Origin of the sequence: Rickettsia endosymbiont of Thecocarcelia acutangulata, from assembly GCF_964263195.1 — a bacterium.
GTDB lineage: Bacteria > Pseudomonadota > Alphaproteobacteria > Rickettsiales > Rickettsiaceae > Rickettsia > Rickettsia felis.
This window is the reverse complement of record NZ_OZ181652.1, coordinates 57,672-115,342: the sequence shown is the minus strand read 5'-3', so window position 1 is coordinate 115,342 and position 57,671 is coordinate 57,672. Positions and strand designations below refer to the sequence as shown.

The following is a 57,671-nucleotide window of genomic DNA, read 5'->3' as shown; positions in this document are numbered from 1 at the left end:
AATCTTCTTCGTTTTCACGTATGATAGTGAGGTTCAGATGCGGATGTAATGTCCTAGTAAAAGGATGAAATGAAACAGAAGGACGAATATTAGCAAAAAGCTGTAATGTTTTACGAATCGTGACATTTAAGCTTTTATACCCCCCTCCTTGTGGAGTGGTAATCGGAGCTTTAAGTATAATTCCGGTACGTTGTATCGATTCCCAACTTTCTTCACTTATGCCTGAAGTATAATGCTTCTTGTAAAGCTTTTCACCTACTTCAATGGTTTCTAAGCGAATACGAGCCTCAGCTTTACGTAATATATAAAGCACCGCCTCCATTATTTCAGGTCCTATACCATCCCCGTATGCAATTGTAATCGGTGTAAATTCTGCCATATTAAATACTCTTGTTAAATAATAGCACTCCTCTATCATCCCGTGGCTTGACCACGGGATCCAGTTAAAAATACTAAACTATTAGTATTTTTTATTGTTTTTATGGACCCCGTGGTCAAGCCACAGGGTGACAATAGGAAAACTATCAATAGTTAATTGTTACTTCTTTTAACCTCTCATTCAACATAAAAGTCACTTCGGAAGTTATATTCAAATTATTTTTGGCATATAAGACTTGAGCACTTGGAATTACCAAATTAAGGTTATATTTCTCAGCAAGTTCACTAATTATTGTGATAGTTGTTTCATGGACTCTACTCATAGCCTCAGCGTGTGCTTGTTCAAGCTTTGTTTTCTTAATCTGAATTTCTTTTCTAACGTGGCTAACTTTTGCATTAAATTCGTTTACTTTATGCTCAAATTCGGTTTCACTTAAATTAGAACGCTCATTTAATAATTTCTCTTCCAGCGGTTTAAATTCTGCTTCTTTTGCAGCAATATCCTCCTGGATTCTATGGTTAAGCTTTTCGATTTTATTACGCAAATCTTTTATAGCAATCGAACCTTCCAATATAGATTGTACATCAGCAACAGCTACTCTAACTTTGAAATTATCTTCTTTAATCGGCATATTTTGTGCTTTTGCTATTACTGAGAAATTTATGAATATACATAAACATAATATTCGGTATATCATCTTTGGTCCTTTTAGATTAAACGGTGTCGGCTACCTTCGTCATTGCGAGAAGATATTGTTACGTGGACCGGTAAAACCCAATGTGTCACCCCGTGTCTTGTCCACGGGGTCCATAAAAACAATAAAAAATACTAATAATTTTAGTATTTTTAACTGGATCCCGTGGTCAAGCCACGGGATGACAAAGGTGAAATTGGTCCACGCGGGCAATGCCCGCTCGCAATGACGTTTCTTATTAATTCTCAGAATAAATAACATCAAGTGATTTGTCTATCATTAAAAACTTAACTGTTACCTAACGTTGGCACATTCCTCTCTCCCAATGGTGTATACTCCTCACCATCTGAATAATAAGGATCAAACGGAATAGTTTTTATTATCTCTTGCCTTACATCTTCTTCACTAAGAAGATATTCAGTATCAAGACGATTTAACTCAACATAAATTTCATGTTGTTCATTAAATTTATATAAAAAATTAAAAGCTTTCTGAATATATTCCTTGTCATCTTTCTTAACCCAAACTGCTGTAATATCTTTTGCAGCTTTGATATGCTTTTCATCATCATCCATAAAAAATACATTTGCTTTATTAGTTATTCCGGTATTATTCATTATTTCTCTTATATATTCTTTTTTAGTACAATTTTGTATTTCTTGAAAATTATTAGAAGGTAAACCTGATTTTATATGTATATTTTTTACTATTTCTTTGTCTAATAATTGTTCTAATGCATATTTTTCGGCATTGGGATAATCATTAAACGATGCTATAGCTATTTTATGACCGGATGATATGATGTTTTTAAAAAGACGTACTAATTGCTCTTCATTTTTCCAATCTAAGTTTTCATTATCTAAAAAATTTTCCATCAGCTCTATAGTGAATTTTTGTTCAAGCCTAGCTATTTCTTTATCACGATCCTCATATGAGCTAAAAAAGCGATTTTGTATATTACGTGCTATTAAGCCTCCTAACCTCTCCCCTATATAATTATGCGAATGCCTCTTAACTAAAGTGCCATCAAAATCAAATATAAATAGTGCTATATTATCGTTCATTAATTTCTCTTATTTTAAAGTTTAAAAATTCTTAGTAATTTTTATTCTGCAGTTAAACCAATTTCTTTTTCAAGAACTTTATTCCAATTTTTGGTATTTTAGTGTATAATACGGAAAACTATTGTAAACTTATGAGAATTTTTAAAGATGACATCTATTCGTAATATAGCAATTATTGCCCACGTTGATCATGGGAAAACTACGCTTGTTGATAATATGCTTAAACAAAGCGGGACATTTAGAGCTAACCAAGCAGTAGCCGAGCGTGCTATGGACTCTAACGACCTTGAGCGTGAGCGTGGAATAACAATACTAGCCAAATGCACTGCTCTTATGTGGAACGATATCCGTATTAATATCGTTGATACACCTGGACATGCTGATTTTGGCGGTGAAGTAGAACGCATATTAAGTATGGTTGACGGTGTTGTGTTACTTGTCGACGCTTCTGAAGGACCAATGCCGCAAACAAAATTCGTGCTTTCTAAAGCTTTAAATCTCGGCTTAAAACCTATCGTTGTTATTAATAAAATCGATAGAGACGACCAAAGAATTAAAGAAGTTATCGACGAAGTATTCGAGCTATTTGTGGCACTCGAAGCAAATAATTATCAGCTTGATTTCCCTATAGTTTACGCATCAGGTAGAGCAGGTAGAGCCTCTTTAAACTTTGATGATAAAATTAATCCTTTAGATAATTTAGCAGATGATTTAGCTCCACTTTTCGACCTAATAGTAAAACATGTACCAAAACCCGCAGCTGACGATAAAGCACCGTTTTCTATGCTTGTTACTACTAGAGAATATAATTCTTTCTTCGGTAGGGTTTTAACGGGGCGTGTACAAAGCGGCACTGTTAAAATCAATCAAAACGTAAAAGTATTAAATCGTGAGAATAAAGTACTTGAAACCGGACGTATCACTAAAATATTAGCATTTAGAGGTTTAGAGAGAATCGCTATAGATGAGGCTACAGCCGGCGATATTATTGTCGTAGCAGGCGTTGAAAACGCCAACGTTGCCGATACTATTTGTTCACCTGAAGTAACCGAAGCTGTACCGTCTCTACCTATTGACCCCCCAACTTTATCCATGACCTTTAGCGTTAATGACTCACCGCTTGCAGGAAGTGAAGGGACAAAAGTTACGTCAAGCTTGATTGGAGCTAGGTTAATGCGTGAACTTGAGAGTAACGTCGCACTAAAAGTTACCGAAGCTGCTGAAAAAAATGCTTTCCAAGTTGCAGGACGAGGAGAATTACAGCTTGGTATCTTAATCGAAACTATGCGTCGTGAAGGGTTTGAGTTATCTATCAGTAGACCCGAAGTATTATTCCAAACCGATGAGAAAGGTAATAAACAAGAACCGATGGAAGAAATTCAAGTTGACGTTGATGATGATTATGTCGGAGTGGTCGTAAAATCTTTAGCACTTAGAAAAGCCGAAATGACTGATATGAGACCGTCAGGCGGAGGTAAAAGCCGTGTTACGTTTATCGGACCTTCTAGAGGGTTAATCGGCTATCACAGTCAGTTTTTAACCGAAACACGAGGCACGGGGATTATGAATCGTATTTTCCACGGATATGCCGATTATAAAGGAGCTATCGAGGGAAGACGCAACGGCGTACTTATCTCTAACGGTGACGGGGCAGCGGTTGCATATGCTCTATGGAATCTAGAAGAAAGGGGAAAAATGTTTATAAACCCTAGCGATAAAGTATATAGAGGTATGATTATCGGCGAACATAATCGTGATAATGATTTAGAAGTAAACCCGCTAAAAGCGAAGCAACTAAGCAATGTTAGAGCATCAGGTAAAGATGAAGCTATAAGACTAACCCCACCGATGCTTTTAACTCTAGAGCAGGCAATCAGCTATATACAGGATGATGAAAGGGTTGAAGTAACACCGAAATCTATTCGTCTGCGTAAGGCTCTACTTGACCCTAACGACCGTAAAAGAGCTGCGAAGTAGGTATTGCCTAGAAAAATTGTTGTCCGTCATTGCGAGGAAAAACTGTAAGTTTTGTACGTCCGCAATCTCAGGATATTTGACGAGATTGCCACGCTCCTTTCAGTTGCGGCGTTGTTGCATGGCTACCAAATCGTCATTGCGAGGAGCGAAGCGACGTGGCAATCTAGAAAAAATAATAAAAAAATTCTGTAAATCAGAATTTTTAACTGGATTGCTTCGTCGAATTACTTCGTAATTCTTCTCGCAATGACGAAAAACTGAGCCATACAACAACACCTTCAGTCGCTCGCAATGACGATTTAACAAAATTGTGTAACTACACTATTACTTTTGATAAATCAGCAAGTCAACTAACGATGTTTAGATCTTGTTTATAATATACTCCGAGTAAATGAAGAGTCGGTATACGAAGGTCAATTTCAAAAAAAGCAAGGAGTCTGCAAGGCGAGGAACGAAGCGTATACTTAATACGTGAGTACCGCAGAACTTGCTAGACGACGACGCCAATTTTTGAAATTCACCGAGTATAACAAACCTTTTTAACGGCTTCTATTACATCACTCTCGCTCGGCAGTGCTAATTTCTCTAAATTAACGGCGTAAGGAAGAGGAACGTCTTTACCGCTTACAATCTCTATCGGTGCATCTAAATAATCAAATGCTTCTTTCATAACTATAGAGGCTATACTTGCTCCAACGCCGGCAAAAAACCAACCTTCTTCTACTATAACTAAACGATTAGTTTTTTTCACCGATTCTATTATTGTCTCAGTATCAAGAGGCTTGATAGTACGCAGGTCAATAACCTCACAATCAATATTATCATTCTGCAAAACATTTGCAGCATCTAGGGCAAGTTTTACTTGAATCGAGAAAGTAACTATAGTAACGCTACTCCCCTCTTTTAAAATTTTTGCCTGACCAAACGGTATAGGCTCAATTGTGTCCGGTACATCAAAACTATGACTGTACAAAATCTCGTTTTCTAAAAAAATAACCGGATTATCATCTCTAATGGCCGTAAGCATGAGTCCTTTATGATCTTCGGCACTATAAGGAGCCACTACTTTTAGCCCTGGAATATGGGAATAACAAGCTGTATAATTTTGGCTATGCTGAGCTGCTACTCTACTTGCTGCTCCGTTTGGTCCTCTAAATACTATCGGACATTTCACCTGCCCGCCTGACATATAATGAGTTTTTGCGGCAGAATTAACTATGTGATCGAATGCTTGCATAGCAAAGTTGAAGGTCATGAACTCCACAATCGGACGAAGCCCTGCAAAAGCTGCTCCAACTGCAAGCCCTGCAAAACCATATTCCGTTATCGGCGTATCAATTACTCTCTTAGGGCCAAATTGCTCTAACAATCCTTGAGTTACCTTGTAAGAGCCTTGATATTCTGCAACTTCCTCACCCATGACAAAAACTTTGTCGTCTCTTATCATTTCTTCTTGCATCGCATCACGCAATGCTTCACGTACCGTTATTTGCATTTTTCTTTTTTATTTTGATTAAATATTTCCATTTACTATTAATGTCACCCCGTGGCTTGACCACGGTATGACACAGTAGAACAAATAAGCCTTGCAAATTTTAAACATATATCTCTGTATACAACTCCCCTTCATCAGGCAGTGGTGAGTTTTCTGAAAATTCTACTGCTTCTTTTACAATTTCTTTTACCGAGTGTTCTATTTCTTTTAAATCCGCTTCAGTTGCATATTTATTGTCGAGTATCGTTTTTCTTATTATCACTAGTGGGTCACGCTCTTTATATTGCTCAACTTCTTCTTTACTACGATATTTTGCCGGATCGGACATCGAATGCCCACGATAACGATAAGTTTTTACCTCCAATATTAACGGAAAGCTATTTTCTCTAACATACTCGGCTGCTTGCTTAGCACCGTCATACATTTCTTCAAAATCCATACCGTTTAGCTGGAATCCTTTAATCCCAAACGATTCCCCTTTCTTATATAAATCACGCATAAAGGTAGAACGAGCAACCGAAGTTCCTATCGAATATTCATTATTTTCGATAATGTAAACCACAGGCAAGCCCCATAAAGCAGCCATATTAAAGGCTTCATATACCTGACCTTGATTAACCGCTCCATCACCTAAAAAAGTAAAGCAAATATTATTCGTACCGTTATATTTCTCAGCAAAAGCAAGCCCTGTACCTATCGGTACTTGAGCTCCAACTATACCATGTCCACCGTAAAATTTATTTGGTACATCAAATAAATGCATTGAACCGCCCTTACCTTTCGAACAGCCTGTAGCTCGTCCCATAAGCTCGGCAAAGACGTATTTAGGCTCAGTTCCCGCTAAAATAATATGAGCATGGTCACGATAGCTAGTAATTGTACTATCTCCTTTTTGTTTAACCATATCCACCACAGAGATTACTGCTTCCTGCCCTATATATAAATGGCAAAAACCGCCTATTTCTCCCATACCGTATAGCTGCCCACATTTTTCTTCAAAACGACGCAGTAGAAGCATATCTTTAAAGCTTTTTATATATTCTTCCTTTATCGGCTTATATTTTTTTGGTTTAATATCCACTAATTAACTCCTTAAAATTTTTAGTTCTATGTCATTCCCGCGTAGTGCTGTTGCATGGATCAGTTTTACCTCTGTCATCCCGTGGCTTGACCACGGGATCCAGTCTTTTTAAATTTTTTTCTGGACCCCGTGGTCAAGCCACGGGGTGACATCTGTTTTTAGATTCCCGCCTACGCGGGAATGACATCCAAAGTCACAAAATACGGTACATGATCCGAAGGTGGCAACCAATCACGTGCTTCCGGTAGTAAATGCATAGAAAATAATGCATCTTTTAAATTATTACTGACCCAAATATGATCAAGCCTTCGACCTCTATTAGATTTTTTCCAATCTATATTTCTATAGCTCCACCAAGTATAGAATTTTTCATCAAGCGGAACAAAATGCCTGCTACTATCAATAAAACCTAACGAGTTTTGTAGCTCTACCAATAACGAGCGTTCAATATCGGTATGGCTGATAACATTTCGCAGCTGTTTACTAGACCATACATCATGTTCTAGCGGTGCAATATTTAAGTCCCCAACAATGATAATTTTATCGTTTTTAGTACGGTTAATAGTTAACCATTCCTGCATTAACCTTATATATTCCAACTTATGCTTAAATTTTGCATTTACTTCAATATCAGGTATATCACCGCCGGCAGGAACGTAAAAATTATGTATCTCTATATCATTAACTATAGCTGCTATATGCCTTTTATCCCCATTATATAACTCCAATGAAAAAACATTATTCAAAGGAAATTTAGAAATAATAGCAACACCGTTATATGATTTCTGCCCTGCATATATTACATGTTCATAGCCTATATTTTTAATAACTTCAAGAGGAAATAGCGAATCATCTACTTTTGTTTCCTGAAGTAAAATAATATCCGGCTGATGCTCATGTGCTAATTTTCTTAATAAATTGGTACGTAGACGCAATGAATTAATATTCCAAGTAACTATCTTCATTTAATCCTTTTTTATAGCCGCCCCTATTATTGCATCTCTGAAATAAATTATTCCAAGTTGATTTAAAGGATTTTTCATATCTATTTTATCTTTTTCTTCTTCAGGAATTTTAATCATAGTATTACTGAGTATAGCAAAATAAAGATTATCAGGCAAAACATATCCTGCTTCACTTTGTATCCCAAGAGCTTTTCCGGTATAATGAATCATTAAATGCTTAAAATCAAGGTCCGTAAGGAAAATACCGTAACCCATATAAGACTTACGCCCTTCTATATCTTTTGCTAAAAAATATTTAGTAGTCATAAGTTTATACGACTTCTTAGAAAGAATTTTCCCCTCATTCAATGCCCTATACCATTTAATAAGATCAGCCGGCGTTGATATTATACCGCCGTCGGCACAAGGAACTGCTAAAAAATCAGCAGTTACAGGAGTAAATATAGGTTTATTGCTATTATTCGGCGTTAAAAAATATCTTACCGGATAATTAGAACTAATAACATTTTTCTGAATTCTAGCAGCTTCGCTATATGAAGCAAAACTAGTAGACTTCATATTAAGAGGCTTAAAAAATTCCTCATAAAAAAAGCTACATAAATCTTTTTTAGTTACTTTCTCGATAATCATACCGAGTATAACAAAATTAGTATTACTATACTTAAATTTTTCCCCTATAGGTACTTCTAAAGGTTTAGAAGCAACAAATTGTAATATCTTCTTGTGAATCTCCTGCTTTGGCATATCTAAATCTAGCTTAACAAAACTAAAATATTCGGTAATACCGCTACTATGAGTCAATAAATTATGGATAGATACTTTATATGCCCAATCCGGCACTTTTCCACCCCACATTTCCGGATCGATATATTTATAGATTTTATCTTTAATATTTAATAATTCTTGTTCTTGCAATCTTAAAATTCCCGCTGCCGTAAAAGGCTTTGTAGCAGAAGCAATAGGCATTAATTCATTTGCCTTTAATTGTTCACCGTTCATAGCAAAAATACCTTTAGTGCCGGTTAATAACGATTTATAGTCATCGGCAAACATAAAAACGGCATTTAAAAATCTATTACTAATATATTCTTTTTCTGCCCCATTGATTCTTTGTTGTATATCTGCAAAACAATTAACACAATTAGTTATTAAAAAAAACAATATTAAAAAACATCTACGACTCATAACTTCAACACTCCACAAACTTATCAGTAAAATAAAACGGTAATTTTGCCTCTAACTTAATCTCTTTACCAAAAACCTTTTCAGATAAACATATATTATTAGCATGCAAGAACATATATTTACTATATGGCATTATTTCTTTATTACCATATTTATCATCTCCAAATATTGGACAACCTAATAATTTAGCATGCAACCTTAATTGATGCATTTTACCTGTAACAGGAGTAAATTCAATGAAAAATAAATTATTATTAAGCGATTTTAGTAATTTATAATAAGTAATGGCAAGTTTACCATTTTCACTATCAATCTCAGTAATTTTAGGTGTACTTCCCTTACTCTTTTCTATATTACTTCTAACTTCGCCTACATTTTTAACTGGCTTTCCATAGGTTACGGCAAAATATGTTTTGACAACCAATTTTTCTTTAAAAGCATCGTGAAGCTTTACACTACTTAAATAATTTTTAGCTATTAGTAGCAAACCACTTGTTTCCTTATCTAGCCTATGTAATAACTTAAAATCACCACCTTTATAATTCAAATATTTTAATGCAGAGTCAATAGATAAATTTATTTTACTGCCACCTTGAGTAGCAAGACCTGCAGGTTTATTTATAGCTATTAAATTATCATCTTCATATATCAAATAATCGGTAGTAATTTTCTTCGCTAGTTTAATTTCAGCATCGGTAAAAACTAATTTTTCGGGTTGCTTAACAGGTAAATTAAACTTATCGTTAATAAAAATTTTATCGCCGCCCTTTACTCTTAAACTCGCTTCTGCTTTCTGAGAATTAACGGTAATTTGTTTTTGACGTAATGCTTTCTCTATTACTCCTTGAGTCAATAACGGATATAGACGTTTTAAATATTTATCTAATCTAGAAGAAATAGGAGTATTGACATCGATGATCATTTAGAGCTTTTTATTGTGTTGTTGTATGGTTCGGTTCTTCCACTGTCATCTTAGCTAACTTGATCGCGGGTTCCAGTTTAAAATACTAATAATATTAGTATTTTTTAAGTTTTTTTTGGATCCCGTGGTCAAGCCACGGGATGACACCGAATGCGGTTCTCGAGCCACGCAGCCAGCACCGACTTAACCACAGTAACATTTTAACTAGTTTTTATTAAAAAATAGCACCAAATTATTATAGATAAAAGGATTATAGCAAAAAGCTGATGTATAGAGGCAATTATTATAGGTACAGAGTATAAAAGAGTAATTATTCCGGTAGATATCTGCATCAATAATGCAATCATTAGAAAATACGCTATCTTATTTAATTTCGGATGTTCTATTTTTAACAAGCAAATTACCAAAACCACAACAACCAAAAATACGCTATAGCCGCCTAAACGATGTATGAATTGTATAAAAACCGGATCATGCAAATTTGCAAGATTAAAGAAATTATCTTTTATCTCCATCAGGATAAAATTATCACCCATTAGCGGAAAACTATTATATATCAGCCCTGCATCAAGCCCTGCAACCATCGCCCCTAAAAAAATTTGTACATATATTACAGTAATAGCAATACCGGAAAATATTAGTGGTAATTTTAAATCTGTTTGTGACGGTATTAACAAAATATCACAACGATTTTTTATTAATTGATAAAAAAGTATGTGATAAATAATTACGGCAATAATTAAATGAAAAGCAAGTCGAAAATGACTAACGGACGGGCTATTCAACAAACCGCTTTTAACCATATACCACCCCATAAAGCCTTGTACGCAAAATAATAGCAAAGCAATTATATAAGGTAGTATGTCACGATTTTTTATAACATCTTTAAAATAAAAATATATTAAAGGTACAATATATATTAAAGCTGTAATTCTACCGAGTAACCGATGTATAAACTCTAACAGATAAATAAACTTAAACTGTGATAAAGTCATTCCATAATTAACGGAGTTATATTCAGGAAAAGCTTTATATTTAGCAAATTCCGCTTGCCAGCTTTCAAAACTAAAAGGCGGCAAAATACCGGTTACCGGACGCCACTCAACTATAGATAAACCAGAACCTGTAAGCCTTGTTATCCCCCCTATAACAATCATCGCTATGACCATTATACAACTTATAAACAACCATTTTGTAATTAAACTCTTCTGCACTTTTATTTTAAGTTTATGTTTTTATTTTGTTGCATTGTTAGCGGACATTGCTGCGTGGATCAAGAAAAGTGTTCAATGTCATTCCTGCGAAAGCAGGAATCCACAATAAAGCGAGATATATCGAGCTTTTAAAAATCTTTAAAGTAGTATGGATTCCTGCTTTCGCAGGAATGACATAGGTATCCACGCAGAAATGACATATTAATCAAGACTCTACATTCTTCTCCGTATCTTCGGCAGTATTAGCAGGACGTTTCTTATTTGATTTTTTATTACGATATCTACGTTTTGTCTTTTTTGGAACAGCTTGTGCTTCTTCTAAGCCGGCATCACTTTCTACAACTTTCACTTCTTCCACAACGCTTACGGTTTGCTCTACCAGTTCTTTTACCTCTAAACTCTTATCTTTTACTTCATTAGCAATATTATTACTATTATTAGCTGTTTTCCATTTATGTTTATTTTTGCGTAACTGTTCCTTTTTCGGCTCTTCTTCAGTATAATCGGCACTATGATTCTGAATTACCGGCTTAACAGGATTAACATTATTATTATTTTTCTTCAACAGCTTCACTTTTTCAATCGAATAACTATCTGATGTAGCATTAGGATCGGAATAAAAATTAAGCTTTATATTATATTTTTCTTCAATAAATTTTATCTCAGCACGTTTATTATTAAGTAGATAAATAACTGAAACGATATTGGTAAAAACATTTATTACATCAATTCTTTCTTCAAAAATTTCATTCTCTATAGTACGTAAAATTAACATAGCATTAGCGTCACTTGCTCTAATGACTCCTTTACCGTTGCAATGAGAACAAATTGCCGAATTAGTTTCTAAGAAAGAAGAACGTAATCTCTGCCTTGAGAATTCAAATAGTCCAAACTGACTAATATTACCGGTTTGTATACGAGCACGGTCACGACTTAAAAACTCTTTAAAGGATCGTTCAATAATTTTACGATTCTTAGCTTCACTCATGTCTATAAAATCAACAACTATCAAACCTGATAGATCTCTAAGCTTTACTTGCTTCGCTACTTCTTTGGCTGCTTCTAAATTAGTTTTTAGTGCCGTTTCTTCAATATTTTTTTCAGAAGTTGATTTACCGGAATTTACATCAATTGAAATAAGAGCTTCTGTAGGATTAATAACGATATATCCCCCTGAAGGTAGTGTCACGACAGGCTGATATAATTTAACTAATTGCTCTTCTACTTGAAACTTAGTAAATATAGGAGTTTTATTTTTATGTTCTTTAAGTTTTGAAAGCTCTGAAGGTAATAAATCCTGCATAAATTTTGAAGCGCCTTCATAAGCCTCTTGTCCTTGAATTACCACCTCTTTAACATTGTGATCGCACATATCACGTATGGTTTTACGTATTATACTATCTTCTTCATGAATAAAACACGGAGCCGGAAATTTAATAGTACTTTTACGAATTTTATTCCATAGCCTTGCTAAATAATTATAGTCTTTCTTCAAATCTAAGGTGCTACTTCCTCTACCAGCGGTTCTAACAATGACGCTGTAAGCATTTTTGTCACCGCTTACTATTTTATTTAAAATATCTTTCAGTCTTTTTCTTTCTTCCCCGTTTGATATTTTACGTGATATGCCGTTTTGCGAACCTTTATTAGGCATTAAAACACAATATTTACCAGCCAAGGATATATAAGTAGTAAAAGCGGCACATTTATTTCCTCGTTCTTCCTTAGTAACCTGTACTAATAATATTTGGTTTTTTCTTATTACGTCCTGAACTTTATACTGTTTATATTGCGGAACGTTCTGCTCAACACCACTTTGAATAATTTCAATATCGTCAACCGCTTCTAAATTAAGTTCTGACTGGAATTTACTCTCTACTAAATCTTCTATGGTTTTTAGGTCAATTTCTTCACTATCAACCAAAGAATCATATATAGCAGCCGGTTTCTCTTTATCATCCTCAACCGTAATATTTGAAAGAGCTATTTCAGGAAAAGCATTAACCGGAAAATTTCTCTCTGAGGCAGGCAAATTGTAATAGTTAGGATGGATTTCACTAAACGGTAAAAATCCACTTTTATCCATTCCGTACTCTATAAAAACAGCTTGTAACGATGGTTCTATTCTTGTGACTTTTGCTAAATAAATATTACCTTTATTTTGTTGTCTTACAGTTGTTTGAAATTCAATATCTTCTATATTGTTGCTTTGTCCTAATAAAACTACTCTTGTTTCGCTTGGAAAATTAGCATCAATTATAATCTTTTTATTCATTTATCTTGCTCACTAACTTGAAGAACAAATAATTAATATAATGCTTGTATCTTAAGAAAAATCATTGTTTATCTTGTATTAATTTATTTAAATAGATAATTTATCTATGATTTAAAGAGCAAAAATGAAATTCTAGATAAACTTCAAATAACACCTCTTTAAAATACTAAAAAATATATTATTATTTTTCTTACATTAAAATATTTTCATATTATTTAATTCATTAATTTTTTTAAAATTAAACAATAATTATATACAAATTATAAATAAGACTACCATACTTGATTAAAAGCTGATAACCTAATAACTATCCATATATACTTAAATAATGGAATTACGAATCTCTTTAATTTTTAAGATAATACTCTTAATCATTATAATTATGAGTTATATACCATGTATTTATGTTTAGCAAACACTTAATTTATGACTTTAAAAAACGATTATAAAACTATTTTTTTCTCGCTTTTGGGAATATTTATTTTTTCCTGTATTAATGCTATAAATTTTTATAATTTTAAAATCTTTTTACTGATAAATAAAAATCTAGGCGGAGAACAAATAAATCATATAAATCAAACTAAATTTATAGGTTCGATAATCGCAGGCTTTACCTTAACACAGTTAATTAATAGATTAAGTAATAAAAAAATTATTTTAATTAGCTTATCTTTATTAATTATTTGTACAATAAACCTCATTTTATTAAAAAATTATACTCTAATTAAAATTAATTTTATTTTAATTAATTTTGGAACATTTTCATATTTCACTTCTATAACATTAGACATTATTGAGAGTAGCAAAAAAAAGAAATATTTTTTTTTAGCTTGTATAATGTTGTTATGGGCGGGTGGAAACTTAATGGTAGATTTATTAAATCCATTTATAAAACCGACAAATAATACTATAATAATTTGTGCATTGTTATATTGTATCAATATACTAACTGAATTTCTGCATTATAATCCCACATCTCATAAATTAAATCTAAATTCAAAATTCTCATCCTTAATAAAAAATGTTGAATTACAATTATTGACAGGCTTCGTAGTTGCTTATGTCACCTTAGATATATTATGGTATTATGAAGCTTTTGCATTAAAGAAAGAATTAGCATTAATTAATTTAAGACTCATACTAAAATATATTTTCCTAGCAATATGTTTTTCTATAATTCCTATATGCTACATATTAAGCAAAGTAAATAAATATTTGGCTAATTTATCACTAACTATAATTCTGCTCGTCTGCTTTATTTTACTACCGCTTCATGGAACTAGTAAAAACCTTAATATATTATATATAATACTAATCGGTAGTTGTTTAGGATCCATTTATATTTGCAATATTTTAATACTAATTGATAAATTTAGAGATTACGAACTTAGAACAGCTTTATTTTCGTATTTTTCAATGTGCAGCATCGGTATATATGCCGGAGCTTTATCATCTCATGTACCTTACGGCACCATTAACGGCAGTGATTTCTTATTTTCCGTTTTTGCCGTAGTCGGTAGTTTTGTAGCCTATCATTTATGGTATTTTATTAGGTATAGATTATATAGGTTTTAAATATGCACGCTTATCTACTCTAAATAAATGAATAATCGGTAGACGAAGATCAACTTGGAAAAGAGCTAGGCGTTTTGAAGCTTTTAACCGCAGCGTACATATAGTACGTGAGGATTAAAAGCAAAAAACAACGACGCCAATTTTTCAAGTTCATCGAGTATACCATGTAATATTTTGTAACATAATATAGCTTGTATAATTCGGCATTAAATATTAATATTTAAATATATTTCTTATAGCCTCGCATGCAGCAAAGTACATTATTAAAACCGGTTAGTTGTTACGGGATCGGGGTTCATTCGGGAAAACGTACCCAGTTAACTATAGAACCTGCTAAAGAAAATACCGGAATTATATTCATTAGAACCGATATATCTTCTGAAAATAATTATATTGAAGCTAGCTATTTCAATGTTTCCGATACCTTGTTATCTAACACTATAAGTAATGATCATAAAGTTCAAATTTCAACAATTGAACATTTAATGGCAGCACTTTGGGGATGCAGCATTAATAATGCAATTATTAAAATTGACGGTCCTGAAGTACCAATTATGGACGGCAGTAGTAAACCTTTTGTGTTTATGATTGAGTGTGCAGGAAAAAAATTACAAAATGCTCCTAAAAAATATCTAAAAATTTTAAAAGATATAAAAGTAGTTCACAAAGATTGTGAATTATATTGTACTCCTTCCGATCACATGACTGTAGATTTAACCATTGATTTTAGCAGTAAAGCTATAGGTAGACAAAATCTAAGTTTTAGAGAACAAGAATCTTTTACTAAAAATATTGCGGATGCTAGAACTTTTGGATTTATAAGAGATGTTGATTATTTGAAAAGCAAAGGACTTGCCCAAGGTGCCTCATTTGAGAATGCTATAGGAATAGATGAGCAGGATAAAATCTTAAACCCAAACGGCTTACGTTATGAAGATGAATTTGTTCGCCATAAATTATTAGATTTATTCGGTGATTTATATACCAGCGGCACTAGCGTTGTAAGTTCAATTAAAGGCTATAAAACCAGCCACGCTCTTAATAATGAATTATTGCATAGAATATTTAGCGATACTACCTCTTACAAATTTGTAACTAGCAGTGAGTTATAATAATCATTTCATATTGTTAAATTTCGCTTTCTTTTTTGCATCCTTTTTAAATTTTCACTTTTTGTCCTTTTTATTTCAGCATTATTAACTTTATCTTTATCCATAGCTTTAGTTAACGGACTATATCCTTCGGCTTTACTAGGATTTTCATAAAATGGATTCATTACATTTTTAATATCTTTAACATAACTCTCTTTTCTATTATCCATTGTTATTTTATTTTCTTTAAAAAATTCTTCTAAACCATTTCTTTTTATTTCAAAATTAAAATTACCTCTTATTTCTCGAAATTTTTGTATTTTTTGGTCTTTATTCATACTCCAATAATTCTTATCCGTTATTAATTTTTTTAAAGCCAATGTTTGCAATACTTGATTCTTAGTATAATTCTCTAATTGTTCTAAATTTTCATATATAGGAGTGTCTTGTTTTTTATATTCTTCATTTATATTTAATTTAAATATTGCTTTTATTTCTATTTTTTCCTTTTCAGTAAGACCGTCGATAATTAATGATGAGGTCGTAACTACACCGTAACCCGTAGCTTTTAATATATCAAGCACATTACCGCTAGCACCTTTAATAATAGAGGCAGCCAAATTTGCGGCTCCACCTAAATTATTTCCAAATATTCGTCCTGTACTTTTCAATTTATTTACATTTAACTCATACTTATCTTGAGTAGTATCCTTATCTGCCGTTTGCGACGTATATAATTCATTTTTCAAAATATCTTTTAAACTGGGTTCTAATGATAATATATAATCTTGCTGACTTTTAGCATTTCTGTTATGTACTAATAAATTATTCTCTTTTTGAAGTTTACGCAAACCATGCACTTTCAAAGTCTCATTTATAACTTGAATTCCTACGCTAACTCCTGAGACAACAGCTACAGCTATAATTATCGGTGATATAGGAGTAAAAAGCCCGGAAACTGCAATTGCTATAGAAGCTACGGAAACTGCATAACTTAAACTATTGCTAAATAATATTTTACCGATTTTACTTTGTCTAAAACTAGTCCAATAAGATTTTAACTTATTAAATATTTTTCTAATCCTTGATTTTTTTGAATCAGACATTTATTTTTCTCTCCAAAGAACAAATATTTTTATAAATTTTTCTTTTATTTATTTAATTAACTTCTCTTACAACTTAAATTATAGTATAAATTCTAATAAAAAAATAAAATAAATGTCTGGAAAAGAATTAAATAAAATTGTTGCAGCCATCTTATTTGCTAGTTTAATTGCTATGATGGTTGGATTTGTTGCAAATATATTATATAAACCCACTCTAGAGTTACAGCATCGCGGCTACAGCGTTGCGGTTCAAGAATCATCAGAAAATCAAAATACTACCGCATCAGAGCAAGCACCGGTAAATATACCGGAATTAATGAAGACTGCTAACGCCGATAACGGTCGTGAAATAGCCAAGAAATGTTTAATGTGTCATTCTCTTGATAAAGACGGTCCAAATAAACTAGGACCGCATCTTTGGGATGTAGCAGGCAGACCAAAAGCAAGCATAGCAGACTATAAATATTCTCCTGCTCTATCAAAACTCGGCGGCGTATGGGATGATGATAGTTTATTTGCTTTCTTACATAAACCAAGTAGCTATGCACCAAGAACTAAAATGTCCTTTGCCGGTATCTCAAAACCACAAGACATAGCTGACGTAATATTATTTTTAAAAACTTATGTTCATGATAAATAATTACCTCACCGAAATATGGTTAATAATCGGCATAATTTATGTAATCGTTGAATTCTTTGCAGTTCCAAGTATCGGATTCTTATTCTTTGGGCTTGGAGCATTATCAAACACTCTTATGGTATATAATTATCCTCTAGTTAGCTTAACAAATCAAATAACATTTTTTGGTATATTATCGCTTGTTTGGTTTTGTATATTATATTATCCTCTTAAAAAATATGTTTATAATAAAACTGATAAAACAGAAAACTACTCGGATATGATAGGCAAAACGGTAGAGGTTTATAGTTCTACCGTTTCTTCTGATACTATAGGACAAGTAAGATGGTCCGGTGCTATTATGAATGCTTATCTTGCACCAAACGAAATCGATGCAAAAACAGGCGACCGACTTTTTATTGTCGAAGTTAAAGGGAATGTACTAATTTGTTCTAAACACCACCCTAAATAATAACTAAATATACTCTGATTTTCCTATCTATTAATATCATCTCCAATAAATAGTTAAAAAATTAACTATTTATTGACTTTTAGATTATTTTTGTGTATAATACTTTTATATTTAAAATAAATGGTTTTATAAAATGTCTCGATCACAGAAAAACATTTTTCAAGATGGGATAAAAGATTATTCTATTAATTTACTTTGGATTAATAAGAAAAAAGATATAAACCAAAAAAATATATATAATGCCAAATCTGAAGAAGAACTAACTACTAAATTCTTAACACCGGCAATAAAATGGGCTAAAGAAAATCCTAAACAAGATTTTGCAGAAATTAATATTTGGTACGATTCTGTATTTCATGACAAACAAACAATATTAAATACTCAGGAAATACTTGCAAAAGAAGCGAGTAAAGCAGGGTGTAATAATATCCAATTAAAAGATATACGGAATATTGATATTGTAGCTCAAAATTCATTTTTATTTACTGAAGAAGTACCTATTTATTTTCGCATTGATTTTCTTAAGCTAATTATTTGTTTAGATTCGCTTCAAAACGAAGCAAAAGATGCAGCAATATTTTCTGATCTAGAGATGGATAATCTAAGAGCAGATGGAAAAAGAATGAGTAAAGCAGAATTATTTGATAAAGATTCTATGACTAAACTTAAAGATTTTGGAATTATTGTCAATAAAACTCCTTCAGGAGGACATGAAAATCAATTTATTCAAATAGTGAATGATGACACAGCTGTTTTATGTATGAACCATACTATAAACGCATGTTTATTAGAGGAAACAAACATACTTAATACAGCTATAAAATTAAAAGAAAGTAACGTTAATAGCATGTCAGATTTAGTTATGCGTGCTACTATATACGGTATTTCTCAATACTATATGGGTAAAAAAGCAGGAACTATAGAAATAAAAGAAGACAATAAATGGACACCTTATAACTTTGAAACACATGGTTATGCACCATTAGTAAAATGTAAAGGGAAAGATAAAATTTTGAATTTTGGTGTTGATAGTTATCAATGCAAAGGTGAACGCATAGTCGATATTCGTAATGGAAACCTGCATATTAGCATGTATACTCTCCCTCAGAAAATACTTCACCTTTTGAATGTAAACTTTGGGAAGAAAATAGCTCAGATACATTTGAGCTAAAAGCCTTAGGCGAAAATTATAATAATGTAAATAGTTAAAAAATTAACTATTATCTTGCAAAAATAAAATTTTCGTGTATAATTCACAATATAAGCAATGAATATAATTCTTTAGTTATAATGAATTAGTACTCCTTATAACTATAATAAATATATTTTTATCTTATTTCAATTGCTTAATTTTTTCTAAAAATTTTAATGATTTATTTAAGGTAATAATATATGCAAAAAATAGTTCTCCAAGGACCGAGAATAACAAACTTACCAAACCAAGAAACTTTAGCAAAAATTTATAAAGAAGATGAGATAAAAACATATCTTGCTTCTTCTCATAATCCTCAAGAAATATTTATATATGCTCATGGAATGGAGCATTTTGAAAAAAGTTTATTATCACAATTAAGGTTAGAGTTATTTCAAGAAAATAATACTTGCAACCTCTCTGAACAACTAGCACATAACGTTCTGACAAAAATAGTAAAAAATACTGTAGGAGTTTAACCTAATATTGTACATATATTTTCCTGTCATTCCGGTGCAGCTCAGCATAATTTAAAAGATGTTGAAGGCAATGTTATATTATGTACTTATATTCCGGCTACAAATACTACAAAGGCAGGGATAGATAATCTGTTGTTTAATAAAAACTGTAACTCAGAGAGTTTAATTGATTTTATAGTAAAAAATCTACCGTTATTAACAGTCATCGTCTTTTCTATTAGTTACAAATTAAATAATAATATACATAGTTTGGCTTTTGATCATAAAACTATAAAAACAATGGATATGAATAGTTTTTCAGAATTCTTGCAAGAACAATATCAAAAAGTAAAAGAATTTTATAAAGAACTCAAAGAACATTTTTCTCAGGAGCATCTAAATTCAGAGCTATTACCAGATTATGATTTTTTGGAGAAGATATATACAAGTAACGAGTTAGAGGAGGCGTTTGGCACAATACTTAATTTATATAATCAGAGTTTAAGCGGTCAAGAAATGTTAACTATTTTAAATATGATAAATAAGACCGATCTTACATATCTTTTTTGTGTTCTTATTAGTGAAAACGGTTGTGAAATTATATTACTTGCTGAAACAATACTTAATAAAATAAATGATGATCCTAGTCGATATATATCTCATGCTATTAAATCTCAGGCTCTATTTGCAGTTGAAACACTATTGAATAAAGCAGGAAAAATTGAGGATATAAAGTTGAATCTATATCTAGGGAAAGCTATAGAAACAGGTTATTTGCATATAATTAAAATGATAGTGGATAAAATATCGATAATAAACGAAAATAACCTTGATATAGCTTTTAATTGTCAGTTTGGGATTCAACAGAAGAATCAAATAATTGAGTTAATCTCTTCAAAAATTGATAATATTAGTGATTTAAGGGCAATAAAAGTAATTGAATCATGTAACTTACCGGCTATTAAAATGGTACTTAATAGCAAAAAAAAGATAGCACATAAGGAGCTAGAATCAGCTCTTAAAACAAAAAACTCAGAAGTTATTGATTTTGTATATAGCAAATATAACGGTAATTTTGATCTAGCTTTAAACTATGTTATTAGAGAAAAAGCACAAACATCTTTTATAGATGAATTAATAAATAAAAGTAAAATCTCAATGTTAAAAATTTTTCTTGCACTAGAAGAAAATAATTTAGAAATTTTACCAAAATTGCTTACAAAGATTAATATCAAGAATATTAAACCTGAAGATCATGAACGCTGCTATGACGTAATAACCAAAAAATATGATATTGAACTAGCTAAAGAAGCTATTAAATATATAAAACAATTTAATATTATTTCAAACATTACTTTGCCTGAATTAAATGAATCAACTGAGGTTAGTAATCTCGAAAATGATCTTATGCCTGTAATAGGAGAAGAATCGGCTTTTGGCTTTACCCCAGCTGCCGGGTAATATTGGATCGTCATTGCGAGCAGGCATTATTGCGTGAATAATTTTATGTCATTCCCGCGTAGGCGGGAATCCAGCATAAAGCGAGATAAATCGAGCTTTTAATTTCAAAAATTTGCTGTATTTATACTTTTTTCTGGATCCCCGCCTATGCGGGGATAACATCGAGTAGGTTTTTCGGTCCACGCAACAATACCTCCTCGCAATGACGACTTGGGTAATCTATGCGGGCAATACCTATAGATTAACGCAACAACATCTCTAAACATTCTCCTTGAACCAATCAAAAGCTTTTTTAAAGAAGCTGCTATTTTCTTCAAGTCTAATATGAGCGAATTCTTTTTGCTGCTTTAGAGCATGAATTTTTAGCATTCCTATAGTTGCTGAATACATAGCCGGATTATAATCTTCTGTAAAACCGGCAATAATCTCCGGTTTACCGATTCTACTCTGTTTTTCAAAAATTTTATTTGAAAGCTCTTTAAGTCCTCTAAGCTGAGACCCACCGCCGGTAATTACAACTCTAAAAACTTCAACCTGCCCTTTTGTTGCTTTATTATATTCGGCTTTTACCATTGATAATATTTCTTCGGCTCTTGCTCTTATTACCTCGGCTAATTTATAAATTGTTACGGAAGTATTTAAATTATGATGAGTATCAACCTGAAAATCATCCATATTTATAATACTATCTTTCTCAAATAAAGGTATAATTGCATTACCGTATAAAATTTTTAATTTCTCTGCCGTAACAAGATCAATACCAAAGACTTTAGCAATATCCGAGCTAATATGAAAACTACCTATATTTACATGCCCCGTATATATTAATTTACCGGCAAAAAAAATGCCGAAAGAGGTAGTTTTATCGCCCATATCTATAATAAGCGAGCCTAGATTTTTTTCATCATTCGTAAGACAGCTAATAGCAGAAGCATAAATTGCTAGAGTAATATTTGTGACTTCAACATGACATTTAGCGAAGCATTGTACAATATTTGATAACATATTTGAACTAGCTGCAATAATATGTAATTCACAACTAAGCTCTCTACCATACATACCTATAGGATTCTCGACTGAATTATTATCAAGAGTAAATTCAAGAGGAAAATAATGAATAATTTCTTGGTTTTTAACTTTAAACTCAAGTAATGCTTTTTGTAGTAACTTTTTAATATCCTGCTGCGTTACGGTTTGCTCGTTAACTTTAATGGTATAATTAATATAATAAGATTTAGTATCGGCACCTGATAACGATAATATAACTTTTTTTATATTTTTACCGCAATCTTTTTCAAGTGCATAAATTGCCGAAACAATGCTAGTTTCAGCATTTTTTAAATCTGATATAACTCCTGATTTAATACCTTTAGAATGATGCAAATTTTGGCTAGCTACTTTAATTTCACCTTTTTTACTAATATAAGCAGCAATTACGGCAATCTTACTACTGCCGAAATCAAGTGTCACAAAATTTGATATTTTCTCTTTCATTTTTTTTATGTTTGTTATTCCAAAAACGTCATTGCGAAAAGAATTACAAAGTAATTTGACGAAGCAATCTCAGGATGCTTGACAAGATTGCCACGTCGAAACTACGTTTCTCCTCGCAATGACGATTCTCAATACTTCTCAATATAATACTTATTCTTATCCCTTAAATCCAAAGCCTTATAATTTTGGTTAAATAGCTTGTTTGCTTTATTAAGTGCATCGACATATTTTAATGCTTCTTCAAACTCTTTTTCAGGTAACTTAATACTTATATTACCTTTAAGATTTAAATCCCACCTTCTATCTCCGAGTCTTACGGCAGCTGAAGTTTTATTCATTAATGCCGGATATTTCTGCAGCTCTAGTACTAATTTACCTGCGTAGATATTTGCCCCTTCCCCTACAACATGTAATAAATGAGGAAAAGGCTGAATATTTTTACTAATTTCATAACCTTCTTCATCGACTAAGAAAAGCTGATTATTAATTTGCCAAATAGCAATAGGTTCTCTTTCAAATAATTTTATATATACCGTATTTGGTAATCTTCTACTGACATATACTTCCTTGATCCATTTATTTTTCTTTAAATTATTTCTAATTTCGTCTAATTTAAGAGCAAAAATAGGACTGCTCTTATTCGCATTTAAAACCTTTAATATTGTAGGCTCATCGACATTTTGCTGTCCTTCGATGATAACATTCTCAAGTTTAAACCCAAGTTTTGTTGTTGTTTGATATATATTTGTTGTTAAGTAGGTTTTTATGCCGGCAAAATATTTTGTAAAAACAAATAGACATACAAAGATAATTAAAGCAATCTTAAGCCCTAATATTGCTTTTTTATAAATTAGTCCTAATTTTCGGCGTAATGAGATATTATTAGTTTTTTTTGTTTGTTTGTTTTTATTAGAGCTTGTTTTTTTTCTCATGATTCAAAGCTTGCCGTCTTTATAATTTCTTCAATTAAGTTAGTAAAATTTATCCCTGCATAAGCTGCAATTTCCGGCACTATTGATAAAGGCGTCATACCTGGGTGAGTATTTATCTCCAAAGCATATAATTTGTTTGTCTGCTCTTCTAAAATAAATTCTGCTCTAGCAGGACCTTTACAATTCATTGTTTTATAAATTTTTTCTGATTCTATAAGTAATTTTTCATATAAATTAGCAGGTAGCGGAGCAGGACAAAGATGCTCAGCAAATCCTTCGGTATATTTAGTTTCATAATCATAGAAACGATTCTTTAGTAATTTAATTTCTAAAGCCCCAAGAACTTTGCCGTTTAATACCGCTATCTGCAATTCTCGCCCTTTTATATATTGCTCTATTATCACCTGATCACCGTAAGGGAAATTATAATCGGCAAAGTTAAAATCATCTTCCTCAAATATCACCTCAACACCAATACTTGAACCTTGCGTAAGAGGCTTAATTACATATGGTCGCTTCACAGGATCGCTTTTTATATTATCGCTTTTGTTTACGATAATACTTTCAGCCATATTAATATTATTCGTTAAAAACCAGCTCCTAGAATGTATTTTATCGAATGCTAAAGCTGAAGATAACACGCCGCTATGAGTATAAGGAATCCGCATTATATTAAGTAATCCAGGCAAGCAACCGTCTTCACCATACGTACCGTGTAGACAGTTAAAAACAATATCAGGTTTTATTTCCTGTAATTTAACCGCAATATCCGCTCCCATATCAATAAAGGTAACTTTATATCCTAATTCAATTAAGGCTTTACTAACTCCTTCGCTTGATACTAAGGATACTTCACGCTCAGCAGACATACCACCCGCTACTAATGCTATATGTTTTTTACCGGTACTACTTAATATTTTGACTTCAGAATGTTCCACCCAATGTGTTTGATATTTCATATTATTTGCTTTTATTATTTGTCATCCTGCGACTTATTTTTCGTCATTGCGAGGAAAAACTGTAAATTTTGACGAAGCAATCCAGTAAAAAATGCTATAGATTAGCATTTTTTTATTATTTTTGCTGGATTGCCACGCAAGTACTACGACTGCTCGCAATGACGATTTTTAAACATACCTACCCAAACGTTTTATTTCCCACTTTAATTCAATGCCGCTATCTTCAAATACTTTCTGCCGGACGAAATCACCTAAATCTTCTAAATCCTTAGCGGTAGCATCACCATTATTTATCATAAAATTACAATGAAGTTCTGACATCGAAGCACCGCCTATTCTATAGCCTCTAAGTCCTGCTTTGTCAATAAGTTCCCAAGATTTAAGCCCCTCAGGATTTGCAAAAGTACTACCGCCTGTACGCTCTTTAATAGGCTGCGTAGCTGATCTTGCGTTATTTATTTCATTCATCCGTAATAATATATTTTCACTATCGCCTTTATTTACTTTAAAAACGGCTTTGAGAATAATTAAATCCTTTGGTAAATTATTACTGCGATATTTAAAACCGATTTCTTCATTTGTGAATACTCGAAAATTTCCTGCAAAGTCAATCGCTTCAATCTTCACTATAATATCTTTAAATTTAGAGCCGTAAGCACCGGCATTCATAACAACACCGGCACCGATAGTACCAGGAATACCTACTAAAAATTCAAAACCGGAAATAGCATTTGCTTGACAGAATTTTGCTAAATTATAATTAAGGCAGCTACTACCTACTATTAGATGATCATCTATAAACTCAATATTACTAAAATTCTGACCGAGCTTTATTGTAACTCCTTCTATCCCGCCGTCTCTTATAATAATGTTTGAGCCTGCACCAAAAGTAGTTATAGGTAATTTTTGCTTATTTTGTATTAAGAAACTTGCTAAATCTTCGCTATCAAAAGGTTTAAAGAAAATTTCGGCATTACCGCCTACTTTAAACCATGTCAGATGTTTTAAATTATAATCTTTTTTATACTCGCCTTTTACTATCGGTAAAGTCATCACAAATTACCGAATTTTTTTGGTAATTCATTAGCAAAACTTGAAATATTACCTGCTCCCATCATAATTATTATATCACCGGGAGTTGCGTTATCTATAATAACTTCAATCGTATTATCTAACTCAGCTAAAAAATTTGCTTGCTCGTGATGCTTATTCTTAGCAATTTTATCAACTAAATTTTGGCTTGTAACCCCTTCTATAGGCTCTTCTCCTGCCGCATATATATCGGTAATATAAATCATATCGGCATCAGCGAAGCAAAGCATAAAATCATCAAATAAATGCTGCATTCTTGAATATCTATGAGGCTGAAAAATAGCAATAACTTTACCGTTTTGTTTATTTGCTATATTTTTAGCCGTCGCAAGTGTTGCTTTGATTTCCTCGGGGTGATGGGCGTAATCATCTATAACCACCGCCTTATTATATTCAGCTACTTTAGTAAATCTTCTCTTTACACCCTTAAAATTATTGAAACCGTTTTTAATAGCTTTAATACCGAAATCTAATTCTATCCCAACGGCAATTGCAGCAAGACTATTTAAAATATTATGTCTTCCGGGCGTTGGAATAGTAATTTTTTCAATAATCGTTGTACCTAGTACATTTGGTAGACTAATTTTTACGTCAAAAGTAGAGGAGGCAATATCAGTATTAATATTAAACGCTATAATATGAGCATCTTCCGAATCGATTCCATAAGTAACAATCTTCCTTTCAGTAATATCATCTACTAACTTACGAACTATTTTATGATCGATACAACAAACAGCAAAACCGTAAAACGGCAAATTAGTAATAAAGCTTTTAAACGCACCTATTAATGTTTCAAAATCTTTATAATAATCTAAATGTTCAGGATCAATGTTAGTTATTATCGCAATAGTTGATGGAATATGAATAAACGTCGCATCCGATTCATCGGCCTCCGCAATTAAATAATTACTTGAACCAAGATATGCATTAGTCGATTTATTATTTATAATCCCGCCGTTAATAACTGTAGGACATAAACCGGCCGCCTCAAATAAACAAGCAATTAAAGAAGTAGTAGTGGTTTTACCGTGCGATCCCGACACGGCTACAGAACATTTTAACCTCATAAGTTCAGCGAGCATTTCCGCACGCCTAATAATCGGAATTTTACGTTCTAAAGCTTCTTTGATTTCCGGATTACTTGGATTAATTGCCGATGAAATAACGACATACGAAACATTGGTAATGTTCTGCTCAGCATGTCCTAAAAATATTTTAATGCCGTATGACTCAAGTCTTTTAGTATTATAATTTTCCACTAAATCGGAACCTTGTACTTTATAACCTAGATTATGTAATATCTCGGCAATACCGCTCATTCCAACGCCGCCGATACCTATAAAATGTATAGTTTCTAAAGTTTGATTAGTTTTTTTTAATTCAAGTAACAGCATCTAAGTTTAATTATTTAAAGTTGAGTTCTGCATATAGGTTTTTATGTAGGTTGTCAAGTGTTATAAAACGTCATTGCGAGAAGAATTACGTAGTAATTCGACGAAGCAATCTCAGCATGCTTGACAAGATTGCCACGTCGAAACTACGTTTCTCCTCGCAATGACATCTCTAAATATCATCCGCCCTATCAAATTTTGCTTCGGAATAGAAGTTTCCTTGTAGCCCGCCGACTTTTAAATCAATTAAAAATTTAGCTATTTCTCCGTTTTCTACAAATTCAGCTACTGTTTCAATACCTAAATCTTCTGAAATTTTAATTAATCTTTCTACAAAATACCTACTTTGTACATCACTTGTAATACTACGCACATATTTACCGTCAATTTTGATAATATCAATTGGTAAGCTTTGAAGTTGTTTAAAAGAAGTAAAACCCGAGCCAAAATCATCTAATGCAAATTTACATCCGTACTTACGTAGCTTATTAATAAATAAAGTTATTTTATCATAATTCTCATTGAAAGAAGTTTCTGTAATTTCAATAATTAAACGGTCCCGAACATTATGAGCTTTTAATAAGTTTTCTGCTATTTCCCATAAAACTTCATCGCCTGTTCCTATATTTGAAATATTAACGGCTAACATTAAGTTTGGGTTACGGGCAAGTTCGTTAACAGTCATTTCTAAAACAATTTGATCAATTATAAAAATTAATCCTTTATTTTCAGCAATAGGGATTATAGGACCTACGGAAATATAAACGCCGTTCTCATCAGGTATACGAAGCAGACATTCATAATAATGAACTTTCATGGTATTGCGATCTATTATAGGCTGATAAGCAAATCGCATAGTCTTTTTTGCTAAGGCTTGTCGTAATAAGTTAAGCTGAAGATTAGATTTTTTTATATTTTCCAAATCATGTTCTGTACTGCTATATTCACGGTAATAATAATTATTATTTTGTGAAAGTAACATATTTAATGTTTTTTCAATTTCTTTAGCATTATTACTTACTTTTGGAAATTTAATACTAGCAATATAACAATTCATATAAATTGCCGGCTTCTGTTCATTAATATAAAGCTGTGAAAATAAATATAATTTTCTAGCAAAATTTTTAATTAAGTCAGAACCAGTAGTATTTAGGATAAATAATATTCTATCTTTCTTTATTTTCTTAAACTTTGAAAAAATATTAAGTTCTTTGCTTACATCTTCAATGATTTGATTTAAATCTTCAATTATAAAATGCTTATCCTGCTCTATAAATTCTATTTCATCATAATTAACTAATCTACAAGCAAAACATACGCCTTTTTCCAATTTATCTATCTCATCTTGTAAATCTTTATAATCCGTTATTAATTCCGACATTGCCATTTTTATCATAAAATTATATACTTAAGGATATTAGGACATTTTTACTGTAAATGAAATAAAAATATGAGCTGCATAGAAAGGATACAAGAAAAATTAAGTGTGTTAAAACCACATTTTCAAGAAATAATAGATGAAAGCTATAAACATGCTAGTCATTATGACGGAATTCACAGCCATATAAAAATAAGAATTGCTGCAAAAACATTACAGGGAAAAAGCCTAATTGCCAATCATCGCACTATTAATAACTTACTTGCCGATGAATTTAATAGCGGCTTACATGCTTTATCTATAGAGGTAATATGAAAACAAATAATATTTTAAAAGTAGCCGTTGGAGCTAGCAGCGTAGCACAAAAAGCCTTAAATAGCATAGCGGATAAAAGCTGTGGCATAATTGAAGATAAAATACTTAAAGGTAATTACGTCACTCGCGAAGAATTTGAAAAATTACAAACTTTAGTAAAAAAACTAAAAAAAGAATTAACAGAGTTAAGGGGTAAATAATTAATCAACTAGCTTTAGAATTTTCTGTTTCTGCTTTTAGCTGTTCTATTTCTTCCTTAGGTAATCCTGTGAACTCTATTATTTGCTGAACAGTTTTACCTTGTTTTAGCATCATTTGTATTAATTCTGCTTTACCCTCAACTTTACCTTTTTCAAAATTTTCAGATAAAGCTATTTCCTCGGCATCTTCCATTAATTTTGCTCTTATATAGGCGTCGTATTCTTCGGGGGTGAGGTTGTGCATTTCAATTACATTATACGCATCTAGTACTTTCTCGCTCTTTATATTTGCAGGCGGACTAGTTTCGTTTTCTGCACACTTAAATAAATGTAGCCACTCATCTATAGTATTATCAAACTTTTTAAGCTCTATAAATACATAGGAAAAATCAAATAAATATTGCTTATTTGTTTTAGTTTCAAGCATTTTATGAAGACTTATACAAGGTACTTCGTCATCAAACATTTTAGTCTTTATAAGCGAAATAACTATTACCGGTAATAAATCTTTATGCTTTATTCCTTTAGTCAGTTGCTGTACGTATGAATGAGCCGAATAATATTGTACTCTTTTTAAGTAATCGCTTTCATTTCTTTTTTGCATCTCGATTATATACCAGCTACCGGCTTCATCTTTTACCTTTAAATCAAATATGCTTTTTTTCCTTTATCAATAATAGGTACTTGCTCTACAGGTATAAATTCTATTTCTTTAATTCTAAACCCCTCAGGTAATTCAAGAACTGCATTGATAAATTCCTTTAACCTTTCTAAATCACGAAAGATTTTTTTAAATAAACTATCATTTGTAGGATCTAAGTATCTTTGCATATTAATTATTACTTTTGGTATTACTGATATTATATAGCTTTTTAAGTAATAAGTAAATATGCAACTTATAATAGAATAATTATTGCCATTTTTTAACAAAAATTACGTACTTTGATCAGTTCTGATTGATACTATTGCTGACATGCCGGGGACTAGATTAGCATTTGGGGACTCAAAATCTATTAAAACAGGGACACGTTGTACGATTTTAGTAAAATTACCTGTAGCATTATCGGGTGGGATTAAACTAAATTTAGAACCGGTAGCAGGAGCAATATTACGAATCTTCCCGTAAATTATTTTTTTAGGCAAAGCATCAAATTCAATTTTGACTTTCATGCCGGACTTAAATTTCTTAATTTGCGTTTCTTTAAAATTAGCCTGAATATACATAGTATTATCTTGAACTATAGAAAACAACGCCCTACCCGGTACTATATAATTTCCGACTTCTAAACTACTATTACCGAATATACCGGGTACCATAGCAATAAGTTTAGTATTTTGTAAGTTCCTTAACGTTACTTTTTTGTTTTCTGTTAGCTCTTTAAGCTTTTCCTGTTCTGCTGCTTTTTCAAGCTCAAGAAGCTGTAAATTTTGCTTAGATATATCTAAATCTAACTGTGCTTGTATAATCTGTTTTGGCTTTTTGATATGCGTTTTTAGAATCATCTAACGTTTTAGAGCTAGCAAATTTTGCCTTATTTAATTCCTACACTCTAGTAAAATCTGTTGAAACAATATCAAAGCTTATTTTAGTAAGCTTTAATTTTTCAGCCGCTTGCTCTAGGCTAATCTGCCCTATTGAGATTTTTTGCTCTATAATTTCTATATTTTTTATGCAAGCTTCAATAGATGCTTCAAGCTTTGCCTTATAATCTCTATCGTCAATTTCTCCTATCAGATCACCTTTATTAACTTTAGTATTATCTGTAACAAATAACTTTGTTAAAACACCGTTAACTTCAGCACTAACATTTGAAATATCTGCATCTATGTAAGCATTATCCGTGGATTGTGTATTTGCCCAAACATAAATTTTATATCCCAAATAAATAAATATTATTAAGGCTATAATAATTACATATTTAGTAAATGGATGATGTTTATATTTGTCGATAGCTTGTTGTAATACACTCGGCATAATTAACTTTACCAATATCCTCTATATTTTAAAAAATAACAAATTGGTATAGAAAGAATATATATAACTGCAATTAACGGCAGTGAATACCATGGATATATGATAAGATTTATAATAACAATAGCAACTAAAATCATTGCAAGCGATAAATATTCAGGTTTAATACTCAAATTTTTTGTTGAGATTGTAGGAAGTCTACTAGCAAGTAGAAAAGCTATAATAGCCAAATATATATTAATTGTTATAGTGTGAGTACGAGTATTAATATTTAATAACGTACCGATTTCAAAATCTATCATTACAGGCGTTAAAGCAAGTAAAGCACCGCATGGGGCAGGTACACCGGTAAAAAAATATTCAGTTTTTTTATCTTGTTTCGGTTGATAAATACCAACGTTAAAGCGAGCTAAACGCAAGGCCATACACACTATAAATAATAGCATTACTGCTGATGAAAATACCTTATATTCATATTGCTGAAAAGACCATAAATATATTAAATAAGCAGGAGCTATACCGAAATTAGCAAAATCGCATAATGAATCAAGCTCTGCACCAAATGGGCTAGCTGCATTTAGCATCCTTGCTATTCTACCGTCGATACCGTCAATAATTGCCGCTACTATAATGCAATATACCGCAAGTTCCCATCTGCTATCCAAAGCAAATTTTATAGAACTCATACCGGTTACTAAACCAAGCAACGTAATAAAGTTGGGAATTAATTTTATTAGAGGTACAGGCTTAGTTATTATAGATTTACGAATTTTTAACAATTTTTATACTCCCAAGTGTCATACCGTGGCTTGACCACGGTATCCATAAAAACAATACAAAATACTAGTATTTTTACTGGATCCCGCGATCAAGTCGCGGGATGACAAGATGGTGGAATCGATCCACACAACAACGCTGGTCAAGCCCACGGTATGATATTTAACTATCTTCTCTCAAACTTAAATTCTGCTGTCTTTTTACGTCCAAAATCAGCAATGATAGTTTCACCACCTATAGCAGTCTGCCCTTTACTCACTAATAAAGCTGTTTTCAACGGTAGGTAAACATCTACTCTGCTACCGAAACGAATTATACCGTATCGCTCGCCCGTTTTAACTTCATTCCCCTCTTCTAAATCACAAACTATACGCCTTGCTATAAGTCCTGCTATTTGAACAAAAACGATTTTCTGCCCTTGATCAGTTTCCATTAATACTGATTGACGCTCATTATAAATACTAGCTTTATCAAGTGAAGCATTAAAAAACTTTCCGGGATTATAATGAAGTACTAAAATTTTTCCGTTTGCCGGGATTCTATTAACATGGACATTAAAAATATTTAGAAAAATACTAACTCTAATCATTTCCACATCACCAAGACCTAATTCCGGGGGCGGCAATGCTTCCTTAATTTCTTGAATTATTCCGTCTGCAGGACTTATTACCAGATCATCACTTATAGGCACAAAGCGATCAGGATTACGGAAAAAATAAATACACCAAGCAGTAGCAATAAATCCAATACAGCCAAGTTTTTCATTAAATGACGCTAATAAAAAACTTACTAATGCAAAGCTAGCAATAAATATATATCCTTCGCGGTGAATAATTTTAAATAAATCATTATATTGTTTCATTTTAATCTCTATGAATCTCCTTATTATTTTTAACTATGCCTGCTCTGCTTTATCCTCTTGGTTCTCACTCTCATCTTCATCTTCTTCTTGAGGGGTAGCCTGGGCTTCTTGAGCAGAACCAAGAGCATATACACATAAATCCGGAAGTGGAACACCGTTTTTTTTGGCAAGATCATTTAGCTGTGATATTGCTTTCATAACCTCATCAGGAATAGTACCACCTCTTTCGTCAGATAACCATTTTGCTTGAAATTGTAGCGGATGATGCCCTTCTTGAGGCGTACCTATATAAAACTTAAAATTGGCTCTTTGTCCACCAAAATCACAGTCAAATTCAAACTCTTTATAATGTGCCATAACTTTATGAATTAATAATTATATTAATATTATTATATTCTAACAATAAAAATGCAAATCTAAAATAATTTCTGTCCAAGAGGTTACTGTATCAGTTACTTTAAAGCTAATTAAATGCTTTTTTGCTACAAATTATAAGATTTTCTTGAAATAGGAACTACTATTCTTTCTAAAATCTTATTAATTTTCGCTATAAAATCTCTTTAATTATCAATTAAAATAACTGATACATATAACCTCTAATATTTTTTAAGTTTCTTAGTAATATAACGATTTGAATATATAAATTTATCGTTAGAATCTATAATTATCCCGCCTGCTTCCTTAATAAGAAGCTCAAAGGCATAATATAATGTAAAATTTAATAATGATAAACATATTAAATCCGCTTTACCTGATGCTACAAGCGTAGCCCCGTAGCAAGGAGAGCCAAAAGATCTAATATTATCTACCTCTATCTCCTCCAAATCATTATGATTTAAACCTTCAATAATTCCTAAACAATTTTTTAAATCGGCATTATCGGAAACTCTAAGTCTTAATCCTTGATAATTAGAGTTTAAATTATTTTTTTCTATCCAAGCTCCTTTACCTTTTTCAGCATAATAAATTTCATTAAGAGCAGGAAAATATATTACTGTAGAAGTAGGAGTTAAAACTTCTTGATTCCTTTTTAAATAAGTTATGGATATCGCAAAAAAAGATATGCTTCTGGCGAAATTATTTGGGCTATCTATAGGATTAATTAAAAAGACACTATCATAATTATTATTTAAATCGAATTGATCCTCTGGAAAAAATAAATATTGTGTATGTTTTTGTAATTCTTCACATAATAAAGTTTTTAATCTTAAATAGGATCGCTTACAAAATTCTTCGTTTCTTACAGAATTTTTTTGCAGCATTTCGAGTTCTAAAAAATCTCTATGCAAAAACTTAACTGCTTTACGCAGGGCATTAATTAATAAATTAGTTATAGGTTGCATTTTATTTTAATAGTTAATTTATTACAGCGTCATACCGTGGATAAATCGGCATTGTTGCATGGATCGAAAAATCTACTCGATGTCATTCCTGCGAAAGCAGGAATCCATTATAAAGCGAGCTTTTAGTTTTAAAAACTTGTTATATTTATACTTTTTTTTGGATTCCTGCTTTCGCAGGAATGACATTAAACTTGCTTTGCCCTTTCGACATATGTCATATCATCAGTTTTAACAACAATTTTTTCTCCTACTTCTAAATATTGCGGTACCTTAACTTTAATACCGTTTTCTAAAATTGCCGGTTTATAAGAAGCGGTAGCGGTTGCTCCTTTTATTACCGGATCAGTTTCATTAATTTCAAGTATAACAGTTGGAGGAAGCTCAATATTTAAAGGCTTCTCATTATAAAATTCGACTTTAACAATCATATTTTCAGTTAAGAAAGGTAATTTTTCTTCTAAAATTTCCTTGGGAACATTTATTTGTTCAAAATGTTTGGTGTCCATCAATACCAAATCATCACCTTCAAAATATAAAAATTGATAATCTTTTTGTTCAAGTTCGGCTTTTTCTAAATAATCGGAAGAGCTGAATCTTTCGTTACGCTTTGTCCCTGTTTTTAAATTTTTCATCTCAACTTGTACATAAGCTCCACCTTTCCCTGGTTGAGTATGTTCCGGCGTTTTGCTTACAACCCATAAATCATTATTATAAACTAATATGTTACCTGTTCTAATTGAATTTGCTGAAATTTTCATATATTATACATTTAAGACTTAAAATTAAAGTATAAATATACAAATTATTTCCTTTAAAAACAAGAATTTAATCTTATGACCACAATATTAGTAGTAGATGATATAGAAACCAATATTAAGTTACTGACAGCCAAACTTTTAAAAGAGTATTATACGGTTCTTACTGCAAATAGCGGCAAAGAAGCATTAGCAATTCTTAAAAAGGAGAAAATCGATACTATACTACTTGATGTTATGATGCCGGAAATGGATGGATTTGAGGTATGTAAAACGATAAAAACCGATCCGGAAACTACTCATATACCGGTCGTAATGGTAACTGCACTTTCTGATATTGATGATCGAGTTAAAGGTCTTGAGGCAGGGGCTGATGAGTTTTTAACAAAGCCTATTAACGATACTGCTCTATTTGTAAGACTTAAATCGCTATCTAGAATGAAAAGCTTAATTGATGAATTAAAGCTTCGTAATAGCACTAATGCATTATTAGGCGTAACAAATATCGAAATGCATGACACTTTTGCAGATAAAAAAATATTACTAATTAATGATGATGTGGTACAAGCTAAAAATATAAAACAAATGTTACTTAAGATTACCCAAAACGTAAAGGTAATAAGTAATTCCGATGAATTAGATATTATAAATGAATATACACCCGATTTAGTAATTATCAGTAGTACGCTCGAAAATGAAGATCCTTTAAGAATCAGTGTTATTTTAAGAGGTAAAGCAGAAATAAGCGGCGTGGTAATAATTTTACAAATTGATGAAGACGGTATGCCTTTAGTTGTGAAAGGTATTGAACTCGGTATTAATGATTATTTCGTTTATCCTATAGAGGAAAGCGAATTACTTGCTAGAATTAGAACACAATTAAGGCGTAAGCAATATCAAGATAATCTACGTAATGACCTTGAACAAAGTGTTAATTTAGCAGCTAAAGACGGCTTAACCGGCTTATTTAATCGTCGCTATTTCGATATACACCTCAAACAAATGATTGAGAAAGCTAATAAAGAAAGTATTAAATTATATTTACTTATGTGCGATATCGATAATTTTAAACACGTAAACGATACTTACGGTCATCAAGCAGGCGATAAGGTTTTAACGATTGTATCCCGTATTTTGAAGAATACTCTCAGAATAACAGACTTAATAGCAAGATTCGGCGGTGAAGAATTTACTATACTTTTAACGGATATAGATATTTCTAAAGCAATTGAAACTGCGGAGAGAGTTAGAGCTAAAATAGAATATATGGATTTTCACATTGAAAATCAAATTGAACCTTTAAAAAAAACTATTTCAATCGGAGTTACGGAATATAAAAAAGAAGAATCAATAAAATCTTTTATTGAACGTGCTGACAAAGCTATGTATGAAGCTAAAACCACGGGTAAAAATAAAGTAGTAAAATTATAATTGATTTTTTAAAGTAAAAAAATAATGAGAAATTCTTCCAAAAAACATCTTGATTTACCATATAGACCAGGAGTCGGCATGATGATATTAAATGCCGATAACCATATATTCGTCGGTAAAAGAATAGATACAAAAATATCTGCATGGCAAATGCCGCAAGGTGGGATAGTTCCCGGCGAAACTCCAAGTATTGCAGCAATGCGTGAGATGTTAGAAGAAATAGGAAGCGATAAAGGATATATTATTGCCGAAAGCAAATGCTGGTATAGTTATGATGTACCGAGCTTTTTAATACCTAAATTGTGGAACGGTAATTTTCGCGGACAAAAACAACGCTGGTTTTTAATTAGATTTACCGGAAATAACGAAGATATTAATATAAATACCTCTAATCCGGAATTTGACCAATGGCGTTGGGCATCACTTGACGAACTATTATCTATTATAATTCCTTTCAAACGGAAACTTTATCAAGCCGTCGTAAAAGAATTTGAATCATTAATTCAGTAAAAATTTTATATATATATCATAAATGAAGAGTTGGTAGACGAAGTTTAATTTGGAAAAGAGCAAGGCATCTTGAAGCTGATAAACGCAGCGTACATACTAGTATGTGAGGATTACCAGCAAAAGATAACGTAGCCAATTTTTCAAATTAAACGAGTATACTTAATTATTTAGAGCCTCTTGATCCTCTATTTGACCTAAACATATATTATGTTGATCACTATCATCATGGTAATCAGAATTTATATGTACCTTAATTTTATTAGCCAGGTATCTTACGCCTAATATACTTAATGTTACTGCTGTTGTAATACAGATAAATATAGTACCTGTAGCAGCACTATTTACCTCTCTATCACCTTCAATTAATTCATTTATAGCACTAAATAATGAAGTATCCGTATCATTGCCTAAAGTAAATACAGCACATTCATTTGTTCCTCTAGACAATAAACTAATATCTTTATCGCAACTAGATTCAATCATATAATATGTACTATCATTCTTTATTAAGTTATAATTATTATCACCGATTATATGTGCAGTAAATACATTTGCTAGGTTAGATATAGTTATATTAGCAATAAAATCTTTTACTTTTCTTATATGAAATAAGTTTATAATAAAATTACTTAGACAGTGATTTGTTGTTGTTTCAGTTTCCCAATTAACCTTATCAATTTGAGCTTCCGGCATTAAAAACCATGAATTTATATCTTCAAACGCAAATTTTAGCTCTCTAACCAATCCACATAAAATATATTTTTTATCAGCAATATGTACAAAGGTATGATCAGGATGCTCATCTAAAAAATATGTAGAACTATTAGAAAAAGGTTTTAAATGTACAAAATATACCTTATTTCTATCAAGGCTTTGGTCATAACTATTTTCACTAGAATCAGCTGATATTAAATTTGGTAATAAAATAAGTCTACAAAAATAACCGATTAAATATAACTATATTTGGTAAAAATTTAATATGATAATTTGGCATAACGTTACCTTATGTTTATTATAAACAGGTCTTATTATTAAGAATATTGTTATAATTCAAATTCAATTAATTTAATAAGAAATTATCGTTTAGCTGTTGATACTTGTGTGATTTTTGCTATTATTCTTTTCACTTAAGAATTAATACTTTCTATCTTTGCAGCCAATATAAAGTCACTTTCCTTAAGACCGTCGATTTTATGAGTCCATATTTCCACACTACATGCTCCCCAAGATATAGTTAAATTGGGATGATGTGCTTCCTGCTCTGCAATTTCAGTTATCTTATTTGCAAATTCCATAGCTTTTACAAAATTAGGAAATTTATATTTTTTATAAAGATGCCCTAATTCATTCACTTGCCACTTACTTTGTAATTGAACTAATAACTTATCAATTTCTTTTTTCTCAAGCGGCGGAATACCGCCCTCACACGGAATACATTTTTTTTCACTTAATACTGTCATAGTTTTTTATTAGACTTCCTGCATAAGTTATCTTATAAAGAGGAATTTGAAGGAGACACTTCACCTCGAACCGCAGCGTACACAAGCGTACGTGAGGATTCGAGTACCGGATCGACGTACAAATTACCTTTAGAAGTGACTTATGCAGGAAGTCTATTCTATATCAAAGTTAAAATATTGATCTTTATAAGGCTCATCTTCAAGTGTATAATGCCACCACTCAATCTGACACGCTTTAAAATTATGTTTTTGCATCTTAGAACGTAAATAATTACGTTTTTCTAAATATTGTTTATCAATTAATTTACTGTCATGATGTGAAGCTTCATCAAATAAATCAAAAGAAGTATACATATCTACCGTATTATCATCTAAATAGGATATAACACGTTCATCTTTCAATTTTCTCTTAATGACTTTTGGATTATTATTAACTTCCTTCTAAAGCTTTATTATTGATAAATCTACAGTACTACCCCTACTATGACTGGATTTTTCAGCTATATAACCTAGTGTAAAACATTTAGACTTATCTATATATGGGTAAAAGCGTTCCTTATTTTTTTGGTCAATATTATCTTTGCTCCATCTTAAAAAATGTTGTACAGCTTTTTGCGGTCTATATGCGTCATATATAATAAGTGAATAACCATCTTTTTTTATCTCAGCTTGTACTGCTTTAAGAGCCTTAGCAGCTTCTATAGTTAAAATTGCTTCTGGTGCTTTATAACCATCTACCTTTTTACCAACAAAATTTTCATATGAATAATAGTGCATATTTTGAATAATTGTAGGGTCGATATCTTTCAGATACACGAACCCTTTAGGTAAGGATTTAGCATATATTGGAAGAGAGCTCATAAATATAAAAATTAAACTTGTTAAAATCAATTTTATAAAATGCTAGGCTTTGCAAAGGTTTTTAATTGATTTGTTATTTTGAGATATTTTTTAGTACAAATCAAATCTTTTTAGAAATGTTCACAGAGCCTAGATTGCCACGCTCCTTTTAGTCGCAGCCTTGTTGCATGGCTCGCTTATGTCATTCCCGCGTAGGCAGGAATCCAGAAAAAAAGTATAAATACAGCAAGTTTTTGAAATTAAAAGCTCAATTTATCTCGCTTTATGCTGGATTCCCGCCTACGCGGGAATGACACCGAGGGCATTTTTTAAGCCGTGCAACAACGCCTTTAGTCGCTCGCAATGACGATATAAACTTTTTCTAGGCAATGCCTTAACTTGCTATTGGCTTTAAATTATTAATAACATTATATAGTAAAAGGGATAATAAATGGTAGCGAGGGAGGGATTTGAACCCCCGACACACGGATTATGATTCCGTCGCTCTAACCAGCTGAGCTACCCCGCCCAGGGGAGAAGTGTTTATATAATTGATCGTAGGCGTTGTTGTATAGGCTTGTTTATGTCATTCCCGCCTACGTGGGAAAGCATTGTTGCGTGGAATTGCTTATCCGTCATTGCGAGGAAATTGCATAGCAATTGACGAAGCAAGGCAGAAAAAAAATTCTGTAAATCAGAATTTTTTTATTATTTTTCTAGATTGCAGCAAAGCTTAGCCCCTCGCAATGACGATTTGGCATCCACGCAACAATGACAATAGCCAATATCTTAACGTTTAGAGAATTGTGTTTTCTTACGTGCTTTACGTTGTCCGTATTTCTTACGCTCTACTACCCTAGAATCACGCGTTAAAAGACCGCCTTTACGCAAAATAGCATGAAAATCCGGAGCAGATTTATCTAAAGCTTTAGAAATTCCATGTAAAATAGCCCCTTTCTGTCCTGAAATTCCTCCACCTCTAACAGTACAAATTACATCATACTGATCAATAGTTTTTGTTAAGACAAACGGCTGTAAGATAGTTTTCACATAAGTTTCAGAAAGAAAATACTGGTCTATTGTTTTTTTATTAACAACTATTTTTCCTTTTCCTACTTTAAGCCATACTCGTGCTATAGCATTTTTTCTTTTACCTGTAGCATAAAACTTGCCTGAATTATCTATTTTTTCTTTAGGAGTTTTTAATACCGGTTTTAAAAGCTCTTTAGTTAACTGCTTTTCTACTTTTTCTGTTTTAATTTTTAACTCGGTCATATTCTATTACTTTTTATTTTTTGGATTTTGGCTTGCAAAATCATAAACAGTAGGTTGCTGTGCCATATGAGGATGATCACCATTTGCATAAACGTACAAATTACTCATTTGCTTAGCACCTAAAGTATTTCTTGTAATCATTCTTTTTACGGCCATTTTAATAACTCTCTCAGGGTGTTTACCGCTTAAGATTTTACCTGCCGTAGTATCTTTTATCCCACCTGGAAATCCTGTATGTCTGTAATATATTTTTCCGTCTTTGGGATTCGCTTTTTTACCTGTTAATTTTACATGCTCTGCATTTATTATGATTATATTATCACCACAATCTAAATGAGGCGTAAAGCTAGGCTTATGCTTACCGCGTAGCATATTAGCAACTCTGCTAGCGAGTCGTCCTAGTACAATATTTTTTGCGTCTATGACCCACCATTTCTTTTCAATCTCCGATGGCTTTGCCGAGTAAGTTTTCACAATAGTATCTATTTTAATTAGAATTTAAAATTAAAGAATCAAGAAACATATTTAATAGCATTAATACCCGCTATCTGTCAAGCTAAATATAATTTATTTACTTCCGAATATTATTTTTCTATCGGTAGAAAAATATAAATTATTATTTGCCATTAGCCCATAATAACGAATATTTTTTATAATTTTGACAATATTAGGTATCATGTTTAATCCATTATTATCAACATCAAAACTATATAAAACACCGTTAACGGAAATAACATTTAAACTTCGCTTATTGTTATTATCAACTCCAACAAAAGGTACTAAAAAAGTAGCAGATTTTAGTTTCTTAGGATCTTTTCCATCATTTAAATCAGCTACAAACTTTACTTTCCCTGTTTCAGGATTAAATGCTGCTATTTGTCTAGCATTATTTGTTACAAATAAGCTATTACCGATTAAAGACATTGATTGAATATCCTCGGCATTTACCTGCCAAATCACACTACCGGTTGCTATATTAAGCTTAATAAGCTTACCAAGACCGGTCGCTATATACAGATTCATATTATCATGAACGGGGGTACATAAAATACTTGATTCGTCAAAATTCGGTATAGTTGTACGATCATTAAGATTTGCAAACTCAAAATTCCATCTTACTTCACCGTTTTTTATATTTAAGGCAAGTACTTGACCGGAATTATAAGTTACTATTACATTATCATGCTGTACTATCGGCGTCATAAAATAACTAGCAGATAAAACTTCCGCTAGGCTTTCATGTTCCCATATGGTTTTTAAAGTTTCTGCATTTAAAGCAATAGTTTGATTACTGATAGTTTGAACTAAGACAGTATTATCATCTAGCACAATAGGCTTAATTCTAATAATGTCCGGAAGTTCTTTTCTAATTATTTCATAACCTGATTTTGCATCTAGTACTACTAACAGCCTTGAACCGTATGTTACGTATAATTTTCCGTTATGGTGTAAAATTCCGCCGCCTATATAATTATCTTTTTTATGTCTACTTAAATTATAAGACCAAATAATCTTATTTTTCTCTATAGAAAATGCAGAAATATTCGATCTAATATCTAATGCATAAATCATATCGCCTATAAAAATCGGCTCAGTAATTGTTTTGCTTCTAGCAAAACTATACTGTTTACTCTTAAGCATATTTGCATTAAATGTATACATATTTGCATTAGAATCTAAATATATAGGCTCATTAGTCTGAATTGCTAATTTAGGAGTCAACTCAACAATATTTTTTACCCTTTTTGGTCCAAGCCCGTTACATGAAATTAAAATAAAAGGTAATAACAGAAGTGCTATTTTTTTTGTCATATTTTTCCTTAAGTACAAATTATTATTTATTTAAATTTACAAGCAATGCTTTAGCCTGATCTTTTATTAGATCAGATACATTATTTGAAATTAATAAATTTTTTAGATTTTTTTCTGCTTGCGGTTTCATATTATTCTTAATATCCCATATAGCTTTTATGATAGTTGCCGTAGCCCAAAAAGGTTTTTTCTCGTCATCAAAATAGTTTAAATATTTTGTCAATTTTTCTTTATCTTGAATATCTAGATTTTGATCATCAATAACAAGACCACACCATGAAATACGTGCATAAGAAGTAGAAATTTCGGAATATTCTTTATTTTCAATAATTTTATTAAGCAGGTCTTTCGCTTCTGAATATTTTTTTTCTGAAATCTTTATGGCTACTTGTTCTAATGCAGCTATTTCTTTTATTTTAGTATTACTAGTAGTAACTAAATTCTCTAAAGTATTAAAAGCTAATTCCTCATTATCTTTTGTTGCTTCCAAACCAACAGTCTTAACAAAAATATCTCCGTTTTTTTGGTTATTTTTAATTCTTTTATCTTTATTATTATTAATAACAACCATTATAGTAATAGCTATTATAGAAATGATTATTATTATAGGTAAAAGCTTTTTGAAAAAAATTAACCTTTTTTCTTCATTTTGATCACTCAGTACTTCATCCAAAATATCAGTCATATTTTATTATTTTTATTTATTTTTACAGCCAAATTTAATCTTAGCATCTTCTGCCATTTTCTTGGATGCGGCAGTTCTATTAGTTGGAAATTCCTTATCAAACTTAGCAAGCATATTACAGGCTTCTGTCGTCTTTTTTAGTTCGCCTAAGGAAAGTGCTAACTTCAATAACCCATCGGAAGATTTTGCCCCTTTCGGCGACTCTTTATAGCCTTTTAAATAGTTAACCGCTGCTCCGTTATAGTCTTTTTGTTTAAAAAAGCATTCCCCATACCAGAAATAAGCATTACTAATTAGCGAACTGTTAGGATATTTTTGGATAAAATTTTTAAATTTATCTTTTGCTTCAGTAAGTTTATTATTTTTATAAGCAGCAAGAGCCAAATCGTAAGCTTGCTTATCAGGAGCTATATCCTTATTAACCGCAATAGGTTTTTTAGGAGCATTATCCGGCATATCTTTAAGCAAAGCTATATCAAAAACATCTTGTTTTTTTGAATCACCGGCTTCTAAAGCTTCAGTATTTTCTTCTTGATTTGGAATATTTGAGTTCTGCGTTAGCATATCAATTTTATGCTGTAAAACCTCAACTTTACCGATTAGCCTTCTGATTTCTTGCTCCTGTTCATCTAGTCTATTTTCAAAATCATTATTTGCTGCATATTTTAAAGGCTTTCCTTTAATAGTTTCGCTTTCTCCAAAAGAAAACATAGAAAATAAAAAAGTAAATAATAAGATAATAAGCTTCATATATTTTTTAAAAATTTATAATTTTTTTATAATACCGAAAAATTTTTAATATTCCACACAATTTTTTATATTTCGGAATTACCTAAAAAGGTGCTTTTGTTTTATACAACACTTAATAAAGACCTTATTGTCATTCTATCTCAAACAATTCTTTTTAGGCAATGCTTATATCTCAATACTACTATCATATGTAAAAGTTATTGTTATGGTGGTACCTTCATTTATCTTACTTTGCAAATCAAATTTACCGTTCATAAGTTCAACCAGCTTTTTAGTAAGCGGCAATCCAAGACCGGTACCTTCATATTTTCGACTAAGCTCACTATCGATTTGACCGAATGCCGATAAAGTTTTTGGAATATCTTTTTCTTCAATACCGATACCGGTATCTATAACTTTTATATATACTAATTTTGCTAACTCATCTTTTTCAAGTGCAATAGTAACACTTCCTCCGGAATTTGTAAATTTCACGGCATTTGATAAAAGATTTAAGAATACTTGTTTTAGCCTCTTTGGATCAGCCTTTATAACCACATGTTCTTTCGGTAATCTACTAATTAAAGCTACTTCGGCTTGATCGGCACGAGACTTAACAAGTATCAGCGAAGAACTAATTAATTTATTTAAATCAAGATCTATACTATCTACTTTTAATTTATCGGCAGAAGCTTTAGAAAGATCTAAAATATCATTAATCATACTAAGCAAATGTTTACCGGCATCATTTATATCTTTAATATAATTTTTACTTTTTTCTGCATCTCTTTCCGACATAAGAATTTCCGAAAAGCCTATTATAGCATTAAGTGGTGTACGCAATTCATGACTAATATTAGCAAAAAACTTTGTATTTGAAGAGCTGGTTTTTTCTACTTTTACTATTTGAGCTTTTAAATTTCTATTTGTTTCAAGCTGCTCCTCAATAATTTGTCTAGCATAGTTAGTATTACTAATAATTATAGTGCAGAATATTATAAAAATAATGATAAAAGTTATAAAAACTTTTTGCTCAAGAGATGTTATATTTTGCCACTGGCTGGTAATATTAGTGTTAATCTCAAATACTGCATCTACGGGAAAATCTAAATTATTATCTATAACAGGGATATAGCTAGTAACAAAAGAAGCTTCTTCTATTGTTAAATCACTTTCATTTTCTATTACTACCCTTGGTAATAATATATGACTTGTAATACCTTCAAAAGCATCTCGAAGCGGAGCTTTTGAAGTAAAGGATTTTAAAAAAAATTTATCGATTTTTGCGGTAAATATCTCAACCAAGCTATCATCTTTATAATTGTCTACACTATACATATGTAACATATTACTAGTGATAAATTTATTACCTTTGAGATCGTAGAGAGAAATATTAATATTAAGATTGGTGAACCATTGAGCGGTAATCTTTACAAAATTAATAAAATCTTGATCTTGTAATAGTTTTAAATAATCGAATTTATGTAATTTACTGATTACGTTCTGATGAGTATTCCAAATATTATCAGTGTAAAGTTCTACAATTTTAGTATGTTCCAAAGCTACTTGTTTTACTATCATTTCTTTTATCATAAAATAACGATAAAACATCATATTTATGACAATATTAAGAAATAATATAATAAATGACAATCTTACTATATACTTATTATGGTTCATTACGAGACCTTTCTTTTCTTTTAAGAGCAAGATGGGGCTCTATGTCATTCCCTCGGAAGCGGGGCGTTGTTGCATGGCTCGTTTTATGTCATTACTGCGAAAGCAGGAATCCAAAAAAAAGTATAAATACAGCAAGTTTTTAAAATTAAAAGCTAGATTAATCTCGCTTTATAGTGGATTCCTGCTTTCGCAGTAATGACATAAAACGAGCCATGCAACAACGCCCCGCATACGCGAGGATGACATTGTGTGTTATTTAGCATCCTCTTGTTTTTCCAGCTTCTTATTAATAATCAACCCTGTAATTACATCATAAGCACGAGCAAATTGATAATCTTTTTTGTATAATTCTGATAATTCATTCTCTTCTTGTTTATTATTTTTGGCTTTTGTTTCTTTTTTGCTATCTTTATTTTTAGATGAATTATCTTTATTTTTTTCATTATCATTCTTTAAGTAATTTTTTAAAGAACTTTCTGAAAAACGCTTATCTATTTTTTTCACCTCAGGATATTCGACTTTTGCCGGCTCAATTAAAATATCAGGCTCTATTCCTTCTGCCTGAATAGAACGACCGCTTGGGGTGTAATATTTAGATATAGTGAGTTTTACGGCAGCCCTAGAATTGATTTGCATTAAAGCCTGAACTGATCCTTTACCAAAAGACTTAGTGCCAAGTATTATTGCTCTTTTATGATCTTGCAAAGCTCCGGCAACTATTTCCGAGGCAGAGGCAGAATTACCGTTTATTAAAACTATCATAGGTATTTTGGGAGCTTTTAATGAAAACTCATTTGCTTTAGTTTCGCTATTACTTGATATAGTTCTACCTTTTGTTGTTACAATTACACCGGAATCAATAAAATAATCACTAACGGCAATAGCTTGATCTAGTATACCTCCGGCATTATTACGTAAATCTAGAATTATACCTTTTAGGTCATCTTTACTTTCAGTTTTTAACTTATTTACTGCTGATTTCAGCTCAGAAATTGTTGACTCATTAAAAGTAGTTATACGTATATATGCAATATTATTTTTTTCTAAATGTGCTTTTATCGGCTTGATTTTTACTATTTCGCGAGTAAGCTCTAGCTCTTGCGGTTTTGCCTCTTCTTCCTTAATTATCAACAATTTAACCTTAGTACCAGGCGTACCACGCATCTCTTTTATAGCTTTATTAGGTCCAAGCGTAGAGACTAACTCGTCATTCACGCCTACTATATAATCCCCGCCTTTAAGCCCTGCTTTGAAAGCCGGCAAATCGTCAATAGGCGATATTATCTTAATCGCTCCGCTATCATACATTATTTCAACACCGATTCCGCCGAATTCACCTTTTGTAAAAGTAAAAATATCTTCTAAATCCTCATCGGTATAATAGCTTGAATGAGGATCAAGCGAATTTAACATACCGTTAATTGCTTCATCTATCATTTTTTGCCTATCGGGTACCTGTACGTAATCCTTTTCAATACGTTCAAATACGTCTTGAAATTGCTTATAAGCTTCCTGATTTGATATTTTATTTTCAGTTTCTTTTTCTTCTTCTGCAAATGCACAAATAGAATTTATAATAAAAAATATCGTTATAATTAAACGTAATAACATAATACTCCGTATGTGTTTAGAATTTTTCCTTGTAATGACGTCCTACAGCTAAATTCAGAAAGCTTCAGACAAGATGAACTTAAGAGCAAGCCTGTGGAACGTACAAATAGTACGTGAGCAAAGGCTTATCTCGAAAAGTTCGCTTGTATCAAGCTTTCTGAATTTAGCTGTCAAATATCCAACTCGTTAATAATCTTATCCATCTTAACTAAAGCCTGTTCATAAATAAATTGAAATCTTTTTTCTGGCTTTTTACCCATTAAATCATCTACTATTTTATCGACATTTTGAAAATCTTCTAAAGTCACTTTTAAAAGCGATCTTTTTTCCGGATGCATAGTAGTTTCCTTTAATTGTGCAGGCATCATTTCGCCGAGACCTTTAAACCTACCTACTTCAATTTTAGCTTTACTAACTTTCGATAATTTATCCGTTAACCTAGCTTTTTCCTCTTCATCGCCTGCATAATAAGTTTTATTAGACTGCGTTAAACGATAAAGCGGAGGCTTAGCTAGATATAAATGTCCCTCTTCTACCAATTTCGGCATTCGTAAAAAAAAGAAAGTCATTAATAACGAAGCTATATGAGCACCGTCAACATCTGCATCAGTCATAATAATTATCTTTTCGTAACGCAAATTTTCTTCTTTATAATTCTTTAAACTACCGCAAGCAAGAGCTATTTCTAAATCTTGTATTGCTTGATTATTAACGATTTTCTCAAGCGTAGAACTCGCAACATTTAGAACTTTACCCCATAGCGGTAATACTGCTTGCGTTTCTCTATTACGTGCTTGTTTTGCAGAGCCTCCTGCCGAATCACCCTCTACAATAAATAATTCCGTCCCTTCAGGTGAAGTTCGTGTGCAATCGGCAAGTTTACCGGGTAAACGTAATTTTTGAGTGGCATTTTTACGGGAAATATTTTTTTCGTTTTTCTTACTTATTCTAAATTCAGCAATAGCAATTACATGCTCAAGTAAATTAGTAGCTAAAGCTTTATCGCTACTAAGGAAGTGGTCAAAATGATCTTTTATTATATTCTCAACCGGTTTACTTACACCGTTTGACACTAATTTTTCCTTAGTTTGTCCTTGAAAAGACGGCTCAGCTATAAAAATAGAAAGTACGACACTTGCGGTTTCTAAAATATCCTCAATAGTTAGATTAGCAGCTTTTTTATTTCCTATCATTTCACCGTATGCTTTAAGCCCACGTAAAATAGCCGATTTAAGACCTTGCTCATGCGTTCCTCCTTGAGGAGTCGGAACAGTATTACAATATGATTGAATAAATGCCGAGTTATCATTATTTTGCCAACAAATCGCCCATTCAAGTTTTATTTCGTCCGGCGTAGACTCTATATTACCTGAAAAAATTTCCAGAATAATTAAATTATCTAAAGTTATTTTTGAACTTAAATAATCTTTTAAACCGTTCGGGAAATTTATTAATGCCTTTTTAGGTATATCTGACGGTACTTCTACTTCGCATTCCCATTCTATAGTAACACCACGATATAAATAGGCTTTTGACCTTGCAAGCTCATAAATCTTTTTAGGGTTAAAATGTAATTTTTCACTAAAAATTTCCGGATCTGGAGTGAAATTTATTGATGTACCTCTTAGCCTTTTAGACGCTTCTTCACATATTAAATCAGTTAATTTTTCTCCTTTAGAATAACTTTGGCTATATAATTTACCTTGTTTATAAACCTTTATTTCTAAATGTTTAGATAAGGCATTTACTACCGATATTCCAACACCATGCAATCCGCCTGCAGTATGATAAACATTATTTGAGAATTTACCTCCTGAATGAAGAGTAGTTAAAATTACTTCTAAAGCTGATTTGTCAGGAAATTTAGGATGATTATCAATAGGAATACCGCGACCGTTATCAAATATAGTAATACTATGATCCTGATGCATTTTTATCGTGATGATGCTTGCAAAGCCGGCGACTGCTTCATCCATAGCATTATCCAGCACCTCAGATACTAAATGGTGCATAGCATTTGAATCAGTACCACCGATATACATCCCAGGTCTTTTACGAACAGGTTCAAGCCCCTCTAATACTTCAATATCTTTTGCACTATAGTTATTATCGACTAGCTTATTTTTCTTTTCTTTGTTAAAGCTGAATAAATCGCTCATATATTAGAGATTTAATTAATTATTTTCTTTCCTAAATTAAACTATTTAACATAGAAAAGCAATTAGGCACTGTTAACAAAGTCAAATTTAAAGCTAATTAAGATCTTTTTTACTGCAAATTATAAGATTTTTTTGAAATAGGAACGCTATTCCTGCAAAAATCTTATTAATTTTCGTTAAAAAATTTCTTTAATTATAACCCTTAGCTTTGATTAACATGCAAGCTATGTTAGCGTTTCCTTGAGCTAACGCAATATCTAACGGATATTGGCATTCATCATTTAGAGTAGAGATTTTAATACCTCGTATGACCAAAAATTTTGCTAAATAGTAATTATCGTTATAAATAGCAGCAGTTAGTAATGTTTCACCGCTTTTACTTTTTTCTTGCAATATTGGATAAACGTCAAGTAACGCACGCAACCCAAAAAGATTGTTTCTATCAACTGCTCTAAAAGCATTATCTACTGCCTTACAATAAGATAGATTGGCATAAATATCTTTCTTTTTATTTATATCATTATCATATTTAATAAAACTCTCTACAACTTTTCTTCTTTTGGCACTTGCTATCCATTCTTCTTTCTTTTGGAACAGCTCTATATATGTATACATATCCATCTGCTCTAAATTAGCCTGTTCTGTTAATTTACCAAGAACTATATCATCATCAGGTAAAAGTAACATTTGTGTTTCATCTTTAACGAATTTTGTTGTCGATTCCGAGGTTTCATTATTTACCTTATCATCCTGTTTTTGAATCGTGACATTTGAAGAGCTTACCGGAGGTGATTTCTCTTGATTATTTGTAGTTTGATTATTATTGACTTGCTTCTCTAAAGTCTGAGGTTGATTTGGCTTCACTACAACAACCGGTATAAGCGGAGTATTCCAATCTTGTTTTTTTGGGACATCTGAAACAGCAACAAATGTCTCTTGAGAGTTATTTATTTCCGCCGAAGAATCAGTTGTAGGAACTACTTTAGATGGAGTAGTAACAGGTGTATTCGGGCTAGGAGGTGTTATAGGCTGTGTAGAAGGTTGATTTGTAGGCATTACCGGAGGTGCAGGTACGTTACTAGGTACTGCTGGAGTTTCTGCAGGAGGTACCGTTGTCGGCATAGTATTAGGGGTAGTAGTATCTTGAATTACCGGCGGGCTAACCACAGGCGGAGAAACAGCGGGCATATTAGGTATAGATTGAGGTGCTATCGGTGCTACGCTTTCTTCTTCTTTATTATCCTCAGGAGTGGGATTAAGCGGAATAGGCTTATGCACAGGCGGCAAATTGGTTGGTTTATATATTTGCACCGGTCGCTGCGGAGGCACTACATAACTTCCTGCTTGAGCCGGAGGCATAGATACTATCGGTCTCGGTACATTAGGAGTTATAATATTAGAAGCTAAATTTGTATCTTTATGCTCATTAGAAGTAACTTCTTCCTCATGTATTTCATTACTTGTAGCACTAGGTAACTTTGCACTACCAATATCTATAAAAGGTTCAGATGTTTCCGATTCATTAGGTTCTTGTTGTGTAACTTGTATATCCGGTGTGTTATCATGAGAAGCTAAATTTGTACTATTTTCATGTTCGGTATTTGTATGAACATCATTACTTGCAGCACTAGGCAATGCTGTATTACCAACATCTATAAAAGGCTTAGATGCCTCGGTTTCATTAGATTCCTGAATGTCATGAGAAGCTAAATTTACACTATTTTCATGTTCATTACTTGCGGTGACACTAGGCAATGCCGTATTACCGGTATCTATAAAAGGTTCAGACGCATCAGCTTCAGTATGCTCTTGTGAAGCTAGCTTTGGTTCTTCTTGATTGGCTGCTTTAGTTTGCTCATTTGACTGTTTAGGAGAGATATTTTTCTTTTTTGATTTACTAAAAAATTGCTTAAATTTATCAAAAAAAGAAATATCGGAATTAGAACTAACATCCTTGTCTTTAGTATCTATTTCGGCAGACGGTAATGATGGCGGTAAGGGCGGAGGGGAAGCATAACTTTGCACTGCAACCAATAACAGATTGATAAAAAATAATATCTTACATAATTTATTTAACATATAATTCCTTATTAAATAATTATCCTAAAACGTCATTGCGAGCAGCCGTAGGCGTAGGCTGCGTGGCAATCTCATGAAATAATAACAAACTCCTGAGATTGCTTCGTCAAAACTTACAGTTTTTCCTCGCAATGACGTTATAGCTACTACCTACTTCCTAATATTCTGCACCAATTTCTTTATTTCAATTTCTACTAACTCTTTAACAAGTACAGGTAGATTTTTATCAAGCCAAGCTTTAAGTTCCGGTTTTAACATCTCAATGACTAATTCTTCAAGTGCATTTTTAGATGAGATATTATTATCCAGCTTTTTATCTTTAATAGTATCGGTAAAATTTTTAAAAATATCACCTACCGCTTCAGCAGATTTAGTTGATATTAACTTTTCTTCCTCATCTTGATTTACTATTTCCGTTAGCTCTAATATATCTTCATCTTCACTATCATTTTCATAAATAGGATTTTTACGCTCGTTAATTACTCCTTTAATCGATTTTAATATGTCTTCTACAGACATATCTTGGTTCTTTTTATTTTCCTTACTCACGTTAGAAACCTATAAACATTTTCTTTTTAATAGTCTTAAACTCTTCTTCAGGACTAAAATATTTTACTTTAAGTTTTAAACTTTGAGCCGTTAGCTCGCCGGTTAACAATTTCATTTGATATGCCGCAAGTACTGAATTCTTATACGCATCCACACGAGTTATTTTTGCTTCATACAATTTTTGCTCAGCATCTAAAACATCGAGTATAGTTTTGGAGCCGACTATTTCCTCTTGCACCGTACCGTCATATGATATTTGTGCAGCCTCTACGCCTTGATTAGCTGCAACAATACGAGATTTTGCTGCTTCAAATCCTTCCCACACGCTTACAACACCCGCTTGTGTCTGCTTTATCGCACTATCAAGCTGAACTGCACTATTTCTTGTTTGGTTTTTAGCTGATCTGATTCTTGAATATTGAGCTCCTCCTTCAGGATAAATAGGAATATTTACCGAAAGAATAGTAGTATAGCTTTTATTGTTTATATTTTGAACAGCTGGATCTTGTGGATTATAGTTAGTTCTACCTGATTGCAACTTTACGCTTACTTGCGGCAATAATTTTCCTTTCTGCACCATTTCCAAAGCTTTCACCGAAGTTACATTATGTCTTGCCGAATCAATATCAGGATTTAACTTAGCGGCTTTTCTTGTTAACTCATCCAATGAAGCAGGTAACCTATCAGGTAAATTAGGCATAGTTATATCTTTAGGCTCTATACCGAATACTCTAATAAAATTTGCTTTTTTTCCTTGAAAATCGGCATAGGCAGCTAGTTTATTCGTTTCTGCCGCTGCAAGCCCTGCTCTTGCGGTTGCTATATCTATTGCCGTTGCTTCCCCTAGTCTTAATTTCTCTTCAACAGTGTTAACTTGTTGTATGTTAGTACGAACCCTACTTTCAGAAATATCATATTTCTCTTTGCTCTCAAAACAATCAAGATAAGCAGTTATTAAATTTAATAATATTTTTTGTTCGCCGGCATAATATTCGCCTCGTGACGCTCTAAACCCTGATTGAGCAGCTTTAAGAGCCGCAACACTAGAACCACCGCTAAATAATGATTGCTCAATTGTTAATGCACCTTGATTGCTATCTGTCTCTCTTGGAGTAAGACCAAGCCTATCAGTATATTTTTGATTATATTTAGTCTTACTATTTTGTCTATTAATCTGCAATCCAGCACTAGGCATAAATCCTGAGAAAGCTTGAGGGAACTGCTCAATTGCATTCAAAAACTTAATTCTAGCAGTTTTCAGCTCCTCATTATTCTTATATCCTTCAGTTAAAGCTTCCTGCAAATCAACAGCAGCAGCCGAACCGGTTAGTAATAATGTGATAATAAATGTAGTTAATTTACGCATAAATTTTTTGAATAATTGATAATATGTTAGTTAAATTAATTTAATCTTTCAAGAATATACCTATATCCCAATAAAACAATATAAATCTATTTGTAGCAATGTTAGCACGTAATATAACAAAAATTAATCTCAAGGGCAATGATAACTATTTTACATTTTACTTTACGGTTATAAAGCTTTAAGATTAATTAATATTTGGTAACAAAATAATAAATTTTATGTCTATAATTGATTTTTCTAGTTTTAGTGGATTAAATAAAGAACAACAAAAAAACTACAAAGACTTTTAATAAAATTAAACGGTTTTACAAAATCTTTGAAAATGAATGTAAAAGATTTAGAAGATCATTTATTTTATATTTTACAAAATTCTTTAAATGAATTATCTCACACTGAAAATATTGATGTAGAGAAAATAGAAAAACTTTTTAATAGAACAATCCAAGAATCTCTAACTACTTTATCTGAAGCACTTGAGAAAGTATATCAAGAGGATTATTGTAGAAAAATGTTTAAACGTTTTAGAACAAGTTTTAAAATTTCAGCAAGAATTAGATAAACTCTATCCTGGAGCTTCTAAAAAAATTATAGAATCATTAGAAAATATATTAGTCGGGATTATATCCACTCAAATACCGATGCTTGGAATATTTATACAAACAAGCGGAATACTTGAAAAAGTAAATAATCTTATTGACTCTGAAAAACTATTGCCAAAAATAACAAAATTGCATAATGATATAAAAGAAATAAGGGAAGAGGCTAAATCTAATGAGAAGCTTGAAAACATCTATGAAAAAGCCAAGAACATTGCCGCAATTTCAGAAATATCAAAAGAACCGCCTCGAAAAATTATTGAAATAGCAAATAAAAACCCTAATAACCAAGCTTCACTAGAGAATGCTGCAAAAGCTGCTAAAGCTATACCAAAAAACAAAGATGAAGTAGAAGAAAAAATAGCAGAACTAAAAAGTAATATTGAAAATGCAATTCCACAAGATATAAATACTGACAAATTAAACTCTGTAAAGAATACTATTTCGGATAATCTAAATGAAGCTAAAACAGAATTATTAAAAGTATTAAATCCGGAAGTTTCTTTTGGCGAAAAGATAGAATCTTTATGTAAAGCCGCAGAAAAAGCTATGGAAATTGCAAGTGACATAAAAAAAATAGTAGGAGTAATACCAGGAAGTAAAGAACTCGGAAATGTTATAAGTCTAGCAATAAAAACTAACTTATTACCGCCTCCGGTCTTAGCAGTTGCAAAGCTAGCTCCTGATATAGCTAACTTAGTTAATATAGGTAAAGCAGTGGTTACGATGCTTTCTAAAACACAAAACTTAACTCAACAACAAGGAAGAGCAAAATAGTGTCTAATTCTAATACTCATATTTTAATTGCCATAGGTTGCTTAGCATTATTATTAATATTTTTAATGTATAAGAAAATAGCAGCACGTAAAAAAAATATATTACCTACTGAAGGAGGTAATATTGATGATTCGCCAAATGTTGCCCTTAATAGTCAAAAACCGGAAAATAAAAAGCTGACATTACAAGAAAGAATAGAATTATCTTGGAAATTCCTTTACAACATTACGGAAGTTATTTTAAATAAGTTCTCTAAAGAAGATGTTGTTCAAGTGAATAAATGCGGTCAAGTTTTATTTGAAAACGGCGTTAGATATGAACATGTAGTCGACCTTGCAATCCCTCAAGTCAAATCTCATACTCAAGCAGTTGAACAAGAACAATCTAAAGGTAAAAAAGCCTTAGGGGTGTAACTTTTTTCTTTAAAGCAGGGTTAAAATCAATACTTATATTACTATTTAGGAATAAACTCCGATTAAGTTTAGATTGTAAATATTTTTTTCGTCATTACGAGCGAGCATTGCCCGCGGGAATGACACCGAGTAGGTTTTATCGGTCCACGCGGGCAATGCCTGCTCGCAATGACGATTATTAACAACACCTAGATACTAATTTTCAAACAAAGCCGTTAACTTGATGCTCCCACAACTCCTTAAATTTACCCTTTTCTTTACGCACGAGTTCCATAAAAGTGCCGTTTTCTACGATTTTGCCTTTATCCATAACAATAATTCTATCCATATGCTTGATAGTAGATAATCTGTGAGCTATAGCAATTATAGTTACATTATCAATATCAAGCATGGTATTAATAGATTTTTGCACTTCTTGCTCTGTGTGGCTATCAAGGCTTGAAGTTGCTTCATCTAAAACCAAGATTGGAGCGTTTTTAAGAATAGCACGGGCAATTGCTATACGTTGCCTCTGTCCGCCACTTAGCTTTACTCCCCTCTCACCGACAATGGTGTTATATTTTTCCGGTAAGCTTTCGATAAATTCATGAATATTTGCAGCTTTTGCAGCGTTTTTTATTTCATCTAACTCTGCATTTTCTTTTGCATAGCCGATATTTTCAGCAATGGAGCGATGAAAAAGCATAATATCTTGAGGGATTAACGATATCTGCTCCCGTAGGCTGTCAGATGAAGTATCGTAAATACTTTGGTTATCGATTATAATATCACCGATACCGATCTCACCAAGATTACGTAAATGAATTACATACACAAATACGCCTGTTAAATATACCCAATATACTAAACTGAGTATTACACAAATAATTAAATCATATTTGTAATATCTTATTGTTAGAGGATTATGCACATTATGATAATAATCTTCTATTTTATTTAATTCTCGCCGTTTTGTTGCAAATGAAAAAATAGTAAAGATATTTGTTATACAATCAGCAACTATTCCAAATAAATTATACCAAGAATCTTGCTTATCCTGCTCCATTTTAGCAAGCTTAGTAAAAAACCGTAATGCACGAGGTAAATAAGTAGCAGTAAAAGCAATAATAACAACAAATATTTTAATATTAGTATAGGCAAGAGTAATACCGGAAAATAAGGTAATAAGTAACGGTATGCTTAATTTATACTCCATTGCTTAGTGCATTTTAGAATAATTATCACCTATGCCCCGTACTCTTCCGACTATAGAGCCGGAAAGGTTATTTTGAAAATAAGTATAGGGCAAATTAAAACAGTGATTACATATTTTATTCATCATATCTTGAAAGATATAAGGCATGGCTTTAAGCTGTGCAAAATTGTGAGCACGCCAAGCTACATCAAGTATTGCTTGTGCAGCTATAAAAACCATTACCGGTTTATAACTTTATGCAAATGTAATCTTTTCGTTTTGGGTAAACAAATCAAGCAAAAGCTTTACAGCATAATTATATAGAATAGGAGAAAAACCATTTGCAAAAGGTGCCATCATCATAATAAGATAGCAATATTTATACGGCTTTATAACCGACCATAAAAAAGAGAGGTGGTGAAATGTTGTTTTCATAAATTGAGAAATGTATGTCAAATTTATATTCTGTGCATTTTAAATAAAGTAAATACACAGAATATAATCTATATACTGTAAGGTACTTTTATATCAAAAGCATTAACAGGGAAATCTTTAGTATTTCTTGTAATTAATATGCTATTGATAAACTTTGCAGTAGCCCATATTATAGCATCAGGTAGTTTAATTTTATTTTCTTTACGAAGAACTACTGCAATTTCTTCATTCAGATTAATTATAAGAAAATTTTTAAAAAAACTTTCTATAATTTCTTGGTTCTCTTTTGATGTACCAACTAGTATTTCCATTTTAGTTATTATACTAATTTGAGGATTATTATATAAACTAATTTCTCTACGAGCTGATAAGTTTCCAAGGAAGTAGTCTATTAATATTATTAGTATCAAAGGTAGCTTTCATTCGTTCCACTCATTACGTAATTTAGCCTGATACTCCAAATTATCTAGACTTTTATCTTTCCAAAGTCCAAAAGCGTTTTCAAATGCTTTATTATTGTGATCATTACTAGCAATGTAACTAGTTAAAGCTTGCCCAATAATTTTATCTCTTGATATTTTTTTTCTTGGATAGTTGATCTAGAATTTTAATTTGCGAATCAGCTATATTAATAATAGTTCTCATATAAACTCCTTAGGATTTTTCCTAACTGGGATATCATATCCCTATGATACATATTATAAATGTCTTATATCACATTTTAGATTTAAAATCTACAAATACTTCTCATTCTCTTCCTTAACTAGAGCTATTAACTGCTTTATTGGTAATACTTCCTGCTCGGTAGTTCCAAGTCTTCTAATCGTTACTTGTTTATTTTCTTTTTCCTGCTTACCGATTACGGCAATCATAGGTATTTTTTGATTAGAAAACTCACGAATTTTATAGTTAATTTTATCAGGTGAGATATTAATAGCCGTTCTTACGCCATTATCAATTAAAGCTTTTTGCACTTCTAAAGCGTAATCGTTTAAATCGCTTGTGATTGTTGCAATAGCGACTTGTATAGGAGCAAGCCAAATAGGAAAACGTCCGACATATTCTTCAATCAATATACCGATAAAACGCTCAAGCGAGCCGAGTATTGCCCTATGGAGCATTACCGGTCTTTTTTTCTCACCGCTTGCTGCAATATAGCTAGCATCGAGTCGCTCCGGCAAAACAAAATCCATCTGAAGTGTTCCGCATTGCCATTGCCGCCCTATCGCATCGGTTAAAACAAACTCAAGCTTCGGTCCGTAAAATGCTCCCTCGCCCGGGTTTAACGTATAAGTAAACCCTGCTTTTTCTACTGCTTCTTTCAAAGCGTTCTCAGCTTTATCCCAAACTTCATCACTACCTGCTCTAATTTCGGGACGATCAGAGAATTTTACC

54 protein-coding genes, 1 tRNA gene and 7 pseudogenes (2 of these 62 cut by a window edge) are annotated in these 57,671 nt (G+C 31.9%); 15 read left to right on the top strand and 47 right to left on the bottom strand.

Translation table 11 applies throughout. The features are described 5' to 3' along the window. The 4 genes and pseudogenes from ACE38Q_RS00590 to ACE38Q_RS00575 all read right to left on the bottom strand — a co-directional run. Window positions 1-379: the beginning of an NADP-dependent isocitrate dehydrogenase gene (locus tag ACE38Q_RS00590; protein ID WP_500191173.1), read on the bottom strand. 1,073 nt of this gene lie to the left of the window's left edge; 379 of the gene's 1,452 nt are visible here — the first part of the coding sequence; the start codon lies at window positions 377-379; its stop codon lies beyond the left edge, outside the window. Between the two features lie 30 nt (window positions 380-409). Next, window positions 410-513: pseudogene (locus ACE38Q_RS00585) on the bottom strand (proline/betaine transporter); the annotation flags it as partial. A gap of 11 nt (window positions 514-524) precedes the next feature. Further along, the gene (locus ACE38Q_RS00580) at window positions 525-1,076 is read right to left on the bottom strand and encodes an OmpH family outer membrane protein (RefSeq protein WP_218460728.1); all 552 of its coding nucleotides are present in this window, start codon (window positions 1,074-1,076) and stop codon (window positions 525-527) included. Window positions 1,077-1,360: 284 nt separating this feature from the next. Continuing rightward, window positions 1,361-2,137, bottom strand: a complete 777-nt coding sequence (locus ACE38Q_RS00575; RefSeq protein WP_500189679.1) for an HAD family hydrolase — start codon at window positions 2,135-2,137, stop codon at window positions 1,361-1,363. 147 nt (window positions 2,138-2,284) lie between these two features. Here ACE38Q_RS00575 and typA point away from each other — a divergent pair, with 147 nt between their 5' ends. Next, the gene (gene typA / locus ACE38Q_RS00570) at window positions 2,285-4,114 is read left to right on the top strand and encodes a translational GTPase TypA (protein ID WP_500189678.1); all 1,830 of its coding nucleotides are present in this window, start codon (window positions 2,285-2,287) and stop codon (window positions 4,112-4,114) included. Between the two features lie 517 nt (window positions 4,115-4,631). Here typA and ACE38Q_RS00565 read toward each other — a convergent pair. The 7 genes from ACE38Q_RS00565 to ACE38Q_RS00535 all read right to left on the bottom strand — a co-directional run bounded on the left by ACE38Q_RS00565 (window position 4,632) and on the right by ACE38Q_RS00535 (window position 13,251). Next, complete coding sequence (locus ACE38Q_RS00565; RefSeq protein WP_500189677.1) at window positions 4,632-5,609, bottom strand: pyruvate dehydrogenase complex E1 component subunit beta; 978 nt, start codon at window positions 5,607-5,609, stop codon at window positions 4,632-4,634. A 100-nt stretch (window positions 5,610-5,709) separates the two neighbouring features. Further along, window positions 5,710-6,690 carry a pyruvate dehydrogenase (acetyl-transferring) E1 component subunit alpha gene (gene pdhA, locus ACE38Q_RS00560; RefSeq protein WP_500189676.1) on the bottom strand — a complete coding sequence of 327 codons (981 nt, stop codon included), beginning with the start codon at window positions 6,688-6,690 and terminating at the stop codon, window positions 5,710-5,712. A 170-nt stretch (window positions 6,691-6,860) separates the two neighbouring features. After that, complete coding sequence (gene xth / locus ACE38Q_RS00555; protein ID WP_500189675.1) at window positions 6,861-7,655, bottom strand: exodeoxyribonuclease III; 795 nt, start codon at window positions 7,653-7,655, stop codon at window positions 6,861-6,863. Next, the gene (locus ACE38Q_RS00550) at window positions 7,656-8,840 is read right to left on the bottom strand and encodes a serine hydrolase domain-containing protein (protein WP_500189674.1); all 1,185 of its coding nucleotides are present in this window, start codon (window positions 8,838-8,840) and stop codon (window positions 7,656-7,658) included. A 4-nt stretch (window positions 8,841-8,844) separates the two neighbouring features. Then, window positions 8,845-9,762, bottom strand: coding sequence for an RluA family pseudouridine synthase (locus ACE38Q_RS00545; RefSeq protein ID WP_500189673.1), 918 nt, complete (start codon window positions 9,760-9,762; stop codon window positions 8,845-8,847). A 200-nt stretch (window positions 9,763-9,962) separates the two neighbouring features. Then, entirely contained in the window at window positions 9,963-10,976 is a 1,014-nt protein-coding gene (locus ACE38Q_RS00540; protein ID WP_500189672.1) for a COX15/CtaA family protein, read from the bottom strand. Window positions 10,977-11,181: 205 nt separating this feature from the next. Continuing rightward, the gene (locus ACE38Q_RS00535) at window positions 11,182-13,251 is read right to left on the bottom strand and encodes an Rne/Rng family ribonuclease (RefSeq protein WP_500189671.1); all 2,070 of its coding nucleotides are present in this window, start codon (window positions 13,249-13,251) and stop codon (window positions 11,182-11,184) included. 426 nt (window positions 13,252-13,677) lie between these two features. Here ACE38Q_RS00535 and ACE38Q_RS00530 point away from each other — a divergent pair, with 426 nt between their 5' ends. Next, window positions 13,678-14,826, top strand: a complete 1,149-nt coding sequence (locus ACE38Q_RS00530; protein WP_500189670.1) for an MFS transporter — start codon at window positions 13,678-13,680, stop codon at window positions 14,824-14,826. A gap of 245 nt (window positions 14,827-15,071) precedes the next feature. Continuing rightward, window positions 15,072-15,938 (top strand): UDP-3-O-acyl-N-acetylglucosamine deacetylase, encoded by an 867-nt coding sequence (lpxC, locus tag ACE38Q_RS00525; RefSeq protein WP_500189669.1) that lies wholly within the window; start codon window positions 15,072-15,074, stop codon window positions 15,936-15,938. Between the two features lie 8 nt (window positions 15,939-15,946). On the opposite strand, the gene ACE38Q_RS00520 is transcribed toward lpxC, so the two are convergent. After that, window positions 15,947-17,023 (bottom strand): hypothetical protein, encoded by a 1,077-nt coding sequence (locus tag ACE38Q_RS00520; protein WP_500189668.1) that lies wholly within the window; start codon window positions 17,021-17,023, stop codon window positions 15,947-15,949. Window positions 17,024-17,135: 112 nt separating this feature from the next. On the opposite strand from ACE38Q_RS00520, the gene ACE38Q_RS00515 reads away from it, so the two are divergent. The 5 genes from ACE38Q_RS00515 to ACE38Q_RS00495 all read left to right on the top strand — a co-directional run bounded on the left by ACE38Q_RS00515 (window position 17,136) and on the right by ACE38Q_RS00495 (window position 21,225). Beyond that, window positions 17,136-17,663 carry a c-type cytochrome gene (locus tag ACE38Q_RS00515; protein WP_500189667.1) on the top strand — a complete coding sequence of 176 codons (528 nt, stop codon included), beginning with the start codon at window positions 17,136-17,138 and terminating at the stop codon, window positions 17,661-17,663. Next, window positions 17,647-18,114, top strand: coding sequence for an NfeD family protein (locus tag ACE38Q_RS00510; RefSeq protein ID WP_500189666.1), 468 nt, complete (start codon window positions 17,647-17,649; stop codon window positions 18,112-18,114). Before ACE38Q_RS00515 ends, ACE38Q_RS00510 begins: the two co-directional genes overlap by 17 nt. Before the next feature lie 133 nt (window positions 18,115-18,247). Further along, complete coding sequence (locus ACE38Q_RS00505; RefSeq protein WP_500189665.1) at window positions 18,248-19,285, top strand: hypothetical protein; 1,038 nt, start codon at window positions 18,248-18,250, stop codon at window positions 19,283-19,285. A gap of 221 nt (window positions 19,286-19,506) precedes the next feature. Next, window positions 19,507-19,785, top strand: coding sequence for a hypothetical protein (locus ACE38Q_RS00500; RefSeq protein ID WP_500189664.1), 279 nt, complete (start codon window positions 19,507-19,509; stop codon window positions 19,783-19,785). 132 nt (window positions 19,786-19,917) lie between these two features. Further along, the gene (locus tag ACE38Q_RS00495) at window positions 19,918-21,225 is read left to right on the top strand and encodes a hypothetical protein (RefSeq protein WP_500189663.1); all 1,308 of its coding nucleotides are present in this window, start codon (window positions 19,918-19,920) and stop codon (window positions 21,223-21,225) included. Window positions 21,226-21,483: 258 nt separating this feature from the next. Here ACE38Q_RS00495 and ftsA read toward each other — a convergent pair whose 3' ends face one another. From ftsA to ACE38Q_RS00465, 6 genes are all read right to left on the bottom strand, one after another. Then, the gene (gene ftsA / locus ACE38Q_RS00490; protein WP_500189662.1) at window positions 21,484-22,719 is read right to left on the bottom strand and encodes a cell division protein FtsA; all 1,236 of its coding nucleotides are present in this window, start codon (window positions 22,717-22,719) and stop codon (window positions 21,484-21,486) included. Window positions 22,720-22,847: 128 nt separating this feature from the next. Then, on the bottom strand, window positions 22,848-23,651 hold the full coding sequence (locus ACE38Q_RS00485) for a cell division protein FtsQ/DivIB (protein ID WP_500189661.1): 804 nt from the start codon (window positions 23,649-23,651) through the stop codon (window positions 22,848-22,850). After that, complete coding sequence (locus tag ACE38Q_RS00480) at window positions 23,648-24,610, bottom strand: D-alanine--D-alanine ligase (RefSeq protein ID WP_500189660.1); 963 nt, start codon at window positions 24,608-24,610, stop codon at window positions 23,648-23,650. The genes ACE38Q_RS00485 and ACE38Q_RS00480 overlap by 4 nt, the downstream gene beginning before the upstream one ends. A 168-nt stretch (window positions 24,611-24,778) precedes the next feature. Further along, complete coding sequence (gene murB / locus ACE38Q_RS00475; protein WP_500189659.1) at window positions 24,779-25,666, bottom strand: UDP-N-acetylmuramate dehydrogenase; 888 nt, start codon at window positions 25,664-25,666, stop codon at window positions 24,779-24,781. Beyond that, window positions 25,663-27,096: a UDP-N-acetylmuramate--L-alanine ligase gene (gene murC, locus ACE38Q_RS00470; RefSeq protein WP_500189658.1), complete on the bottom strand. Its 1,434-nt coding sequence runs from the start codon at window positions 27,094-27,096 to the stop codon at window positions 25,663-25,665. The genes murB and murC overlap by 4 nt, the downstream gene beginning before the upstream one ends. 169 nt (window positions 27,097-27,265) lie before the next feature. Continuing rightward, the gene (locus tag ACE38Q_RS00465) at window positions 27,266-28,489 is read right to left on the bottom strand and encodes an EAL domain-containing protein (RefSeq protein ID WP_500189657.1); all 1,224 of its coding nucleotides are present in this window, start codon (window positions 28,487-28,489) and stop codon (window positions 27,266-27,268) included. A gap of 54 nt (window positions 28,490-28,543) precedes the next feature. Between ACE38Q_RS00465 and ACE38Q_RS00460 the strand changes: the two genes are divergently transcribed. Beyond that, complete coding sequence (locus ACE38Q_RS00460; protein ID WP_500189656.1) at window positions 28,544-28,786, top strand: BolA family protein; 243 nt, start codon at window positions 28,544-28,546, stop codon at window positions 28,784-28,786. Then, on the top strand, window positions 28,783-28,986 hold the full coding sequence (locus ACE38Q_RS00455; protein ID WP_500189655.1) for a hypothetical protein: 204 nt from the start codon (window positions 28,783-28,785) through the stop codon (window positions 28,984-28,986). Before ACE38Q_RS00460 ends, ACE38Q_RS00455 begins: the two co-directional genes overlap by 4 nt. A 4-nt stretch (window positions 28,987-28,990) precedes the next feature. Here the strand turns inward: ACE38Q_RS00455 and ACE38Q_RS00450 are convergent, their stop codons facing one another. From ACE38Q_RS00450 to efp, 8 genes and pseudogenes are all read right to left on the bottom strand, one after another. Then, window positions 28,991-29,590, bottom strand: coding sequence for an Rpn family recombination-promoting nuclease/putative transposase (locus ACE38Q_RS00450; RefSeq protein ID WP_500189654.1), 600 nt, complete (start codon window positions 29,588-29,590; stop codon window positions 28,991-28,993). A 38-nt stretch (window positions 29,591-29,628) separates the two neighbouring features. After that, window positions 29,629-29,817 carry a hypothetical protein gene (locus ACE38Q_RS00445; RefSeq protein ID WP_041077773.1) on the bottom strand — a complete coding sequence of 63 codons (189 nt, stop codon included), beginning with the start codon at window positions 29,815-29,817 and terminating at the stop codon, window positions 29,629-29,631. Window positions 29,818-29,919: 102 nt separating this feature from the next. Next, window positions 29,920-30,961: pseudogene (locus ACE38Q_RS00440) on the bottom strand (HlyD family secretion protein). 8 nt (window positions 30,962-30,969) lie between these two features. Next, the gene (locus tag ACE38Q_RS00435; RefSeq protein ID WP_500189653.1) at window positions 30,970-31,737 is read right to left on the bottom strand and encodes a CDP-alcohol phosphatidyltransferase family protein; all 768 of its coding nucleotides are present in this window, start codon (window positions 31,735-31,737) and stop codon (window positions 30,970-30,972) included. A gap of 164 nt (window positions 31,738-31,901) precedes the next feature. Further along, the gene (locus ACE38Q_RS00430) at window positions 31,902-32,597 is read right to left on the bottom strand and encodes a phosphatidylserine decarboxylase (protein ID WP_500189652.1); all 696 of its coding nucleotides are present in this window, start codon (window positions 32,595-32,597) and stop codon (window positions 31,902-31,904) included. A gap of 33 nt (window positions 32,598-32,630) precedes the next feature. Beyond that, window positions 32,631-32,954: a DUF2610 domain-containing protein gene (locus tag ACE38Q_RS00425; RefSeq protein WP_500189651.1), complete on the bottom strand. Its 324-nt coding sequence runs from the start codon at window positions 32,952-32,954 to the stop codon at window positions 32,631-32,633. 239 nt (window positions 32,955-33,193) lie between these two features. Continuing rightward, window positions 33,194-33,940 carry an inositol monophosphatase family protein gene (locus ACE38Q_RS00420; protein WP_500189650.1) on the bottom strand — a complete coding sequence of 249 codons (747 nt, stop codon included), beginning with the start codon at window positions 33,938-33,940 and terminating at the stop codon, window positions 33,194-33,196. Window positions 33,941-34,125: 185 nt separating this feature from the next. Then, entirely contained in the window at window positions 34,126-34,698 is a 573-nt protein-coding gene (gene efp / locus ACE38Q_RS00415; protein ID WP_500189649.1) for an elongation factor P, read from the bottom strand. 75 nt (window positions 34,699-34,773) lie between these two features. Here efp and ACE38Q_RS00410 point away from each other — a divergent pair, with 75 nt between their 5' ends. Continuing rightward, a complete protein-coding gene (locus tag ACE38Q_RS00410; RefSeq protein WP_500189648.1) occupies window positions 34,774-36,126 on the top strand; it encodes a PleD family two-component system response regulator in 1,353 nt (450 codons plus the stop codon). Between the two features lie 24 nt (window positions 36,127-36,150). Continuing rightward, window positions 36,151-36,636, top strand: coding sequence for an RNA pyrophosphohydrolase (locus tag ACE38Q_RS00405; RefSeq protein WP_008580323.1), 486 nt, complete (start codon window positions 36,151-36,153; stop codon window positions 36,634-36,636). A gap of 702 nt (window positions 36,637-37,338) precedes the next feature. Here the strand turns inward: ACE38Q_RS00405 and ACE38Q_RS00400 are convergent. Both ACE38Q_RS00400 and ACE38Q_RS00395 read right to left on the bottom strand, forming a co-directional pair. Then, window positions 37,339-37,630: pseudogene (locus tag ACE38Q_RS00400) on the bottom strand (hypothetical protein); the annotation flags it as partial. Between the two features lie 133 nt (window positions 37,631-37,763). Then, window positions 37,764-38,096 carry a 4a-hydroxytetrahydrobiopterin dehydratase gene (locus tag ACE38Q_RS00395; RefSeq protein WP_500189647.1) on the bottom strand — a complete coding sequence of 111 codons (333 nt, stop codon included), beginning with the start codon at window positions 38,094-38,096 and terminating at the stop codon, window positions 37,764-37,766. A gap of 18 nt (window positions 38,097-38,114) precedes the next feature. On the opposite strand from ACE38Q_RS00395, the pseudogene ACE38Q_RS00390 reads away from it, so the two are divergent. Then, a pseudogene (locus ACE38Q_RS00390) lies at window positions 38,115-38,252 on the top strand (palindromic element RPE1 domain-containing protein); the annotation flags it as partial. Here the strand turns inward: ACE38Q_RS00390 and ACE38Q_RS00385 are convergent. The 13 genes and pseudogenes from ACE38Q_RS00385 to ACE38Q_RS00325 form a co-directional block, all read right to left on the bottom strand. Further along, window positions 38,250-38,873, bottom strand: a pseudogene (locus ACE38Q_RS00385) (M15 family metallopeptidase). The pseudogenes ACE38Q_RS00390 and ACE38Q_RS00385 overlap by 3 nt on opposite strands. A gap of 515 nt (window positions 38,874-39,388) precedes the next feature. Next, a tRNA-Met gene (locus tag ACE38Q_RS00380) sits at window positions 39,389-39,465 on the bottom strand. A 260-nt stretch (window positions 39,466-39,725) separates the two neighbouring features. Then, window positions 39,726-40,211: a 30S ribosomal protein S9 gene (rpsI, locus tag ACE38Q_RS00375; RefSeq protein WP_500189646.1), complete on the bottom strand. Its 486-nt coding sequence runs from the start codon at window positions 40,209-40,211 to the stop codon at window positions 39,726-39,728. Between the two features lie 6 nt (window positions 40,212-40,217). After that, a complete protein-coding gene (rplM, locus tag ACE38Q_RS00370; protein WP_041078837.1) occupies window positions 40,218-40,685 on the bottom strand; it encodes a 50S ribosomal protein L13 in 468 nt (155 codons plus the stop codon). 93 nt (window positions 40,686-40,778) lie between these two features. After that, window positions 40,779-42,023: an outer membrane protein assembly factor BamB gene (locus tag ACE38Q_RS00365; protein ID WP_500189645.1), complete on the bottom strand. Its 1,245-nt coding sequence runs from the start codon at window positions 42,021-42,023 to the stop codon at window positions 40,779-40,781. A 22-nt stretch (window positions 42,024-42,045) separates the two neighbouring features. Then, window positions 42,046-42,708: a DUF2659 family protein gene (locus tag ACE38Q_RS00360; protein ID WP_500189644.1), complete on the bottom strand. Its 663-nt coding sequence runs from the start codon at window positions 42,706-42,708 to the stop codon at window positions 42,046-42,048. 12 nt (window positions 42,709-42,720) lie between these two features. Then, window positions 42,721-43,458: a tol-pal system protein YbgF gene (gene ybgF / locus ACE38Q_RS00355; protein ID WP_500189643.1), complete on the bottom strand. Its 738-nt coding sequence runs from the start codon at window positions 43,456-43,458 to the stop codon at window positions 42,721-42,723. A 165-nt stretch (window positions 43,459-43,623) separates the two neighbouring features. Next, window positions 43,624-45,117 (bottom strand): sensor histidine kinase, encoded by a 1,494-nt coding sequence (locus tag ACE38Q_RS00350; protein ID WP_500189642.1) that lies wholly within the window; start codon window positions 45,115-45,117, stop codon window positions 43,624-43,626. A gap of 252 nt (window positions 45,118-45,369) precedes the next feature. After that, window positions 45,370-46,728, bottom strand: coding sequence for a S41 family peptidase (locus tag ACE38Q_RS00345; RefSeq protein ID WP_500189641.1), 1,359 nt, complete (start codon window positions 46,726-46,728; stop codon window positions 45,370-45,372). 170 nt (window positions 46,729-46,898) lie between these two features. After that, entirely contained in the window at window positions 46,899-48,887 is a 1,989-nt protein-coding gene (gene parE, locus ACE38Q_RS00340; protein ID WP_500189640.1) for a DNA topoisomerase IV subunit B, read from the bottom strand. Window positions 48,888-49,076: 189 nt separating this feature from the next. Continuing rightward, window positions 49,077-50,966 carry an ankyrin repeat domain-containing protein gene (locus tag ACE38Q_RS00335; protein ID WP_500189639.1) on the bottom strand — a complete coding sequence of 630 codons (1,890 nt, stop codon included), beginning with the start codon at window positions 50,964-50,966 and terminating at the stop codon, window positions 49,077-49,079. 150 nt (window positions 50,967-51,116) lie between these two features. Beyond that, entirely contained in the window at window positions 51,117-51,515 is a 399-nt protein-coding gene (locus ACE38Q_RS00330) for a DUF2497 domain-containing protein (RefSeq protein ID WP_500189638.1), read from the bottom strand. A gap of 1 nt (window position 51,516) precedes the next feature. Then, entirely contained in the window at window positions 51,517-52,881 is a 1,365-nt protein-coding gene (locus ACE38Q_RS00325) for a TolC family protein (RefSeq protein ID WP_500189637.1), read from the bottom strand. Window positions 52,882-53,099: 218 nt separating this feature from the next. On the opposite strand from ACE38Q_RS00325, the pseudogene ACE38Q_RS00320 reads away from it, so the two are divergent. Together ACE38Q_RS00320 and ACE38Q_RS00315 are read left to right on the top strand one after the other, a co-directional pair. Further along, window positions 53,100-54,254: pseudogene (locus ACE38Q_RS00320) on the top strand (hypothetical protein). Next, window positions 54,254-54,667 (top strand): DUF2660 domain-containing protein, encoded by a 414-nt coding sequence (locus tag ACE38Q_RS00315; RefSeq protein ID WP_500189636.1) that lies wholly within the window; start codon window positions 54,254-54,256, stop codon window positions 54,665-54,667. Before ACE38Q_RS00320 ends, ACE38Q_RS00315 begins: the two are co-directional and overlap by 1 nt. A 202-nt stretch (window positions 54,668-54,869) precedes the next feature. Here ACE38Q_RS00315 and ACE38Q_RS00310 read toward each other — a convergent pair whose 3' ends face one another. From ACE38Q_RS00310 to thrS, 6 genes and pseudogenes are all read right to left on the bottom strand, one after another. Continuing rightward, window positions 54,870-55,862 carry an ATP-binding cassette domain-containing protein gene (locus ACE38Q_RS00310; RefSeq protein WP_500189635.1) on the bottom strand — a complete coding sequence of 331 codons (993 nt, stop codon included), beginning with the start codon at window positions 55,860-55,862 and terminating at the stop codon, window positions 54,870-54,872. Between the two features lie 3 nt (window positions 55,863-55,865). Beyond that, window positions 55,866-56,081, bottom strand: coding sequence for a hypothetical protein (locus tag ACE38Q_RS00305; protein WP_500189634.1), 216 nt, complete (start codon window positions 56,079-56,081; stop codon window positions 55,866-55,868). A 15-nt stretch (window positions 56,082-56,096) separates the two neighbouring features. Beyond that, window positions 56,097-56,276 carry a hypothetical protein gene (locus ACE38Q_RS00300; RefSeq protein WP_500189633.1) on the bottom strand — a complete coding sequence of 60 codons (180 nt, stop codon included), beginning with the start codon at window positions 56,274-56,276 and terminating at the stop codon, window positions 56,097-56,099. A gap of 68 nt (window positions 56,277-56,344) precedes the next feature. Then, window positions 56,345-56,686, bottom strand: coding sequence for a PIN domain-containing protein (locus tag ACE38Q_RS00295; protein WP_500189632.1), 342 nt, complete (start codon window positions 56,684-56,686; stop codon window positions 56,345-56,347). A gap of 9 nt (window positions 56,687-56,695) precedes the next feature. Continuing rightward, window positions 56,696-56,921 (bottom strand): annotated as a pseudogene (locus tag ACE38Q_RS00290) (hypothetical protein). 89 nt (window positions 56,922-57,010) lie between these two features. Continuing rightward, window positions 57,011-57,671, bottom strand: partial view of a threonine--tRNA ligase gene (gene thrS, locus ACE38Q_RS00285; protein ID WP_500189631.1) — the end only. 1,247 nt of this gene lie beyond the right edge of the window; 661 of the gene's 1,908 nt are visible here — the last part of the coding sequence; its start codon lies beyond the right edge, outside the window; its stop codon occupies window positions 57,011-57,013.

Excerpts from the sequence above, each read along its gene's own strand:
- ACE38Q_RS00580 (WP_218460728.1), bottom strand. The coding sequence starts at position 1,076 with ATGATATACCGAATATTATGTTTATGTATATTCATAAATTTCTCAGTA.
- ACE38Q_RS00575 (WP_500189679.1), bottom strand. The coding sequence starts at position 2,137 with ATGAACGATAATATAGCACTATTTATATTTGATTTTGATGGCACTTTA.
- typA (WP_500189678.1), top strand. The coding sequence starts at position 2,285 with ATGACATCTATTCGTAATATAGCAATTATTGCCCACGTTGATCATGGG.
- ACE38Q_RS00565 (WP_500189677.1), bottom strand. The coding sequence starts at position 5,609 with ATGCAAATAACGGTACGTGAAGCATTGCGTGATGCGATGCAAGAAGAA.
- xth (WP_500189675.1), bottom strand. The coding sequence starts at position 7,655 with ATGAAGATAGTTACTTGGAATATTAATTCATTGCGTCTACGTACCAAT.
- ACE38Q_RS00550 (WP_500189674.1), bottom strand. The coding sequence starts at position 8,840 with ATGAGTCGTAGATGTTTTTTAATATTGTTTTTTTTAATAACTAATTGT.
- ACE38Q_RS00545 (WP_500189673.1), bottom strand. The coding sequence starts at position 9,762 with ATGATCATCGATGTCAATACTCCTATTTCTTCTAGATTAGATAAATAT.
- ACE38Q_RS00535 (WP_500189671.1), bottom strand. The coding sequence starts at position 13,251 with ATGAATAAAAAGATTATAATTGATGCTAATTTTCCAAGCGAAACAAGA.
- ACE38Q_RS00530 (WP_500189670.1), top strand. The coding sequence starts at position 13,678 with ATGACTTTAAAAAACGATTATAAAACTATTTTTTTCTCGCTTTTGGGA.
- lpxC (WP_500189669.1), top strand. The coding sequence starts at position 15,072 with ATGCAGCAAAGTACATTATTAAAACCGGTTAGTTGTTACGGGATCGGG.
- ACE38Q_RS00520 (WP_500189668.1), bottom strand. The coding sequence starts at position 17,023 with ATGTCTGATTCAAAAAAATCAAGGATTAGAAAAATATTTAATAAGTTA.
- ACE38Q_RS00515 (WP_500189667.1), top strand. The coding sequence starts at position 17,136 with ATGTCTGGAAAAGAATTAAATAAAATTGTTGCAGCCATCTTATTTGCT.
- ACE38Q_RS00510 (WP_500189666.1), top strand. The coding sequence starts at position 17,647 with ATGTTCATGATAAATAATTACCTCACCGAAATATGGTTAATAATCGGC.
- ACE38Q_RS00505 (WP_500189665.1), top strand. The coding sequence starts at position 18,248 with ATGTCTCGATCACAGAAAAACATTTTTCAAGATGGGATAAAAGATTAT.
- ACE38Q_RS00500 (WP_500189664.1), top strand. The coding sequence starts at position 19,507 with ATGCAAAAAATAGTTCTCCAAGGACCGAGAATAACAAACTTACCAAAC.
- ftsA (WP_500189662.1), bottom strand. The coding sequence starts at position 22,719 with ATGAAAGAGAAAATATCAAATTTTGTGACACTTGATTTCGGCAGTAGT.
- ACE38Q_RS00485 (WP_500189661.1), bottom strand. The coding sequence starts at position 23,651 with ATGAGAAAAAAAACAAGCTCTAATAAAAACAAACAAACAAAAAAAACT.
- ACE38Q_RS00480 (WP_500189660.1), bottom strand. The coding sequence starts at position 24,610 with ATGAAATATCAAACACATTGGGTGGAACATTCTGAAGTCAAAATATTA.
- murC (WP_500189658.1), bottom strand. The coding sequence starts at position 27,096 with ATGCTGTTACTTGAATTAAAAAAAACTAATCAAACTTTAGAAACTATA.
- ACE38Q_RS00465 (WP_500189657.1), bottom strand. The coding sequence starts at position 28,489 with ATGATAAAAATGGCAATGTCGGAATTAATAACGGATTATAAAGATTTA.
- ACE38Q_RS00460 (WP_500189656.1), top strand. The coding sequence starts at position 28,544 with ATGAGCTGCATAGAAAGGATACAAGAAAAATTAAGTGTGTTAAAACCA.
- ACE38Q_RS00455 (WP_500189655.1), top strand. The coding sequence starts at position 28,783 with ATGAAAACAAATAATATTTTAAAAGTAGCCGTTGGAGCTAGCAGCGTA.
- ACE38Q_RS00450 (WP_500189654.1), bottom strand. The coding sequence starts at position 29,590 with ATGCAAAAAAGAAATGAAAGCGATTACTTAAAAAGAGTACAATATTAT.
- ACE38Q_RS00445 (WP_041077773.1), bottom strand. The coding sequence starts at position 29,817 with ATGCAAAGATACTTAGATCCTACAAATGATAGTTTATTTAAAAAAATC.
- ACE38Q_RS00430 (WP_500189652.1), bottom strand. The coding sequence starts at position 32,597 with ATGAAACAATATAATGATTTATTTAAAATTATTCACCGCGAAGGATAT.
- ACE38Q_RS00425 (WP_500189651.1), bottom strand. The coding sequence starts at position 32,954 with ATGGCACATTATAAAGAGTTTGAATTTGACTGTGATTTTGGTGGACAA.
- ACE38Q_RS00420 (WP_500189650.1), bottom strand. The coding sequence starts at position 33,940 with ATGCAACCTATAACTAATTTATTAATTAATGCCCTGCGTAAAGCAGTT.
- efp (WP_500189649.1), bottom strand. The coding sequence starts at position 34,698 with ATGAAAATTTCAGCAAATTCAATTAGAACAGGTAACATATTAGTTTAT.
- ACE38Q_RS00410 (WP_500189648.1), top strand. The coding sequence starts at position 34,774 with ATGACCACAATATTAGTAGTAGATGATATAGAAACCAATATTAAGTTA.
- ACE38Q_RS00405 (WP_008580323.1), top strand. The coding sequence starts at position 36,151 with ATGAGAAATTCTTCCAAAAAACATCTTGATTTACCATATAGACCAGGA.
- ACE38Q_RS00395 (WP_500189647.1), bottom strand. The coding sequence starts at position 38,096 with ATGACAGTATTAAGTGAAAAAAAATGTATTCCGTGTGAGGGCGGTATT.
- rpsI (WP_500189646.1), bottom strand. The coding sequence starts at position 40,211 with ATGACCGAGTTAAAAATTAAAACAGAAAAAGTAGAAAAGCAGTTAACT.
- ACE38Q_RS00365 (WP_500189645.1), bottom strand. The coding sequence starts at position 42,023 with ATGACAAAAAAAATAGCACTTCTGTTATTACCTTTTATTTTAATTTCA.
- ACE38Q_RS00360 (WP_500189644.1), bottom strand. The coding sequence starts at position 42,708 with ATGACTGATATTTTGGATGAAGTACTGAGTGATCAAAATGAAGAAAAA.
- ybgF (WP_500189643.1), bottom strand. The coding sequence starts at position 43,458 with ATGAAGCTTATTATCTTATTATTTACTTTTTTATTTTCTATGTTTTCT.
- ACE38Q_RS00350 (WP_500189642.1), bottom strand. The coding sequence starts at position 45,117 with ATGAACCATAATAAGTATATAGTAAGATTGTCATTTATTATATTATTT.
- ACE38Q_RS00345 (WP_500189641.1), bottom strand. The coding sequence starts at position 46,728 with ATGTTATTACGTTTAATTATAACGATATTTTTTATTATAAATTCTATT.
- parE (WP_500189640.1), bottom strand. The coding sequence starts at position 48,887 with ATGAGCGATTTATTCAGCTTTAACAAAGAAAAGAAAAATAAGCTAGTC.
- ACE38Q_RS00335 (WP_500189639.1), bottom strand. The coding sequence starts at position 50,966 with ATGTTAAATAAATTATGTAAGATATTATTTTTTATCAATCTGTTATTG.
- ACE38Q_RS00325 (WP_500189637.1), bottom strand. The coding sequence starts at position 52,881 with ATGCGTAAATTAACTACATTTATTATCACATTATTACTAACCGGTTCG.
- ACE38Q_RS00310 (WP_500189635.1), bottom strand. The coding sequence starts at position 55,862 with ATGGAGTATAAATTAAGCATACCGTTACTTATTACCTTATTTTCCGGT.
- ACE38Q_RS00305 (WP_500189634.1), bottom strand. The coding sequence starts at position 56,081 with ATGGTTTTTATAGCTGCACAAGCAATACTTGATGTAGCTTGGCGTGCT.
- ACE38Q_RS00300 (WP_500189633.1), bottom strand. The coding sequence starts at position 56,276 with ATGAAAACAACATTTCACCACCTCTCTTTTTTATGGTCGGTTATAAAG.